Origin of the sequence: Natronogracilivirga saccharolytica (assembly GCF_017921895.1) — a bacterium.
In the GTDB taxonomy this organism is placed as follows: Bacteria; Bacteroidota; Rhodothermia; order Balneolales; family Natronogracilivirgulaceae; genus Natronogracilivirga; species Natronogracilivirga saccharolytica.
In genome coordinates, this window is the sequence record NZ_JAFIDN010000002.1 from 173,015 (window position 1) to 230,685 (window position 57,671).

At 50.6% G+C, this 57,671-nt stretch carries 51 protein-coding genes and 2 tRNA genes (2 of these 53 running past the window's edge); 34 read left to right on the plus strand and 19 right to left on the minus strand.

The features are described from left to right. Nucleotides 1–202, minus strand: partial view of a gamma carbonic anhydrase family protein gene (locus NATSA_RS03025; protein ID WP_210510297.1) — the 5' end (the start) only. 341 nt of this gene lie to the left of the window's left edge; the window shows 202 of its 543 coding nt (coding positions 1–202); the start codon lies at nucleotides 200–202; its stop codon lies beyond the left edge, outside the window. 121 nt (nucleotides 203–323) lie between these two features. On the opposite strand from NATSA_RS03025, the gene NATSA_RS03030 reads away from it, so the two are divergent. The 12 genes from NATSA_RS03030 to NATSA_RS03085 all read left to right on the plus strand — a co-directional run bounded on the left by NATSA_RS03030 (nucleotide 324) and on the right by NATSA_RS03085 (nucleotide 14,518). Further along, nucleotides 324–1,748 carry an alanine/glycine:cation symporter family protein gene (locus NATSA_RS03030; RefSeq protein ID WP_210510298.1) on the plus strand — a complete coding sequence of 475 codons (1,425 nt, stop codon included), beginning with the start codon at nucleotides 324–326 and terminating at the stop codon, nucleotides 1,746–1,748. 50 nt (nucleotides 1,749–1,798) lie between these two features. Beyond that, nucleotides 1,799–2,782: a M14 family zinc carboxypeptidase gene (locus tag NATSA_RS03035; RefSeq protein ID WP_210510299.1), complete on the plus strand. Its 984-nt coding sequence runs from the start codon at nucleotides 1,799–1,801 to the stop codon at nucleotides 2,780–2,782. A gap of 327 nt (nucleotides 2,783–3,109) precedes the next feature. Then, nucleotides 3,110–4,315, plus strand: coding sequence for an argininosuccinate synthase (gene argG, locus NATSA_RS03040; RefSeq protein ID WP_210510300.1), 1,206 nt, complete (start codon nucleotides 3,110–3,112; stop codon nucleotides 4,313–4,315). Nucleotides 4,316–4,343: 28 nt separating this feature from the next. Next, on the plus strand, nucleotides 4,344–5,420 hold the full coding sequence (locus NATSA_RS03045; protein WP_210510301.1) for a P-loop NTPase family protein: 1,077 nt from the start codon (nucleotides 4,344–4,346) through the stop codon (nucleotides 5,418–5,420). Continuing rightward, nucleotides 5,417–6,481 (plus strand): N-acetyl-gamma-glutamyl-phosphate reductase, encoded by a 1,065-nt coding sequence (argC, locus tag NATSA_RS03050; protein ID WP_210510302.1) that lies wholly within the window; start codon nucleotides 5,417–5,419, stop codon nucleotides 6,479–6,481. The genes NATSA_RS03045 and argC overlap by 4 nt, the downstream gene beginning before the upstream one ends. Nucleotides 6,482–6,499: 18 nt before the next feature. Beyond that, nucleotides 6,500–7,525 carry an N-acetylornithine carbamoyltransferase gene (locus NATSA_RS03055; protein ID WP_210510303.1) on the plus strand — a complete coding sequence of 342 codons (1,026 nt, stop codon included), beginning with the start codon at nucleotides 6,500–6,502 and terminating at the stop codon, nucleotides 7,523–7,525. A 7-nt stretch (nucleotides 7,526–7,532) separates the two neighbouring features. Then, nucleotides 7,533–8,327, plus strand: a complete 795-nt coding sequence (gene argB, locus NATSA_RS03060; protein ID WP_210510304.1) for an acetylglutamate kinase — start codon at nucleotides 7,533–7,535, stop codon at nucleotides 8,325–8,327. Then, nucleotides 8,327–9,436, plus strand: coding sequence for a M20/M25/M40 family metallo-hydrolase (locus NATSA_RS03065; RefSeq protein ID WP_210510306.1), 1,110 nt, complete (start codon nucleotides 8,327–8,329; stop codon nucleotides 9,434–9,436). The genes argB and NATSA_RS03065 overlap by 1 nt, the downstream gene beginning before the upstream one ends. A gap of 92 nt (nucleotides 9,437–9,528) precedes the next feature. Next, a complete protein-coding gene (locus NATSA_RS03070; protein WP_210510308.1) occupies nucleotides 9,529–10,923 on the plus strand; it encodes a lyase family protein in 1,395 nt (464 codons plus the stop codon). Nucleotides 10,924–11,039: 116 nt separating this feature from the next. Next, nucleotides 11,040–11,972 (plus strand): ADP-ribosylglycohydrolase family protein, encoded by a 933-nt coding sequence (locus tag NATSA_RS03075; protein WP_210510310.1) that lies wholly within the window; start codon nucleotides 11,040–11,042, stop codon nucleotides 11,970–11,972. A gap of 83 nt (nucleotides 11,973–12,055) precedes the next feature. Further along, nucleotides 12,056–12,670, plus strand: coding sequence for a leucyl/phenylalanyl-tRNA--protein transferase (gene aat, locus NATSA_RS03080; protein ID WP_336244674.1), 615 nt, complete (start codon nucleotides 12,056–12,058; stop codon nucleotides 12,668–12,670). A 255-nt stretch (nucleotides 12,671–12,925) separates the two neighbouring features. Then, nucleotides 12,926–14,518: a DEAD/DEAH box helicase gene (locus tag NATSA_RS03085; protein WP_210510314.1), complete on the plus strand. Its 1,593-nt coding sequence runs from the start codon at nucleotides 12,926–12,928 to the stop codon at nucleotides 14,516–14,518. Nucleotides 14,519–14,609: 91 nt separating this feature from the next. Here the strand turns inward: NATSA_RS03085 and NATSA_RS03090 are convergent, their stop codons facing one another. Then, nucleotides 14,610–16,067 (minus strand): M20/M25/M40 family metallo-hydrolase, encoded by a 1,458-nt coding sequence (locus NATSA_RS03090; protein ID WP_210510316.1) that lies wholly within the window; start codon nucleotides 16,065–16,067, stop codon nucleotides 14,610–14,612. Between the two features lie 307 nt (nucleotides 16,068–16,374). Between NATSA_RS03090 and NATSA_RS03095 the strand changes: the two genes are divergently transcribed. The 3 genes from NATSA_RS03095 (at nucleotide 16,375) to NATSA_RS03105 (ending at nucleotide 24,504) form a co-directional block, all read left to right on the plus strand. Then, a complete protein-coding gene (locus tag NATSA_RS03095; protein ID WP_210510317.1) occupies nucleotides 16,375–17,556 on the plus strand; it encodes a lycopene cyclase family protein in 1,182 nt (393 codons plus the stop codon). A gap of 198 nt (nucleotides 17,557–17,754) precedes the next feature. Further along, entirely contained in the window at nucleotides 17,755–21,123 is a 3,369-nt protein-coding gene (locus NATSA_RS03100; protein WP_210510319.1) for a sensor histidine kinase, read from the plus strand. Between the two features lie 108 nt (nucleotides 21,124–21,231). Beyond that, on the plus strand, nucleotides 21,232–24,504 hold the full coding sequence (locus NATSA_RS03105; RefSeq protein ID WP_210510321.1) for a sensor histidine kinase: 3,273 nt from the start codon (nucleotides 21,232–21,234) through the stop codon (nucleotides 24,502–24,504). Nucleotides 24,505–24,554: 50 nt separating this feature from the next. Here the strand turns inward: NATSA_RS03105 and dinB are convergent, their stop codons facing one another. Beyond that, the gene (gene dinB, locus NATSA_RS03110) at nucleotides 24,555–25,634 is read right to left on the minus strand and encodes a DNA polymerase IV (RefSeq protein ID WP_210510323.1); all 1,080 of its coding nucleotides are present in this window, start codon (nucleotides 25,632–25,634) and stop codon (nucleotides 24,555–24,557) included. Nucleotides 25,635–25,719: 85 nt separating this feature from the next. Here dinB and NATSA_RS03115 point away from each other — a divergent pair, with 85 nt between their 5' ends. Further along, complete coding sequence (locus NATSA_RS03115) at nucleotides 25,720–25,965, plus strand: hypothetical protein (RefSeq protein ID WP_210510325.1); 246 nt, start codon at nucleotides 25,720–25,722, stop codon at nucleotides 25,963–25,965. A 247-nt stretch (nucleotides 25,966–26,212) separates the two neighbouring features. Beyond that, nucleotides 26,213–27,184: a thioredoxin-disulfide reductase gene (gene trxB, locus NATSA_RS03120; protein WP_210510326.1), complete on the plus strand. Its 972-nt coding sequence runs from the start codon at nucleotides 26,213–26,215 to the stop codon at nucleotides 27,182–27,184. Nucleotides 27,185–27,211: 27 nt separating this feature from the next. Here the strand turns inward: trxB and NATSA_RS03125 are convergent, their stop codons facing one another. Beyond that, nucleotides 27,212–27,604: a DUF4342 domain-containing protein gene (locus NATSA_RS03125; RefSeq protein ID WP_210510328.1), complete on the minus strand. Its 393-nt coding sequence runs from the start codon at nucleotides 27,602–27,604 to the stop codon at nucleotides 27,212–27,214. Between the two features lie 89 nt (nucleotides 27,605–27,693). On the opposite strand from NATSA_RS03125, the gene NATSA_RS03130 reads away from it, so the two are divergent. Beyond that, entirely contained in the window at nucleotides 27,694–29,229 is a 1,536-nt protein-coding gene (locus NATSA_RS03130) for a YifB family Mg chelatase-like AAA ATPase (RefSeq protein WP_210510330.1), read from the plus strand. A gap of 51 nt (nucleotides 29,230–29,280) precedes the next feature. On the opposite strand, the gene queA is transcribed toward NATSA_RS03130, so the two are convergent. Further along, nucleotides 29,281–30,339, minus strand: coding sequence for a tRNA preQ1(34) S-adenosylmethionine ribosyltransferase-isomerase QueA (gene queA, locus NATSA_RS03135; RefSeq protein ID WP_210510332.1), 1,059 nt, complete (start codon nucleotides 30,337–30,339; stop codon nucleotides 29,281–29,283). A gap of 114 nt (nucleotides 30,340–30,453) precedes the next feature. Here queA and NATSA_RS03140 point away from each other — a divergent pair, with 114 nt between their 5' ends. Continuing rightward, nucleotides 30,454–30,759 carry a Dabb family protein gene (locus tag NATSA_RS03140; RefSeq protein ID WP_210510334.1) on the plus strand — a complete coding sequence of 102 codons (306 nt, stop codon included), beginning with the start codon at nucleotides 30,454–30,456 and terminating at the stop codon, nucleotides 30,757–30,759. Between the two features lie 61 nt (nucleotides 30,760–30,820). On the opposite strand, the gene NATSA_RS15415 is transcribed toward NATSA_RS03140, so the two are convergent. From NATSA_RS15415 to xseB, 3 genes are all read right to left on the minus strand, one after another. Further along, nucleotides 30,821–32,596 carry an MFS transporter gene (locus NATSA_RS15415; RefSeq protein WP_246481657.1) on the minus strand — a complete coding sequence of 592 codons (1,776 nt, stop codon included), beginning with the start codon at nucleotides 32,594–32,596 and terminating at the stop codon, nucleotides 30,821–30,823. A 542-nt stretch (nucleotides 32,597–33,138) separates the two neighbouring features. After that, entirely contained in the window at nucleotides 33,139–35,064 is a 1,926-nt protein-coding gene (dxs, locus tag NATSA_RS03150) for a 1-deoxy-D-xylulose-5-phosphate synthase (RefSeq protein ID WP_210510336.1), read from the minus strand. After that, the gene (xseB, locus tag NATSA_RS03155) at nucleotides 35,057–35,278 is read right to left on the minus strand and encodes an exodeoxyribonuclease VII small subunit (protein WP_210510338.1); all 222 of its coding nucleotides are present in this window, start codon (nucleotides 35,276–35,278) and stop codon (nucleotides 35,057–35,059) included. The genes dxs and xseB overlap by 8 nt, the downstream gene beginning before the upstream one ends. Before the next feature lie 262 nt (nucleotides 35,279–35,540). Between xseB and NATSA_RS03160 the strand changes: the two genes are divergently transcribed. Next, nucleotides 35,541–36,164 carry a class I SAM-dependent methyltransferase gene (locus NATSA_RS03160; protein ID WP_210510339.1) on the plus strand — a complete coding sequence of 208 codons (624 nt, stop codon included), beginning with the start codon at nucleotides 35,541–35,543 and terminating at the stop codon, nucleotides 36,162–36,164. A gap of 58 nt (nucleotides 36,165–36,222) precedes the next feature. Here the strand turns inward: NATSA_RS03160 and NATSA_RS03165 are convergent, their stop codons facing one another. The 5 genes from NATSA_RS03165 to priA all read right to left on the minus strand — a co-directional run bounded on the left by NATSA_RS03165 (nucleotide 36,223) and on the right by priA (nucleotide 42,619). Further along, nucleotides 36,223–36,969: a M48 family metallopeptidase gene (locus NATSA_RS03165; RefSeq protein WP_210510341.1), complete on the minus strand. Its 747-nt coding sequence runs from the start codon at nucleotides 36,967–36,969 to the stop codon at nucleotides 36,223–36,225. Nucleotides 36,970–36,983: 14 nt separating this feature from the next. Next, nucleotides 36,984–38,237, minus strand: coding sequence for a tetratricopeptide repeat protein (locus NATSA_RS03170; RefSeq protein WP_210510343.1), 1,254 nt, complete (start codon nucleotides 38,235–38,237; stop codon nucleotides 36,984–36,986). A 29-nt stretch (nucleotides 38,238–38,266) separates the two neighbouring features. Continuing rightward, entirely contained in the window at nucleotides 38,267–39,196 is a 930-nt protein-coding gene (locus tag NATSA_RS03175; protein WP_210510345.1) for a pseudouridine synthase, read from the minus strand. A gap of 72 nt (nucleotides 39,197–39,268) precedes the next feature. Further along, nucleotides 39,269–40,021, minus strand: coding sequence for an SMC-Scp complex subunit ScpB (scpB, locus tag NATSA_RS03180; RefSeq protein WP_246481659.1), 753 nt, complete (start codon nucleotides 40,019–40,021; stop codon nucleotides 39,269–39,271). Nucleotides 40,022–40,150: 129 nt separating this feature from the next. Then, on the minus strand, nucleotides 40,151–42,619 hold the full coding sequence (gene priA, locus NATSA_RS03185) for a replication restart helicase PriA (RefSeq protein WP_210510347.1): 2,469 nt from the start codon (nucleotides 42,617–42,619) through the stop codon (nucleotides 40,151–40,153). 211 nt (nucleotides 42,620–42,830) lie between these two features. Here priA and NATSA_RS03190 point away from each other — a divergent pair. The 3 genes from NATSA_RS03190 (at nucleotide 42,831) to NATSA_RS03200 (ending at nucleotide 44,132) form a co-directional block, all read left to right on the plus strand. Next, nucleotides 42,831–42,904, plus strand: a tRNA-Arg gene (locus tag NATSA_RS03190). 35 nt (nucleotides 42,905–42,939) lie between these two features. After that, nucleotides 42,940–43,013, plus strand: a tRNA-Arg gene (locus NATSA_RS03195). Between the two features lie 279 nt (nucleotides 43,014–43,292). Further along, complete coding sequence (locus NATSA_RS03200; protein WP_210510349.1) at nucleotides 43,293–44,132, plus strand: hypothetical protein; 840 nt, start codon at nucleotides 43,293–43,295, stop codon at nucleotides 44,130–44,132. A gap of 28 nt (nucleotides 44,133–44,160) precedes the next feature. Here the strand turns inward: NATSA_RS03200 and NATSA_RS03205 are convergent, their stop codons facing one another. From NATSA_RS03205 to NATSA_RS03225, 5 genes are all read right to left on the minus strand, one after another. After that, a complete protein-coding gene (locus NATSA_RS03205) occupies nucleotides 44,161–44,559 on the minus strand; it encodes an HI0074 family nucleotidyltransferase substrate-binding subunit (protein ID WP_210510351.1) in 399 nt (132 codons plus the stop codon). Continuing rightward, nucleotides 44,547–44,852: a nucleotidyltransferase family protein gene (locus NATSA_RS03210; RefSeq protein ID WP_210510352.1), complete on the minus strand. Its 306-nt coding sequence runs from the start codon at nucleotides 44,850–44,852 to the stop codon at nucleotides 44,547–44,549. Before NATSA_RS03210 ends, NATSA_RS03205 begins: the two co-directional genes overlap by 13 nt. 222 nt (nucleotides 44,853–45,074) lie before the next feature. Continuing rightward, a complete protein-coding gene (locus tag NATSA_RS03215; RefSeq protein WP_246481681.1) occupies nucleotides 45,075–45,560 on the minus strand; it encodes a CopD family protein in 486 nt (161 codons plus the stop codon). 178 nt (nucleotides 45,561–45,738) lie between these two features. Continuing rightward, complete coding sequence (ric, locus tag NATSA_RS03220; RefSeq protein ID WP_210510356.1) at nucleotides 45,739–46,467, minus strand: iron-sulfur cluster repair di-iron protein; 729 nt, start codon at nucleotides 46,465–46,467, stop codon at nucleotides 45,739–45,741. Nucleotides 46,468–46,593: 126 nt separating this feature from the next. Continuing rightward, nucleotides 46,594–47,238 (minus strand): helix-turn-helix transcriptional regulator, encoded by a 645-nt coding sequence (locus NATSA_RS03225; RefSeq protein WP_210510357.1) that lies wholly within the window; start codon nucleotides 47,236–47,238, stop codon nucleotides 46,594–46,596. 319 nt (nucleotides 47,239–47,557) lie between these two features. On the opposite strand from NATSA_RS03225, the gene NATSA_RS03230 reads away from it, so the two are divergent. The 11 genes from NATSA_RS03230 to NATSA_RS03280 all read left to right on the plus strand — a co-directional run bounded on the left by NATSA_RS03230 (nucleotide 47,558) and on the right by NATSA_RS03280 (nucleotide 57,035). After that, nucleotides 47,558–48,022, plus strand: coding sequence for an RrF2 family transcriptional regulator (locus tag NATSA_RS03230; protein WP_210510359.1), 465 nt, complete (start codon nucleotides 47,558–47,560; stop codon nucleotides 48,020–48,022). Between the two features lie 22 nt (nucleotides 48,023–48,044). Continuing rightward, nucleotides 48,045–48,518: a c-type cytochrome gene (locus NATSA_RS03235; RefSeq protein ID WP_210510361.1), complete on the plus strand. Its 474-nt coding sequence runs from the start codon at nucleotides 48,045–48,047 to the stop codon at nucleotides 48,516–48,518. Between the two features lie 63 nt (nucleotides 48,519–48,581). After that, on the plus strand, nucleotides 48,582–50,552 hold the full coding sequence (gene nosZ / locus NATSA_RS03240; protein ID WP_210510363.1) for a Sec-dependent nitrous-oxide reductase: 1,971 nt from the start codon (nucleotides 48,582–48,584) through the stop codon (nucleotides 50,550–50,552). A gap of 137 nt (nucleotides 50,553–50,689) precedes the next feature. Beyond that, on the plus strand, nucleotides 50,690–51,274 hold the full coding sequence (locus NATSA_RS03245) for a hypothetical protein (RefSeq protein WP_210510364.1): 585 nt from the start codon (nucleotides 50,690–50,692) through the stop codon (nucleotides 51,272–51,274). 1 nt (nucleotide 51,275) lies between these two features. Next, a complete protein-coding gene (locus NATSA_RS03250; RefSeq protein WP_210510365.1) occupies nucleotides 51,276–51,908 on the plus strand; it encodes a hypothetical protein in 633 nt (210 codons plus the stop codon). A gap of 45 nt (nucleotides 51,909–51,953) precedes the next feature. Then, nucleotides 51,954–52,442 (plus strand): nitrous oxide reductase accessory protein NosL, encoded by a 489-nt coding sequence (locus NATSA_RS03255; RefSeq protein ID WP_210510366.1) that lies wholly within the window; start codon nucleotides 51,954–51,956, stop codon nucleotides 52,440–52,442. Between the two features lie 4 nt (nucleotides 52,443–52,446). Beyond that, a complete protein-coding gene (locus NATSA_RS03260) occupies nucleotides 52,447–53,745 on the plus strand; it encodes a nitrous oxide reductase family maturation protein NosD (protein ID WP_210510367.1) in 1,299 nt (432 codons plus the stop codon). Further along, entirely contained in the window at nucleotides 53,742–54,530 is a 789-nt protein-coding gene (locus NATSA_RS03265; protein WP_210510368.1) for an ABC transporter ATP-binding protein, read from the plus strand. The genes NATSA_RS03260 and NATSA_RS03265 overlap by 4 nt, the downstream gene beginning before the upstream one ends. Nucleotides 54,531–54,595: 65 nt before the next feature. Further along, nucleotides 54,596–55,378, plus strand: a complete 783-nt coding sequence (locus NATSA_RS03270; protein WP_210510369.1) for an ABC transporter permease — start codon at nucleotides 54,596–54,598, stop codon at nucleotides 55,376–55,378. 23 nt (nucleotides 55,379–55,401) lie between these two features. Beyond that, nucleotides 55,402–55,725 carry a cupin domain-containing protein gene (locus NATSA_RS03275; RefSeq protein ID WP_210510370.1) on the plus strand — a complete coding sequence of 108 codons (324 nt, stop codon included), beginning with the start codon at nucleotides 55,402–55,404 and terminating at the stop codon, nucleotides 55,723–55,725. Nucleotides 55,726–55,751: 26 nt separating this feature from the next. Next, entirely contained in the window at nucleotides 55,752–57,035 is a 1,284-nt protein-coding gene (locus NATSA_RS03280; RefSeq protein ID WP_210510372.1) for a hypothetical protein, read from the plus strand. Between the two features lie 56 nt (nucleotides 57,036–57,091). Here the strand turns inward: NATSA_RS03280 and NATSA_RS03285 are convergent, their stop codons facing one another. Beyond that, nucleotides 57,092–57,671 carry the 3' end of a PAS domain S-box protein gene (locus tag NATSA_RS03285; RefSeq protein WP_272491738.1) on the minus strand. Its footprint extends 1,259 nt past the window's final position, so the window shows 580 of its 1,839 coding nt (coding positions 1,260–1,839); its start codon lies off the right edge, out of view — the gene reads right to left on this strand; the stop codon is at nucleotides 57,092–57,094.

Sequence of the window (57,671 nt, forward strand, 5' to 3'; positions counted from 1 at the left end):
GATTGGTAACGTGCACGCAGACATGATCCTGGATATTGGTCCGGCTTCCGATATCAATGTAATTTACGTCGCCGCGCACGGTGGCATGGAACCAGATGCCCGACTCGGTGCCCATCCGCACGTCCCCGATTACATCCGCACTGGGTGCAACAAAACAGGTTTCGTCAAATTCCGGCCGCGCATTCAGAAATTCATATATCATAAAACAATGTGTGTAACTGGTTGATAACGCCTTTTATTAGTCTTTTGGTTGAGTGAAAATAATGCTTTTGCGCAAATGAGAATCAATAGTTATTATAGTCAAATTCAAAAACAAATGGTTTATGTCAGCTTTTCTTGAATGGTTTGAAAAAATTGCGGTAGCATTTGCCGATGCGGCCTGGGGCCTTCCCTTGCTGGCCCTGCTCCTCGGAGGGGGTATCTTTTTCCTTATTTTTTCACGGTTTGTACCCTACCGCCACTTTGGGCACGGGCTGGAAATTCTGACGGGGAAGTACGAGGATCCAACTGCTCCGGGCGACATCAATCATTTCCAGGCGCTGTCCAGTGCGCTTGCCGCCACGGTAGGGATGGGAAACATTGGCGGTGTGGCTATCGCGATTGTCATGGGCGGACCCGGTGCCCTGTTCTGGATGTGGATAAGTGCGATCGTGGGGATGGCGACCAAGTTTTTTACGTGTACACTCGCCGTCATGTACCGGGGCAAGGACACTTCGGGGAAAGTACAGGGCGGACCGATGTACTTCATCACCGAGGGTCTCGGTAAAAAGTGGAAACCGCTTGCCGTATTTTTTGCCATTGCAGGTCTGATTGGTTGTGCTCCGATGTTTCAGTCCAATCAGCTCACACAAATCGTCCGTGACGAAATCATGATTCCCGCCGGCATGGTTGCCGAGCAGGCGACATTCTGGGGCGATTTTACGCTCGGGCTCATTATTGTCGGCGTCGTTTCGCTGGTGATTTTCGGCGGCATTAAGCGGATCGGGCAGGTCGCTGCCAGCCTTGTACCGCTCATGGTCTTCATTTATGTCGTTTCGGTGCTCTATATTATTCTCAGCAATATCACCGAAGTTCCTTACTATCTGACGCTCATCGTAACGGATGCTTTTACCGGTGAGGCTGTTGCCGGAGGAGCCGTCGGTACGGTAATCATCACTGGTATACGCCGCGCTGCGTTTTCAAACGAAGCGGGAATCGGGCTGGAAGCGATGGCGCACGGAGCGGCAAGGACCCGCGAGCCGGTCAGGGAAGGACTTGTAGCCATGCTTGAACCCCTCATCGATACCATCATTGTCTGCAGCATGACCGCTTTGGCCATTCTGATGACAGGTGTCTGGCTGACCACCGACGCCGACGGGGTAACCCTTACTGCCCAGGCATTTTCCGAGGGAATTCCCTACATCGGCGTCTATGTTCTGATCCTTTGTGTCATCATTTTCAGCATTACCACGATGTTCACCTACTCGTATTACGGCACAAAATGCCTCGGCTTCCTGCTTGGCGCCGAGCGGCAGCATTACTACAACTACTTCTACATTTTTTCCATACTTCTGGGTTCTGTTGCTTCTATTACGGCAGTCATCAGCCTGATTGACGGAATGTTTGCAATGATGGCCATCCCGACCATGACGGCCTCCATCCTGCTCTCCCCAAAAGTCTACCGGGCAGCCAAAGACTATTTTCAGCGCATGCGGGATGAGGAGCTTGCGGGTTATGATGATGACGACGATGATGATGATGATGTGTAGTGCTGTTATGTGACTTGTGATAAATGACCCGGACCATCACACCCGATCTAATGTGGAACTATGACAGGTTTCTGAAAGAGCTTGACCGGACCCGGCCCAACGTTCATGAAAACGAAATTGGTAGAAGCGAACAGGGGAAACCGATTTTCGGATTTGTTTTCGGCGAGGGTGACCTGAAGGTGAGTCTTATGGCCGGTGCCCATGCCGATGAGCCGGTTGGTCCGAACACGCTGTACAAAATGACCCTGGGCATGCTTCAGCATCCCGGAAAGTATCACAGCCTGTTCCGTTCTTTCCGTTTTATCATCATTCCGCATATCAACCCTGATGGCGATCAGGCCAACAGCGCCTGGATGCACAGATGGCCGGATTTCCCGGCGTACTTTCAGCATGCAAAACGCGAGAAGCCCGGCAGGGACATCGAGTTCGGTTATCCTGAAATGCGGCCGGAAAACTGTGCAGCGACTGATTTCTGGAACAGTACCGGCGGAGCGGATATCCATTTCAGCCTTCACGGTATGGCATACTCCGAGGGATATTTGCTGCTGATTAATGATCAATGGGAGCAGGACACTCGGCCATGGAGGCAAAAGTACGATCGTCAAATGGCCCTGCACGGTTTGCTTCCGCATGATTATAACCGCAACGGTGAGAAAGGGTTTAATTATTTCGGCCCGGGATTTTCTTCTACTCCCAAAGGTTCGGCCATGCGGGATTTTTTTCTTCAGAAAGGCGATGAAGAAACCTCATCCCTGTTCCACGACAGTTCCATGGAGTTCCATCTGAAAATGAATCCGGATGCGCTGTGCATGGTTACGGAGCTGCCGCTTTTCCTTGTCAACCATTCCGGCAATTCCGAAAAGCCGCTGAACTATCTTGCGCTTAAGGAAGAGCTGGAGGAACTCAGGGGCGCCGGAAAATGGGAGGGTATTGAAAATGTGGCAGCCCGGTATGGACTGCGCCCCTTTCCGTTGTCACTTGCCATGATGCTCCAGCGCTATACCATCGGCTCGGCACTGGAGTTGATTCGCTGAAAAATCATGCCATTGACATTTTGCCGATTTATTCAGTTCTTTGATTTCATGTTAATTCAGATCACATATCCGCTAAACGACAGCAATCGCCGTCGTCGCCGTATTCGCCGCCGCAGCCCGGACGGTACGTGTGGAGATTGTGTCTGAACAGCAACAGAATGTTTGTAAATCAAAAGGCAGAGTCTTCACGGGTTCTGCCTTTTTTTTTGGTATTTTCACAGATAACTGATTTGACTTGCCTTGATGCGTGCGGCCTTTGATATCAGCAGTGATGTTGCGACATTACAGGTTCCCTAGTGACGTTATAAATCGAATATTTTTAACACAATGAAAAATCAACCCAAAGATCCTATCGTACTGGCTTACAGCGGAGGTTTGGATACCAGTTTCTGCATTCCCTATCTCAAAGAGAAATTCAAAACGGATATTCATGCCGTGATTGTGGACTGCGTCGGTTTGTCCAGACCGGAAAAAGAAAAGATCCAGAAACGTGCACTCTATCTTGGTGCGGCCGAATTCGCGTGTGTTGATGGCTTTCCTCCGCTATATGACCGCATTCTCTCTTATCTGATCAAAGGGAATGTGCTGCGTGACCGCACCTATCCGCTTTGTGTCGGATCCGAACGGTACATTCAGGCGGAAATGATTCTGGAATACGCCAGAGAGCAGGGAACCAGGCGTATTGCCCACGGATCAACCGGAGCGGGGAACGACCAGGTCCGGTTTGATGTGGCCCTTCAGACGGGCCTTGAAAATGTGGAGATCATCACACCAATACGGGATGAGGGACTCACAAGGGAAGACACCACAGCTTATCTGGCAAAGCGCGGATTTGACATTCCGTCAAAAACGACCTCATACTCCATAAATGAAGGGATCTGGGGAACAAGCATCGGCGGAGCCGAGACGCTGACCAGCGATCAGGCACTCCCCTTTGAAGCATTTCCCTCACTCAAACCACCGCACGAGCTTGATGATGAACCCGAGGAGTTAACCATTGATTTTGCCAATGGACTGCCGGTCGCAGTAAACGGTCATCATATGGATGCGTCCGCGCTGCTGGAAGCCTTGCGCGAATTCGGAAGGTATCACGGCATCGGAATGGGAATGCACCTTGGCGATACCATCCTCGGAATCAAGGGCAGGATAGGATTTGAAGCGCCGGTAGCAGCTATCCTCTATATGGCTCACCGGGAGCTTGAAAAACTGGTGCTCAGTCAGGACCAGCGCCAGCTCAAGGATAATCTGGCAGACCAGTACGGCGCCATGCTGCACGAAGCAAAGTTTTATGACCCGGTCATGCGCGATATCGAGAATTTTTTCAACTCAACACAGGCGCGGGTTACCGGTGAGGTAACCCTGTATGCATGCCGAGGCAATCTGTTTCCGCTAAAGGCGGCATCGTCGCACAGTGTGATGGACAATAAAGTAGCAAGCTATGGAGAAGAAGCCGGCGGTTGGGATGGCAATGAAGCCAGGGCATACTCCAAGCTCTACAGCATTCGAACACAAATCTATAACAAAACCCGGTAACAGTAAGATACTTAGTGATTCAGAACATATGGGACTTAAAGAAATAAACGCGGACATCATCGCTTCAAGTTCGGCTTCAGTAAAGCTGGACCAAACGGTGAAGCTGGCACCAAATATTGTAGCTGAGGAAGGATATCTTGTTGCTGTCAAAACACTTGATGTTAAAGATCGCTATAATAAAATCGAAACCAGCGAGGGTGCCATCATTCCCTACGGAAAAGATCAGATTGTGATCGGGGCCCTTGGAGAAAGACAGGCGCTGCGGGGCTACAGCGGTATTATACCCCGTTCCGTCAAGAAGGGGGACACCCTGCACATACTGAATATGGGAGGTATTGTCGGGCATTGCCAGTCGCCCCATCCGGACCACGGACCCGCCATGCGGGTTGAGGTGCTCGGTGCCGTCATGATTCCGGATGAAGAAGACCAGGGCATGTTCAAACACGCTTGTATCCAGGATTACGCCATAGAATGGGAGTATCAGCTCACCGAAAGCGTGCCGCTGATAGCCGTTACCGGAACCTGTATGCATGTGGGGAAAACCATGGCGGCAACCATGATCGTGCGCCAATTGGCGGCGCAGGGATACAAGGTCGCCGCTGCCAAGCTCACCGGGGCCTCACTCATGCGGGATACGCGTGAAATGAAGGAAAACGGAGCCATTGCATCCGCACATTTTGGTATGGCCGGACTCGTGTCCACCACCGGAAAGAATATCCTGCCGATGGCCAAAGGCCTGATCAAACACCTGAACAGTTTTAATCCGGATGCAATCATTCTGGAGTTTGGGGACGGCATCATCGGAGCGTACGGTGTGGACAGCCTGCTTATGGATAAGGAAATGATGCAGTTCACCCGGACCCATGTGGTTGCCGCGCAGGATTTCATGGGATGCTGGTCGGCCGATCATTTTTTCCGGAAACGGTACACCAGCGCTATCTCTATCATCACTGGTCCGGTTACCGATAACCTGGTTGGTGTCCAGTTTATCCAGAACACCCTTGGAATACGCGCTGTGAATGCGGTTGCCGAGCCCCAAAAGCTTGGTGACATGGTATCCGAAATCACTTTTGCTGCTCCAACAAAAAAAGAGCCGTTCATATGAGTCAGGAAAAAGCACAAGTATCCGTCGTAGGTGCCAGCGGCTATGCCGGCATGGAGGCTGTACGAATCCTTCACGGTCATCCAAACGCAACCATCACCAGACTCTACGGAGCCAGTTCGGCCGGGTCATCCCTGCCCGATCACTATAAAGGAATGGACTCGCTTGTCGATCTGCCCATTTCCGGGTTTGATGAACTGCAAACGGACAGTTCTGACGCCATCTTCCTGGGACTCCCCCACGGAAAGTCGGCAGAAGTGGTACAGATTCTGCTCAAAGCCGGATACAAAGGCCGGATCCTTGACATGAGTTCCGACTTCAGACTGAAATCGGCAGAAGCGTATGAGAAATGGTACGGGTGGACCCATCCCTGTCCGGAAAACATCCCCTCTTTCGTTTATGGTCTGACCGAGTGGTTTCGAAGTGAGATCCGGCTTGCCGGTCACATCACAAATCCGGGTTGCTTTGCCACAGCCATGCAGCTGGGACTGTTGCCGTTCGTCAAAGAGGGGCTGATTACATCCTGCGATGCCACAGGCATTACTGGATCGTCCGGATCGGGCGCCTCCCCGTCAGCCGGGACCCATTTTTCAAGCCGTTTCGGAAACGTAAAAGCCTACAAGGTCTACCGTCATCAGCACATCGCAGAAGTGATGCAAAGTGTGGCTGCAGTCGTTTCCGGTGACGGAAAAGCAGGAGGATCTGCGGATTCCTCCGGGCTGCCGGATGTCCGCTTTGTGCCGGTGTCCGGGCCCTTCGTGCGTGGAATCTGGATGACGCTTGCCATGACTCTCAATGAGGAAGCCCATGCCGGAAATCTGCTTGAGGAAGAATATTACAATGCCCCGCTTGTCCGCCTTCAGGAAGGACTTCCGGAGCTGAAGCAGGTTGCCGGCAGTGCATTCGCGGATATCGGATGGGTTCAGGACGGACGAAATATCGTAATCGGCGTTGCCATCGACAATCTGATGAAGGGCGCCGCCTCGCAGGCTGTGCAAAACTTCAACCTGATGATGGACTGGCCGGAAGAAACGGGCCTGATGTTTCCCCCGACAATATTGTAACACTGAAATCACAGGGTGATGACCTCAGACAACAACAGAAACTTTATTCATTTATCGGACTGGGATGATGACAGCATTTCCGCCATCCTGAAAAAAGCCGGAGCATTGAAAGAGCAGGACTTCCGCGATCCGGTGGCCTCGGGAAAGGTGCTGGGGATGATTTTTTTCAATCCGTCCCTGCGGACACGCATCTCTTTTGAAACGGCGGCATATCATCTTGGCGCCGGTGCGTCCATCATACAACCCGGACAAGGTACGTGGACATTTGAAACACGCCGCGGCGTAATCATGGACGGCAGTCGTACCGAGCATCTCAAGGAGGCCGTTCAGGTCATATCCCGCTATGTGGATGTTATTGGCGTGCGGGCATTTGCCGGTATGAAAAACCTTGACGAGGATCTGGAAGATCGTTTGATGCAGGAAATCGTCCAGTACGCTTCCGTGCCGGTCATCAACATGGAAAGCGCAAGGGAGCATCCCTGCCAGGCGCTTGCTGACGGCCTCACCATGATGGAGCACTTTCAGGACAATCCGGCAGGGCGGAAATTTGTGCTGAGCTGGGCTCCGCACCCCAAACCCCTGCCCATGGCTGTTCCCAACAGCGCTCTCGAAATAGCTGCCCGGCTGGGAATGCAGGTCACCCTTGCCTGTCCGCCCGAAATGAAACTCGATGACCGGGTGCTCGATCCGGTCGGAAAGCATGCTGAAAAACACGGCAACGAGCTGCGGATAGAACATGATCAGCAAACGGCATTCAAGGACGCCGATGTGGTTTACGGGAAATCCTGGGCCGGGCCGATGGTTTATACCGATCCGGAAAAAGAACAGAAGCTGCGAACGGAAACGTACGCCGGATGGACTATTGATGAGGCGCTCATGTCATCCACCCGTGCCGCTGCCTTTATGCATTGTCTGCCGGTCAGACGAAATGTCGTGGTTACAGATGGCGTTCTGGACGGAGCCGGCGCGGTGCACATCGATCAGGCCGAAAACCGGATGCATGCCCAGAAGGCGCTTCTGATGAAACTATGGAACCTGTTTTGAGCGACAAATGGATGCAATTGTAATCAAGATCAGCGGCAACGTGGTTGCCGATTTCAATGCGCTTGGAAATCTGTGCGAATATGTGAAAAAACGGAAGGGAGAAGGCCTCCGTATTGTGATGATACACGGTGGTGGCCGGCAGATTTCCGAGCTCAGCCAGAGGACGGACGTCCCTGTCCGGCAGGTGGCCGGCCGGCGGATTACCGACGAGGCCACGCGGGAAATCCTGCTTTATACCGTAGGCGGCAGGGCAAACCGGGAAATTGTCGCATTTTTACGCCGCAACGATATTCCGTCAGTGGGGATATCGGGTATAGACGGCGGACTCACCACGGCGCACCGGCGTCCGCCGATGGATATCGATGGCAATCCGGTGGATTTCGGGCTGGTAGGCGAGATCGACAGCGTTGACACAAAACTGCTTGAGCATCTGACGGACGGGGGATTTCTGCCGGTCGTAGGGTGCCTGACCTACTCAGAAGATGACGGTATTTTGAACATAAACGCTGATACCTTTGCCATCCGGATATCACTGGCATTGCAGGTCCGCGAGCTGGTTATGCTGATGGATCCGCCGGCCGTCCTGGATGCCCGGAAAAAACCCATCGACACCATGAACCGCCGGGACTGGCAGCGCGGGCTGGAAGAGGGATGGATTACCGACGGAATGAAGCCGAAACTGCTCACCGCATTTGAGGCACTTGACAACGGAGTGCAATCGGTGCTTCTGACAAATGCCGGCACGCTGGCCGCCGGCGGCGGAACGCGGCTGGTGGCCGATGACAAAGAAACCCAATCCTGATGCAAAAAATCACGGACATACCGGTAACAGAATTGCTCTTTGAGCTGATACGTTTTCCCAGCCTGAGTACTCAGGAGGCGGACCTTGCCGACTGGCTGGAAGAAAAAGTGTCGGAAACCGGGCTGTTTCAGACAGAGCGCCATGGTGATAACCTGATTTTCCACCTCGGCTCGGGAAGACCCTGGCTGCTGCTCAATTCCCACTCGGATGTCGTACCGCCGTCGGCCCGGCATGCCGGTGCACCGTTTGAACCGGTTCTGAAAAACGGCCGCATTTACGGCAGAGGCAGCACGGATGCTAAAGGTTCGGTCAGCTGTATGCTTATGGCCCTGATGAACCTGGCACGATCAGGCTATGAGCCGCCCGGACGGGTAAGTTTTGCCCTGACGGTGTGCGAAGAAAGTGCCGGACATAATAACGGGATGGCATTTCTCAGAAGCAAAATCAACAAGCCCGATGCAGCACTCGTAGGGGAGCCCACTCTGCTCCACCCGTGCGCAGCACAAAAAGGATTGCTGATTCTGAAGCTGGATGCCGAAGGAGAGGCGGGGCACGCCGCGCGGGTGAGCGGTCCCAATGCGATTTACGAAATGTCATCGGCCCTCGAAAAGCTCAAAACCATCCGTTTTCAGGAAGAAAATCCGTTCATCGGAAGCACCCGGATCACTCCGACGACGATCGAAGGTGGTACGGCAAAAAATGCCCATCCGGATTCGTGCTCTGTTTTTCTGGACATCCGCACCATCCCGGAAGTCCCCAACGATCTGATTATCGATCGCCTCCGTGCTGATCTGGAAGTATCGGTTTCGGTATACAGCGACCGTTTTGTTTCCACGAGTACCGATCCCGGACACCCCGTTGCCCGGGCAGCGAAAGATGTGACCGGATTTGACTTTTTCGGATCACCGACGACATCCGACTGGGTGTTTCTGGCAGATGTGCCAACGATAAAAATCGGGCCGGGTGACAGCCGCGACTCGCATACGGCCAATGAGTCAATTGATGTGCATCAGCTCGAAGCCGGTGTGCCGGCATACGAAAACATCATCCGCGGGTATTTTGAATTGATCGAATCACAACAGGAACGTACCAACGCTGATATGAAATGAGCATGACCGGGTTATTGCCGGGTCACACAGACTCATGATTGAACACGGTCATGGAATTACCTCTGACCATATGAATCGAAAATTATAAACACATGCAAACGCTGTGGCAGAAAAAACACCCGGAATCGGGCCCCGGATCGCAGTCAGCTGCAGACCGCACCTGGTTCTATCGCTTCACGGCTGAAGAAGACCGCGAACTGGACCGGCAGCTCATACCGTATGACATACTGGTGAATCTGGCGCAGGCCCGGATGCTCAGGAAAATCGATGTGTACAGTGAGGATGGCTACAGGAAAGTTTTTGAGGCACTTCAGGAGGCATGGAATCTGTGGGCGGACGGACAGCTGGATCTGGGTCAGGATGATGAGGATGTGCACTCGGCTACGGAGAAATTTGTGACGCAAAAAGCCGGACAGGACGGCGCGCGCATCCACACAGGCCGCTCGCGCAACGACCAGGTGCTTGCCGATATGCGGATGTACATGAAAGATGCCATTTGTGATATCACCGGTGAGTGGATAGCCATCACAGAAAGACTGAAATCTCTTGCCGGGACCTATCAGGCGTTGTTTTTTGCCGGGCTGACGCACACCCAGCCGGCCATGCCCCACTCGGCTGATGCCTGGGCGACCGGGTATATGGATCTTTTCCTGTCAGACATTGCCGCGTTGCAGGAAGCTTACCGGCTTGCAGATCAGTCCCCGCTGGGCAGCGCGGCAGGATATGGCGTGCCGTATATTCCCGTCGACCGGCAGCTGCTGGCCGATGAGCTTGGCTTTGAGAGAGTTCAGCAGCCGGTTGCGGCGTCGCAGCTCTCGAGAGGGCGCATCGAGATGCAGCTTGTCGATGCACTGGCCTACGGCGCCCTGACATGCAACCGCATGGCATCGGATGTTGTTCTGTTTATGCATCCCTCCTGGGCGCTTGTCACACTCAGCGAGGATCAGGTTTCGGGCAGCAGCATCATGCCCCAGAAGCGGAATCCGGATGCATGGGAGCTGATCCGGGGCGCATATCACGACTTCCAGGCTGCAAGAGCCCATCTTGCTGCGGTTCCGGCCAACCTGTCATCCGGATATCATCGTGATCTGCAGGTTGTGAAAAAAACGGTTATGGCGGCTGTGGAGAATTCGCGGCTGCTTGCGGAGGCGGTCAGAAAGGCGCTTGACGGACTGGAATTCAACCGTGAGGCGGCCTCCCGTACTCTCACTGCGGAAATATATGCCACGCACCATGCCAACAAGCAGGTATCTGAAGGTGTGCCTTTCCGCGAAGCGTACCGGAATGTCGCCGAAATGATCGGTGAAGGTGAAAGCGGGATGGATTCCGGGCAGCTGGCCGAAAGTTACCGGCACAGTGGCGCTCCGGGTTCCGGGGTTTCGGGTCACGCTGTGAAACAGATGGAGCAGGCTGCAGCGTGGGCCGGTCAGAAGCGCAGACATTCGGAAGAGGTGAAAAAGCGCCTTCTTGGCGGCAGCTCTGCATAACATCAGGGTTTAATGCATTATGGATTTATATAAGGAAACATAAAACTGCGGGACGGGCATTGTATCCATCCCGGATTACAAGTATCATGTGAAACAACAGATGAATGGAGTGAATTATGCCAGATATTAAAGACAGATTTAATGCCACCTGCCTTGGGGCAGCTATTGGTGAAGCCATAGGAATGCCGGCAGAGCAGATGACCCCGGAACAGGTTGCTGCTGAATTCGGCCGGATTGAGGGCTTCCGGGAGAGGCCGGCAAGCGGTGACTTCAGTTCTGTGAAGGCGGGCCATTCTGTCCGGCAGACAGAAGCGATGCTGTCGGTACTTGCGGCATCATCCCCCCTGCCCGATCTTCAGGAATTTGCATTCACAATCAAACAGGCACTGAACAAGTATCCCGAAAAGTGGCCGCAATCCACAACCTTTGCCTGGCCGCCCTTTCCGGATGGCGGGCACTACACCTTCTCATTTGCCATCCCTGCGGCGCGGCTTTTGAACGAAGAGCGGATAACGGTCGGCGAACTGACGGACTGGATGCGGACACTGACACCCTCATCTGTTGTATGGCAGCAAAGCATCTGGCTGTATCTGAGACTGCTGAATTATCTTTTTGATCAGACCACAAAAGATTTTGATCCGGATGAGTTTCTGGAAAAGGCTACGGAGTATATAGTCGAAGCGGAGAAGCATTTTCCCGGTGACTACAAGATACGGCGACGAATGCAGGTAACTGAGCCGATGATGGATGAGCCGTTGGAGATGATCGCCAAATCCTGCGGTGATGTCAGCAAACTGGCTGAAGACATGATCACTTTTGTGGGGGCCGTCTTCTACCGGCATCATAATGACTTTAAAAAAGCGTTATCAGAAGCAGCAAATCTTGGCGGTGAAAGCGAGGCCTCCTGTTTTTACCTTGGCAGTCTATTCGGAGCACTTGGAGGCAGCAGCGTACTGCCGCCGGATTGGCTTGCAGGCTATGCCGAACGCGAACGTGTAGAACGGCTGCTTCAGAAGTTTGAGGAAAATATCAGTGAACGCATCGACTAGCACGTGCTTTTATTGATCCGGGCTGTGTGACCGGCCCGGTTTTCATTTGTACGATGCGTTCCGATGCCATTAAGCTGCAAAAAGTGACGGAGTACAGAAAAAGCGAAGGATATCCGGCCAACATCATTCCTCCGGAAATACTTCTGGAGGGATATGCCCAGGGAATTTTCCCGATGGCACGGTCACGCGATGACCAAAAGATCAACTGGTACACCGCAAGCCGGCGCGGTATTATTCCGATCGGTTACTTCAAAGTGTCACGTAAAGTGAAGCGGCTCATTCGGAAAAAAGAGTATCGCTGGGCTGTAAACGAGGACTTTCGCGGGGTAATGGAAGGCTGTGCAGAGCGTGAGTCGACGTGGATATCCGGGCGCCTGATTGCCTCATTCGAAGTGCTGCACGAAATGGGTCACGCGCATTCCGTAGAAATATTCCGCGGTGACCGGCTGGTGGCGGGGCTTTACGGAGCAACCCTGAGATCCGCTTTTTTTGCGGAGTCCATGTTCCAGCGTGAGCCGGAAATGGGAAAAATTGCCCTGTACCACTGCCACGAACGGCTGAAGGGGCGGAAGTTCCGGTTGTGGGATACGCAGTTCTATACCCCTCACCTTGGTCAGTTCGGCTGCCTGGAGGTGGATTCGGAAGATTATGACAAGCTGCTCGAACGGGCACTTCGGTTTCATGCCCGGTTTGATTGAGGGCTTCCGGACGAAGTCCCCGGTTGGGGCACAATCACGCAATAGTTACTCACACAATTTTTTTGTATCTTGTGCGCTTGCTACATGCTTATCACAAGCGGCCTTCCTTGCAGAGTGAGTTAGCTCAGGGTATTGCTTTACAGACAGAAGTATACACACAGGTAATTCAGAGATAAGGGAGCAGCCTGTCCGAAAAGCGGACGGGCAGACAGTGCTGCCCACTGTTATATTGAACATCATACCAAAGGTATACTTTTGAAAACATATCTATTTACTGATCTCGGGATCAGTGCACCTGTTTTGCGTGCAATTGAAGAAATGGGCTATGAAACGCCCTCGAAAATCCAGGCTGAAGCTATTCCCAAAATAAGAACCGGTGTCGATCTTGCCGGACAGGCACAAACAGGTACCGGCAAAACGGCTGCTTTTGGCATACCGCTGCTGGAAAAAATCGATCTTTCATCCGGGGATGTGCAGGCCATAATTATGTGTCCGACCAGGGAGCTTGCCGTGCAGGTGACCGGCGAAATCATCAAACTCGCAAAGTACATGGACGGTCTGCGGGCGACTCCGGTTTACGGGGGGCAGCCCATCCAGCGGCAAATCAAACAGATCCGGAGCGGGTCGCAGATTGTCGTTGGAACTCCGGGCCGGGTCATTGATCATCTCAAAAGGGGAACGCTTTCCCTCTCCTCATTGAAAACGGTCGTTCTTGATGAAGCCGATGAAATGCTGAATATGGGTTTCCGCGAAGATATCGAGGAGATACTGGGTTTTGCAGAAAAGGACGTTCCCAGGCAGACGGTCATGTTTTCGGCGACCATGTCAGGTGAAATCAAATCCATCATGAAACGATGGTTCAACAATCCGGAAATGCTGCGTGTGGAAGGAAAAGCAGCATCTGCGGACGGCATCCGGCAGTTTGTTGTTGAAGCGCGCGATTCCATGAGGACGGAAGGAATCAGCCGCCTGATCGATTTGCACAATTACAACCGGACGCTGGTATTTTGCAATACCAAACGTACCTGTGATACACTCATCGCCGAAATGCAGTCCCGCGGGTTTTCCGCTGATGCGCTGCACGGTGATATGAATCAACCGGTGCGGGACAAGGTGATGAACAAATTCCGGCAGGGCCGGATTGATCTGCTTGTGGCAACGGATGTTGCCGCACGCGGACTGGACGTTGACGATGTGGATGCGGTTTTCAACTATGATATTCCCCAGGATCCGGAGTATTATGTCCACCGCATTGGCCGGACGGGGCGGGCCGGGAAAACCGGCGTGGCGTATACCTTTTCCTCCGGACGAAAGAGCAGAAGCATCCGGTTTATTGAAAACAAGCTCAAACTTAAGCTGGAGACCATTCCCCTGCCGTCCATTAGTGCGGTAGGCAGGTCAAAAATGGATGCCTTAATGGCAGAAGTGAAAGAAACCATGGAATCGGGAGGGTTGCGTCCGTACATCGAACAGATTGAGGCGGCAATTCCGGACGGATTCACACCGATAGAAGTTGCAGCGGCGTTGCTGAAAATCAAGGAGCAATCGGGAGCCGGATCCAGGTATTCTGGCTATACCTCCGAATCACCGGAGTCTGAGCCGGAATCCGGGGACGGAGAATCATCCCGTAAGGGAAAGGGTTTCCGGGGGCGGCCGGACAAAAAAAGGAAATCCACGGTACGCGGTGAAGGAAAAAAGAAAAGAAAAAAGGACCCGGACTTTACCGCCGGGAAATCAAAAAAGAAGAAGAAAAAGAAAAAGCCTGAGCCGGAGCCTTTTTATGCTCCTTTTCTGAAAAAAGGCAAAGGAAAAGGTGAGCCCGGCCGCCGGAAGAAACCCAGCTCATGATGGCCGTTACTATCTGAACGGATCAGGAAAAGCACGTCAGGCCGCCGGAAAAACGGCCTGACATGCCGTTTTGTTGGCAATTTCATGGCATTTACCAGGGCAGACGCTGCGGCATATCGGCGACGACAAACGCCATAACGGCCACAGTGGCAACACATTCGGCCAGCTCATCGGCATCCAGCTTGTCCACGGTGTCTTTTGCCGAGTGGTGGTACCAGAAATATTCTTCGGTATCGACATCCAGACCCATGATCGGAACGCCTTCTCTGTGCAGCGGACCGATATCCACGGTTCCATAGGCTCCCTCGCGCAGATGCATGTCGCGCATCGGGTCCATGAGTCCGGCTATCGGTTCAAGCATCTCAAAAGCCTCTTCAGATCCGCGGAAGCCGTATCCGAGGGGTTTAAAAACGCCGAAATCAACTTCGAATGCGAGCTGGTGCTTTTCAATTTCGTTGCTTTCCCTGACCTTGTCCCGGTAGGCGCGGCCTCCCATCACACCGTTTTCCTCATTCGTCCAGAGAACCAGCCGGATTGTACGTTTGGGCTGCAGATCCATTTCGTGAATGAGGCGGAGAGCTTCCCATGTCACTATGACACCGCCGGCATCATCTGATGCACCGTGTCCGACATCCCACGAGTCAATATGTCCGCCTATAACCACCACTTCTTCAGGTTTTTCGCTGCCGGGAATTTCTGCTATAACATTCCTGGACAATGCCGGCTCGTCTTTCATTTCCGCCTCCATATACAGCGTGACCGTAGCCGGGTCATCACGCATATCAAAGCGGTGCAGCAGTTTTGCATCCTCTGCACTTATAGCGGCAATTGGTATTTCGGGAACATCTCCGGAGTATCGGATATTGCCGGTGTGGGGATGTCCCATGGACTTCGGCGATACGGACCGCAGCAGCACGCCAATGGCTCCATGCTCCGATGCGCGGTCGGCGCCGTGCACCCGGTACTGAACAGACGTTCCGTAATCCTCAAAGGGCTGGTTGTAAACGACAATATTACCCTCAATTTCATCACTGCGCTCTTCGAGCTCATCAAAACTCTCAACGACCACGGTCCGGGCGGTCAGCTCCTCACCATCCGTATTCACGCTTCCGCCAAGACCCAGCATGGGCATCTCCTTTTCATAGGGTGATACAATTTTTGCAAACTCATCACCTCTTACCCAATGCGGCACTTCAATATCCTGAGTACGCACCTCCGGGATGCCATCCTCCCGGAGTTTTTTAACCGCCCAGTCGATGGCATCTTCCAGCATATCCGATCCGCTGAGGCGATGTGGAAAATAATCGGCCAGATAGGCCACCCTGTCGAAGGCACGGTGTGTTGATGTGGCCTGATCAATGATTTCGCCGGCCGTTTCTGCATATTGCTCTTCTATGTTTACAGAAAGATTCCCGGATGAAGTTTCGGATGATGCTTCACGGGGTTCTGCAGAGTATCCGCTGTAAAAAGCGCCGGAAATAAGTATGATAAGTGCTCCGATGACACAGAACCGAGCCCTTGCGGGCAGGATGGCAAATTGTTTTATCATGATTCTATTGTTGGTGAAAAAGTGCGTTATGCAAACAGTTGCCCAAATTATTAAAAAGAAATCAAGGTAATAAGACCATGGCTTGCATGACCACTTAAAATACAATGGTTGGATAAAAAACAAAGGCCGGAACCTTTACTGATCAGTTTTTCTTATACTCTATTGTAAGTATAACCGGATGGAGTCTAACCGGACTTCCGGAGTCAGCTCCATACTCACCGGTGTGTCAGAAATCACAACAGTCTGCAACGGACCCGGAGCTGAAGTCCGTTGTTTCGGCACTCCGGAAATCATAATCTAAAGTATAATGGAGAGTCGGTCTTTTGATATTATTATTGCTGGTGCAGGTGCCTCAGGGCTAAGCCTTCTCTGGTATCTTCTGCATTCGGAAGACAGGGCATTGAGAAATAAACAAATTCTGCTTGCAGACCGTCAGCTGTCGGTAATCCGCGATAAAACATGGTGTTTCTGGGATGGCAGATTCCTTCCGTTTGAGGATCTGATCCATCACAGCTGGAAGTCACTTGAGGTTCGTGCTTTCGGGAATACATTCACCGGAACATTATCAGACTACAGCTACCATTGTGTGAAGAGTGATGATTACACTGCCAGAATATTTCAACTGGCACGGGAAGCCGGTAATGTGACTCTGCTTGAAGCAGATATTCTGGGTTTTGCCGATGCTGGCGGGAAAGCTGAAATGGAGACATCAAAGGGGACTTTTACGGCAGAAATGATTTTTCAAAGCGCGCTGAAACCACCCGGACTCAGCACAATGAAGCTCGATATTTCACTTAAGCAGCACTTTGCGGGGTGGCACATCACCTCGGAAAAACCCGTGTTCGACCCGGAAATATCCACATTGATGGATTTTGACGTGCCGCAACAAAGCGGCGTGAGCTTTGTGTATGTGCTGCCCTTCAGCCGCCATGATGCCCTGGTTGAGTACACCATATTTTCTGAGGAACTGATATCCGACGAAGGTTACGCGCATGGCATTGAAAGTTATATCCGTGAACGTCTTGAGCTGGACTCATCACAATACAAAACCATTTATACGGAAAAAGGCACCATTCCGATGGAGGATCGCAGCTATCCTGCCCGCTATTGTGATAATGTGTGGAATATCGGAACAATGGGCGGCCTCACCAAGCCTTCAACGGGCTACACCTTCACCCGGATCCACAGGCGGAACGCTGAAATTGCAGCAGCACTTGAAGCAGGCAAACAGCCGCCTGATGCAGCCGCATCCCCCTACCGCTTCCGGGTGTATGACATGATGCTGCTGTATAACCTCCACCACCATCCGGAAATCTCTGTCACTATTTTTCATGAACTGTTCAGGAAAAATAGTTTTGACAACATTCTTGGATTTCTGGAAGAGAAAACAAAATTTCCTCAGGAGCTCAAAATCTTTTCCTCGCTGCCCTGGAAACCTTTCTTCAAATCTATTTATGCTCTGAAGCACCGGATCGCCACAGGCGCCTGAAAAAAACAGGAAAGATTATTATTATAAATCCTTAATACTTATATTGACAACAATCTGGTATACGCTGCAGAGTGCAGAACTATTTTCTTCATGAGAGTTACAAGCGCTTGTTTAACTGACATCATTAGAATCGATACAGCACTTTGACAAGTAGTGTGTGCCGGACGGATTGGGAAAATTAATAAAAGGTATCACCTGATGCATTTCGGGTTTGAAATCGTAACGGTTGCAGGAAGATATTGCAGCATCCTGACTTTTCCTGTATTTCTGGCCATTGTACTATCCGGAACACTGGCCCCTGAGAACGTATGTGCAAAAGAGCAGATAGTTAAGCCGGAGATGAGATTTGAGAGTATCCCTCACCGGATGACTAGCAACCACGTATCAAATATTCATGAAGATTCCCGCGGGTTTTTGTGGATGGGCGGCAGCAGCGGTTTGAACCGGTATGACGGAGTGGGTTTCCGGATGTATGAAAGCGGGTCGGATCCGCATTCTCTGGCCGACAACATCGTGGGAGATATCTACGAGGACAGCAGCGGTGAACTGTGGGTAGCCGGACGCGATCTGATGAGCAAATACTGCTATAAAACGGACCGTTTCGCCAGATACCAGCTGCCTGCCAACGACGAGGGGTCTGCCAGCCGCAGACTGAGGAGAATTACCGAAGACAGCAGCGGCACCCTATGGGTTTCGGGTGGCAGCCATGGCCTGTACTATTTTGATGCCGAACAGGATACGTTCATGCAGTATCAGCCTCTGAAGACTCATGACATCAACACTGTTTTCATTACCGAAGACAATATAATCTGGGCCACAACAGAAGATCACGGTCTGCAGAAAATTGATCCGTCAACCGGTGATATCACATCCTGGAAACACGATCCGGATGATCCTCACTCCCTTTCCTCCAACAACCTGAATCATGTTGTGAAAGACTCGCAGGGAACATTCTGGGTCGGATCACGCAACAGAGGTGTGAACCGCATGATTACTCATGATGACGGTTCTCTTTCATTTAAGGGATATTACAATCAGCCCGGCAAGCCGGATGTGCTTTTCAATAACTACGTTTACAATATGTATGTCGGCCGCGACGGAACACTGTGGCTGGCCAATGACAACGGCGGAATTCACCGGTATGACCCGGAACATGATATGTTTCATCATTACACAAGCGATCCCGACGACCCCTTCAGCCTGTCTCACGAATCCGTTTCATCTGTCTATCAGGACAGCAGCGGCAGGATCTGGGTTGGTACTGCGATGGCTGGTGTGAATGTTCATGACCCGTTTGCTTTCAAGTTTCGTAATTACCATACGGCATCCCAGTTCACCAACCGGTTGAGCAGCAACGTTATCAGAGACTTCCAGGAAAGCATTGACGGTAACCTTTGGGTGGCGACAGATGGTGGCGGATTGAATTTCATGGACCTCCAAAATGAGGCGTTTCATTCATACAGGCACGATCCCGGGTCCGGGCAGTCCATTCAGTCCGATGCCGTTCTTGGCCTGGAGCGTGATCACAAGGACAGGTTGTGGGTCAGCACTTATAATGGCGGACTTGACGTACTTGAGGATAAAGAGGAGGAAACGTTCTCGACTTTTGAAGACAAGTACGGTCTGGATGAAAAAGTAATCAACAACTCTTTCGGTGTTCATTTTGACGAAGAGCATCCCTATATCTGGATTGCAGAGTTCCGGGTCGGTGTAATCCGGTATCATCTGGAAACAGGTGAATTGGATGTGTTTCAGCCGGACAGCGATAATTCCGGCAGCCTGTCATCCGCCCACATATTGTATATTTTCGAAGACAGCAGTAACAATATCTGGTTTGGCAGCTTGCGGGGTTTGAGCAAAATCGCTTCTGAAGACAAAAAGGAAGGGGTGTTTCGCACCTTTCTGCCGGATGATGAAAATTCCCAAAGCATACCCGGGGCCAATGTCTGGCAGATTGCCGAAGATCACGAAGGGAGTATCTGGGCAGCAACAGAAAAAGGTTTGGTGAAATATCTGCCTGATTCAGATAGTTTCCTGGTTTACAATAAGGAGGACGGATTTCCCTCGAACGAAATCCGATCTGTGACAGTGGATAACAATGGTGATTTATGGGTAGGAAGTATTGAAGGCCTGACTCATTTTCAACCGGAAACAGGAGCAGTTGTCAACTATTCGGAAAAGGATGGTTTGCAGGGGTATGAATTTTCCAGGTATGCTGCAGAAAAACTATCTGACGGACAGCTGGCATTTGGTGGCGCAAATGGAATGAACCTGTTTTACCCCGACAGCATTAAAACCAATCCGTATATTCCACCAGTGTATATCACTGATTTCAAGTTATTCAATGAACCGGTAGGTGTTGACCGGCCGGACTCTCCGCTCGACCGTCATGTGATGACCACCGATACCATCACCCTGTCGCACCGTGACAATGTCATGACGTTCGAATTCATCGCACTTAATTATACCAGGCCGGAGCAAAACAGCTATGCCTATATGCTGGAAGGGTTTGACTCCGACTGGAACTATATTGGCAATCAGCGTAGTGCGACTTATACCAATCTGGACCCGGGCTCTTACACCTTCAGGGTGAAAGCATCCAACAATGACAATATCTGGAATGAAGACGGAGCTTATGTAGAGCTTGTCATCGTGCCGCCGTTCTGGCAGACAGCATGGTTTTACAGTGCTTCTGTTGTGACGATGATCATTGTTGTCATCGCCGGTTTCCGCATCAAGGTTAACAGAATCAGGAAGCGAAATGCCGAACTGGAGAGGCAGGTTTCAGAACGTACAAGTGAACTTCAAAAAAGCAATGAGTTGCTGAACGCTGAGATTGCTGAAAAAAACAAAGTTTACTCCATTCTGGCACATGATTTGCGGAATCCCTTTATGTCCATCATCGGCTATGCCGAATATCTGCATGAAAAGTTTGAGAAGGACAAAGATAAGGAAAATCGTCAGATCAGCACTGTGATTTTGAAAGCAGCTGAAAATGTATATCGTCTTCTTGAAAATCTGTTCGAATGGGCCAGCTCGCGTGATCAGACTACACGTATTGTCAAAGAACCGTTTGATGTCACACAAGTCATTGATGAATGCATTGAAACTGCCAGGCTGTCAGCGGACCTGAAAAAGATCAGACTGAAAAAAAGCGTACAGCCGGGGCTGAATGCGCTGGCCGACAGAAACATGATCCAAACGGTTTTGCGCAATCTGGTGACAAACGCGATCAAGTTTTCCAATAAGGAATCGGTAGTTACAGTTGAGGCTGCAGATGAGGGGGATGAAATCATTTTCAAGGTAATTGATAATGGTATTGGAATGAGCGGGGAAGAGAAAGGCAAAATTTTCTCCGCTGCTTCCGGATACAGGAAAAACGGGACAAACGGTGAAAAAGGATCCGGGTTTGGCTTGATGGTATGCAAAGATTTTATTGAACAAAACGGCGGATCCATATCGGTTCAAAGCCAAAAAGGCGAAGGAAGTACATTTATTTTTACATTAAGCAAAGCGGATTCGGGGACAAGAAAAGCGGGCAGGAAAAATATTGAATCTGCCGGCTGAGTTTTTGATCGCTTTGTGAAAAGTTTCGGGAAAAAGCCTATGAATATTTCCGGGGAGCATGCGCCAGTAACGCATCGGGGCCAGTGGCTGGTGGTACCGGTATTGGTCATGTTGATATTTCTGACAGACCCGGGCGGGGTATTTGCCGTGCATCACATCCAAGGTAAACCGGATCTACGGTTTGAAGAGGTTCCCCATGAAATGGCTGCAAGTCAGATATCAGCAATTGAACAGGACTCCTACGGCTTTATCTGGGTGGGTACAAACAGTGGCCTGAGCAGATTTGACGGTGTCAGTGTCAGACACTATAAAGAAACCGGTGAGCCCAACTCGCTGCCCTCCGACAATATTGGCTCCGTATACGAAGACCAGAACAAAAACATCTGGATTGGCGGCTACGGAGCCGTTGCCCGGTATCGGTGGGAAACCGATGATTTTGATCATTATGTACTTCCGGACACGCTTTCCAGACTGTCCACCCTTATTCAATCGATTGAAGAAGATGATGACGGTACCATCTGGATCTCAGGTGGCAGCAACGGACTTTACTATTATGATCCGTTTAAGGATGAAATTGTTGCATGGGAAGAACTTGAGACCACTGCAGTTAATACCATTATGCCGGAAGGTGACGGAATAATCTGGATGACAACCAGAGGTGAAGGTTTGCATCGACTGGATACCCGGACCGGCGAAATAACAGTCTACCGTCACGATGAAGAAGATTCCAACAGCCTGGCATCCGATATGACCAGCTCCATCGTGCGTGACTGTGAAGGTGACTACTGGATCGGGTCACGTGAGGGTGGTATTACACGATTGACACTTGAGAGCGGCAATCCGGAAGCCGCGCATTTCAAACGTTATTTTAATGAACCCGGGTCCCCCGGGGTTTTGAGTAATAACTATGTTTATACACTTTACGTAGACCGGGAAGGAGATTTGTGGGCAGGCAACGAAAACGGCGGCATACACTTATATGACAGGGAAAAAGACGCGTTCCACCATTACGGAAGCGACCCGGACGATCCCTACAGTCTTTCACACAACTCCGTTTTGTCACTTTTTCAAGACAAAAACGGCAGGTTGTGGATAGGAGCGGCTCTGTCAGGACTCAATATTCTTGATCCCTATGCCATCAAGTTTTATCACCACCACACCCGATCCCGTTTTCGGGACCGATTATCCAACAATGTTATCAGGAATTTTGAGGAAGACAAGGACGGCAATCTATGGATTGCCACTGATGGCGGCGGACTCAACTATTTTGACCGGAGCACCGGTCTGTTTACAACCTTTCAGCACGATCCGGATGATCCCAGCTCCATTTCGTCCGATGCCGTCATCAGTCTGCGAAGGGATCCGGACGGAACACTCTGGGTGGGCACATATAAAGGTGGACTTGAGTTGCTGACCGATGAATCTTCCGGCACGTTTGTGAGCGCGAGAGATTCCCTGAACCTTCCGGACGATCTTCTCAATACCGCCTTTGATGTCCATTTTGACCCCGATAATAATTTTGTCTGGATTGCCGAGACAGGCCAGGGCGTTTTCAGGATAAACACGGATACGGGGGAGCTTGAAACATTTCAGCCGGTGATGGGCGATGATCAAACCATCTCATCAAGTTATGTATTACGCATTTTTGAGGACAGCAAAGAGAATCTCTGGTTTGCCTCATTAAACGGACTGAGCAAGTTAACAGAAGAGAACCGTGCTGATGCTCTGTTCAAAACCTTCATCCATGACGAGGAGGATCCCGAAAGCTTGTCATCCAACAGGGTTCAGCAAGTATATGAGGACAGCAGAGGCATAATATGGGTGGCTACCGATGGTGGCCTGTCCCGGTATGAACCGGACGGCAAACGGTTTATAAACTATGGAGTGTCCGACGGGCTGCTGACAAATGATCTGCGTTCCATTGCCGAAGATGAGAACGGGGATTTATGGATAGGAAGTACTGACGGCCTGTCCCGGTTTGATCCGCGCAGCGACGAGATTCAGAACTTCACACATGAAGACGGTCTGCAGCGGCTGGAGTTTTCCAGATATGCCGCGACCCGGTTGTCATCCGGAGAGATGGTTTTCGGCGGGCTGGACGGGTTCAACCTGTTCCACCCGGAGCACATCAGAACGAATCCCCACGTGCCGGAGGTCTATATTACAGGTCTGTGGTTATTCAACGAGCAGGTTACCCCGCATGCACCGGACTCGCCCCTTGACAAGAGCATGATCCTTACTGATACGCTCCGGTTGTCCCATAACGAAAATGTATTCACATTCGACTTTGTTGCCCTGAACTATACCCGGGCGGAGCAGAACAAGTATGCGTATAAAATGGAAGGTTTTGATACGGAGTGGAATTACAGCGGGAATTTTCAGAGTGCTACCTATACAAACCTGGATCCGGGAACTTATCGGTTTCGTGTGAAAGCTTCGAACAATGACGGGGTATGGAATGAGGAAGGGGCATATATTACAGTAGTCATTGTGCCGCCGTTCTGGCAAACCTCCTGGTTTTACGCACTTGTCATCTTTTTGACGGTTGTAACGGTAACGGCAGCAGTTCGTTTAAAAATGAGCAGCATCCGGAAAAGACAGAAAGAGCTTGAAGAAGTTGTTGATAAACGAACGGCAGAACTCCGCAATAGCAATGAAGAACTGAATCAGATGATTGCCGAAAGCAACAGGGTTTACTCGGTTCTTGGTCACGATCTCCGGAATCCATTCATGTCGATCATCGGCTACTCGGAATATCTCAGTGAAAAGTTTGAACAGGACACCGACGAGGAGAACCGAGAAATCATGGGTATCATCCTGCAGGCGGCAAGAAATACATTCAACCTGCTTGAAAACCTTCTGAGGTGGGCCGGATCAAAAGGACAGGCCACAAAAGTTATACCCGGGAAGGTGACCCTGAATGATGTGGCTGAAGAGGTCAAGTCAACGGTCGGGGTACAGGCAAAGATGAAGAACATTGTCATTGAAAACAACATTGAACCGGAAATGGCTGCGTATGCAGACAATGACATGATACAAACCGTACTCAGAAACCTTGTATCCAACGCCATCAAGTTCTCACCCGAAGACAGCCGTGTGATCATCGGGGCTGAGGAGAAGGAAGATCAGCTGCTGGTTTTTGTGCAGGATTTTGGAGTCGGAATGAGTAATGATGAAGCACAAAATGTGTTCACCGTGGTGTCCGGAAAAAGGAAGAAAGGTACAAAAGGTGAAAAAGGAACAGGACTTGGTCTGCTGCTAAGCAAAGATTTTGTACAAAAAAACGGTGGAAGTATCTGGGTAAAAAGCGAGAAGGAGAAAGGCAGCACTTTCTGTTTCACGGTAAAAAAGCACACCGGGGCAAAGGCCAGGGTATCGTGAGACAGGATGTTCTGAGCACGGTCCCTTTCCTGGGTTTTGACGTGCTGCAGCTACTCTCCGAAAAGTGTCAGCTGAATCCCTTCTGAAGCGGCATCATCCCCTTCACGGATGAAGCCGGAAACGGTGACCCCGGCAAGACGCACTTTTCGCTTCCCGGCTTCGGTTTCTTCAAGAAGGCGAACGGCCAGCCCGGAAATCTCTTCAGCTCCTGCAACAGGATGGCCCGGCGTGATGCTGCGCGTGACACTTTCAAAGTTATCGTATCGTACTTTCAGTGTCACCGTTTTGGCAACAGCCTGTTCGCGCGCCAGCCGTCCGGCCACCTTCTCACTGATTTTTTGCAGGAATCCGGCAAGCCATTCCACGGAATCAATATCCTCCGTAAACGTTTTCTCATTCCCGATCGATTTGGGAATCCATTCGGTACGCACCGGCCGTTCATCAATGGCGCGCGCAATGTTGTAATAAAAGGCACCGGCTTTGCCGAAATGCTTGTCCAGTTCCCACCGGTCACGCTCCCTCAGGTCGGCTCCGGTCTTGATTCCCAGGCGGTGCATCTTTGCCTCGGTGGCCTTGCCGATTCCGTGAAATTTCCCGATGGGCAGATCCGAAATAAAGTCCAGTGCCTGCCCGGGTGGTATCAGGGCGAGTCCGTCCGGTTTTTTCAGGTCGGATGCGATTTTCGCCAGAAACTTGTTGATAGAGATTCCGGCAGATGCGGTCAGGCCGGTACGCTCCCGGACCTTTTTCTTTATTTCCTTTGCAATGAGTGTTGCCGACGGGTTATTCACTTTATTTTCGGTCACATCCAGATAGGCTTCATCAAGAGAGAGCGGCTCGACCAGGTCGGTGTATTCATAAAAGATCTCCCGGATTTGCAGGGATACACTCTTGTAAACATCAAAGCGGGGCCGGATAAATATCAGCTCGGGATACAGCCTGGAGGCCCGGGCTGCGGGCATGGCGGAGCGGATGCCGTATTTTCTTGCCTCATAACTGGCAGCTGCAACAACACCGCGCCCCTGAGGTGAACCGCCCACAACAACAGGCTTTCCCTTCAGCGATGGATCGTCCCGCTGCTCAACAGAAGCATAAAACGCATCCATATCAATGTGAATAATTTTCCTCATGGCCATACTGCCGCACTGAAAGAAAAATGTGTATCTTGGACGGGCAACGACATCATCATGTAAATTACATATAATATAACGAATTATGGTGGGTACATTTGTTACTTTGGTGTTTATCGGGATTGTGGTCGGGTGGATTTACCAGGGCCTGGTGGGCGTTTCCGGCCCCTCGCTGACCGTCTGTATGGCCTTTGCCGTTCTGGGATCACTGGCAGGGGGACTGATATTTTTGTTCACAGGACTCGGGGGGGAGCTTGCCGCCGGACTGCTGGCTTCTTTTCTTGTTCTCATAGCGGCAGATGTTTTGAGCAGGGAAGTGGCACACGAATAGCCGGATAACGCCCTGAATCGTCCGTACCTGCAGGATTAATCCGGCTCAGACCAGTTTTTTGCCAATGGGGATCGTCCCTGATAGCTTTGGCTATGCCGTGTATGGCCAATGCACATTGCCGGTGTCCCGGAAAGCGGCCGGCATGGGGTGGGATCCAGCAAGGCTTTGCGGCATGATTTGCTTTTGCAATTATATATCTATATTTTTATATATGAAAACAGCGTACTAACCTAAGCGAGATTATTTTATGGAAGATATTGCAGGAAAAACACTGGATGTGATTATCGTCGGCAGCGGTCCTGCCGGACTTACCGCGGCATTATATGCAGCCCGGGCGGATCTGAAGCCGCTGGTCTTTGAAGGTCCGGAACCCGGCGGTCAATTGACAACAACCACCGATGTTGAAAATTATCCGGGTTATCCGGATGGCGTGCTCGGTCCAAAGATGATGGAGGATTTCCGGAAGCAGGCGACACGCTTTGGCGCCGATTGCCGCTGGGGAACCGTGTCCGGCATTGATTTTGACAAGCGCCCCTATAAAGTTACGGTGGATGAAAAAACAGAAGTTTATGCCAGGTCGCTGATAGTATCGACAGGTGCGTCGGCTAAATGGCTTGGGCTGGAAAGCGAGCAGCGCCTTCGCGGGCACGGGGTGTCGGCATGTGCGACGTGCGACGGGGCTTTTTTCCGGGATCAGCATGTGGTGATTATTGGCGGCGGTGATACGGCCATGGAAGAGGCGCAGTTTCTGACCAAATTTGCAAGCAAGGTGACACTGCTCCACCGTCGTGATGAGCTTCGGGCTTCAAAGATCATGCAGAAGCGGACACTTGATAATCCGAAGGTGGAAGTAATGTGGAACTCGGTTCTTGAGGAAGTTCTTGGCGATAAGGTGGTTGAGGGTGTCAAGGTGAGAAATGTCAAAACAGATGAGGTAAGTACTCTGGATGATGTTACCGGTGTATTTCTCGCCATAGGTCACAAACCCAACACGGATCTGTTCAAGGGCGTGCTGGATATGGATGAAACCGGTTATATTCTGACCGAACCGAAGAGCACCTATACCAATATGCCGGGGATTTTTGCATGCGGAGATGCACAGGACAAGGATTATCGTCAGGCGGTAACTGCAGCAGGAACCGGATGTATGGCCGCAATTGACGCCGAGCGCTGGCTTGCTGAACAGGAAGTGGCGGAACAGGAGAAAGAAGAAGCTTGAGGAGCCGCCGGGGCGGACCGGCAAATTCTAATCCAGAACTTCAAAATCAACATCTATTTCATATGGGTCGCGGCCGCTGGCTGAAGACCGGGTATGATGTGTGTTCGCCTTGCCCTGGTCCTGATGCGAGGAAAGACCATTGTTGAGATTGCTGTTGCCGGCATCCCGGGAGCGCTCGACCAGTATTCGGGTATCATTCACAAATAGAGCATAAGCCGCAACCGATGAAAGAATCGGGGCAAGGGCAAATGCCCCGCCTACTCCGGCAACTCCCAGCGCAAGCGGCAATTCGAACACGACTTCATCTTTGTTGTTTATAATGACCAGTCGCCGGATGCTTCCCTCACGTACAAGGTTTCTGACTTTGTCGACCAGTTCGGCTCCCGAAACCCGGATTTCTTCAACAATGTCATGTCTCATGGCTTGCTCTGGTTTTACCTTATTTGTGCCTGCGCTGTAAGGACGCAGCTGTTATGGTATCTGATACGTAAAAACCGGAGGAAAGATACATGCTGGCGCATGCATTCTGCGCAACTACATTCGGAGTGGATGCGCATCTGATTGATGTGGAGACAAATGCGGTAAACGGGCTGCCACAGTATTTTCTGGTTGGCCTGCCTGACAGGGCGATAAGCGAGTCACGCGACCGGATTGAAGCTGCAATCCGGAACAGTGGCTTTGAAATGCCAAGGGGGCGGATTACCGTTAACCTGGCTCCTGCCAACCTGCCGAAAGAGGGCAGCTCCTTTGACCTTCCGATAGCCCTGGGGCTGCTGGCCATGTCATCTCAGATCGACAAAGATAAGCTCAGAGATGTTTTGGTACTGGGCGAACTGGCCCTTGACGGTGCTTTGCGCCCGGTAAAGGGCGTATTACCGGTCACGGTAGAAGCAAGAAAACGCGGGCTTGCCAAAATTGTAGTACCGAAAGTTAATGCACGGGAAGCGGCCGTGGTAAAAGGAATCGATGTATTCGGATTTGAGCACCTTGCAGAAGTAACGGACTGGTTGACAGGCCGCTCAGAAAAAGAGCCTTTTCACGTTGATGTTGATGCTTTATTCGGTCAAAACCCGGATATCAGCACACTGGATTATTGTGACGTAAAAGGGCAGGAAAATGTTAAAAGGTCCGTAGAAGTAGCAGCGGCTGGTGGTCATAATGTTCTGATGGTAGGTCCGCCCGGATCCGGAAAAACCATGATTGCCAGAAGAATTTCAACAATTCTCCCACCGCTTACACTTGAGGAGTCCCTTGAAACGACGCGGATCAACTCTGTTGCCGGAATGCTCACCAACGGAACCTCGCTTGTTGTCACAAGACCGTTCCGGGCTCCACATCACACCATATCTGATGTTGCACTGGCTGGCGGTGGTTCGGTACCCAGACCGGGTGAAATTTCGCTGGCTCATAACGGGGTACTCTTCCTTGATGAGCTTCCGGAGTTCAGGCGTACGGCGTTGGAAGTACTGAGGCAGCCGCTTGAAGACGGAATGGTGACCCTTTCGCGTTCCCGTTTTACCGTCAGCTATCCGTCACGGTTTATGCTGGTCGCATCAATGAATCCCTCCCCGGATGGCGACTGGTACGATCCTGATGACCCCGGATCTGCACGCCCTGAACAAATACAGAACTATTTCAGCAGAGTCAGTGGTCCGCTTATGGACCGAATCGATATTCATGTTGAAGTCAGGAAAGTGAACTACGAGGATGTAGCGCAAACAGCTCCTGCAGAACGTTCGGAGACGATCAGGGAGCGGGTAATTGATGCCCGTGAGCGCCAGAAAAGGAGGTTCAAAAAAGCGTCAAATGTGTTTTGCAATGCACAGATGAACACGCGCCTGGTGAGAGTGGTGTGTAAAATTGATGAGGCGGGATCGCATCTGCTGAAAAAAGCCATGCATCATCTGGGACTTTCAGCAAGGGCGTATGACCGGATTCTGAAGGTCTCGCGGACAATTGCAGACCTGGAAAAAAGCGAGCAAATTAAAGCGCATCATATAGCCGAAGCCGTGCAGTACCGTTCACTGGACCGGAAAATTGTGTAATTCAAATCCGGTAGGGATTGAATTGCCGGTATTCGATAATCAGATGAAGGGCTACAGAACCAGCATCGCATCACCAAAGGAATAAAACCGGTATTGATTGTCGATGGCGTGCTTGTATATGCGATGCATTTCAGGGAGTCCGGTAAAAGCTGCGATCATCATGAGCAAAGTACTCTTGGGCAGATGAAAGTTGGTCAGCAGAGCATCAACGGCACGGAACTGGTAGCCCGGAGTAATAAATATATTTGTTTCTCCCCGGGTTTCTGTGAAGTAGCGAAAAGGAAGGTCATGTTGCAGTGTCACTCCGGTAGTATCGTGGCTGCCGGATGCGATGGATTCAAGAACACGGGCACTGGTTGTACCCACGGCCGTAATATGGGATGAAGTCCTGAGTTTTTCTGCAGCGCCTTTCGGAATGTGATACCACTCGGAGTGCATTTTGTGATCGGAGATCTGTTCCGTTTTCACGGGTGCGAAGGTGCCCATCCCGACATGTAATGTGATTTCAACCTGATGTATGGATTTTTTTTTCAGTTCAGCAAAGGTGCGGTCGGTGAAATGGAGTCCGGCGGTAGGTGCAGCCTTGCTTCCGGCGTCACGTGCATATACGGTTTGATATCTTTCAGAAAGATTTTCATCAGGACTGATATATGGCGGGAAAGGTGTCCTGCGCCAGGGATCAAATACCGGATCATCAACAGGGTGGTTGAACCTGAGGATTCTGAGACCGTCTTCTGTGATTTCAAGTACATCGGCACTGATCGGGTGATTTGTGTCATCGGACAAGGTTACCGTTTTTCCGGTTTTGAAAGCTTTGCCAGGGCGGATCATGGCCTCAACTGTATGAGAGTCAATAACGCGCGTAACAAACACCTCCCTGTTTCCGAAGAGGAGTCTGGATTTTTCAACGCGGGAGTTGTTCACAACAAGCGCAGACCCGTGCGGAAGATAGGAGGCAATATTGTAGAAAAAATCATCGGTAATTGATTTTTCATCCCTTCGGTATACCAGCAGTCTTGAATGATCCCTGGGCTCGGCAGGCTTCTGAGCAATAAGGGACTCCGGAAGGTTGTAATCAAAATCTGAAAGAGTAATTTTTTGATCTGGCATTTGTTATTATTGAATGATTTTTAACCGGCCGCCTATATTGTCGCTGTAAAAAACCCATTACGAATACGTGTCCGGTTAAAAAACGGAATCAACTGTTAAACAAAAAAGAAAAAAATGATATTGCACTCAGTATTTTTTTATCTGAAGAAGGATGCTCCGGAAAACACAGCCGAAGAGATGCAGAAAGATATTAAAGAGAAACTGTCGAAAATAGATTCGGTTAAAACAATCTGGGCCGGTCCTCCGGAAGGAATAGACCGTGACGTTGTAGACAATGATTATACTATGAGCCTGCATGCGCAATTTGAAGATCTTGCTGCTCTGCAAAGATACCAGTCCGACCCTCTGCACGTAGCCTTTGTCGAGAAATACAAGCCCGCCTTTCAGGAAATCCGGGTATTTGACACCAGAATTTCCTGAAAGAGCTCAGTGAGCGGCAATCACTGAGAGATTGCCGCCTTTATGGCATAAAGTCTCCGGATCAGGAGGCTGCCTGGGCATCATCAGGTTCGTCAACATCATCCACAAACAGGGTGACAATTGCGGCCACAATCCATGTCGCAGCGCCAAGCATCAGTGCAAAGATGGCCTGTCCGGAAAAGACATTGGCAACAATAAAGCCGAGTATGGCAGCAGCAAGCATCTGGGGCAGTACGATAAAGAAGTTAAATATCCCCATATAAATACCCATTTTCTTGGCGGGCAGTGATCCGGCAAGGATGGCATATGGCATTGCAAGAATACTGGCCCATGCAAATCCCACTCCCACCATGGAAGCGAGAATCCAGGTCGGATCCGGGACAAAGTAGACGGAGACAAGTCCCACAGCACCAAGAACCAGCGCAAGGGCATGGGTATACCTTCGGTTGGAAAATCTGGCAATGACAGGCAGGGCGAAGGCGATCAGAGCTGCAAAACCATTATACACGGCAAAAGCGATACCTACCCAGTCGGCGCCGGTGTTATATTCCTGCTGGATGTGCAGCAGCTTATCCCGAATATCCGGACTCATGTCAACTTCGTGCCCCTGTCCGAGAAAGAAATTGACGACACGCATCGTGGCGGTTACCTCTTCCTCGCCCTCATCAATGGCCTCCTGAAGCCGGTCAAGGTCACGGGTGACGCGTGGAAGCCGGCTGTGCCAGTCCGCTTCCGTGTAAGCCTCCATCTCATCAGCCATGGAAACAAGAGCGGCAACTTCGGGCTGATTGAGCTTCATGTCATAGTGATGGCTGGTGACACCGGAGGTGGTGTAGATCCACATTGAAAAGAGTGCAAACCAGGAAAAAAACTGAACTACAGCAAGCTGTTTCATGGTTTTGGGCATGCTGTAAAGGTCATCCATAATAACGACCACTCCGAGATCGGTTCGTCCGCGATCCTGAAAAAAAGAGGCTAAGATCAGCAGCAATCCAAGTGCAACAAAACCGAATGTCACAATGTAGAGCTCTTCGGCCCAGCTTTGCCAGTAAACAAGCAGAGAAAGCAGGGCTCCGGCAATGAAAAACAGGGGTCCATGTCTCTTTTTCCGCTGGGCGCGCTCGGCCAGGGACTGCTCCTCCCTTTCCTTTTGAACTTCATAGGCGTCGGATCCTTCGGGCGGCTCGGCATCCTCAAATGACTCAAGCTCTTCGGGACTGTATTCTTTTGTTCGGATCACGGTCCACAAAATGGTCAGGATAAATACAGCGGCACCGATGTAGAAGGACCACTTGACGGAGTCGGGAATCACACCTTCCGGGGCGATATTGGAAACACCCAGCCAGTTGGTCAGGGCATACGGAAGACCTGATGCAATGACAGCACCGGTACCGATAAAAAAGCTCTGCATTGCAAATCCCTTGGTGCGCTGTTCGGAGGGGAGCATATCACCGACGAAAGCGCGGAAAGGCTCCATGGAAATGTTGATGGAAGCATCCAGGATCCAGAGCATGCCGGCCGCAACCCACAGGAAAGGCGAGTTGGGCATGATGATAAGGGCAGCAGAAGCAAAAATGGCACCTATCAGAAAATACGGACGTCTGCGCCCCATGCGGTTCCAGGTATTGTCACTGAGATATCCGACAATAGGCTGGACGATCAGACCGGTCACCGGTGCGGCTATCCAGAGAATGGGAATGGTTTCAACATCTGCTCCAAGAGTCTCGAAAATCCGGCTGACATTGGCATTCTGAAGTGCAAATCCGAACTGAATTCCAAGAAAACCAAAACTCATGTTCCAGATTTGCCAAAATGATAGACGGGGCTTTTTATTCATCTGTTTAATATTTTAGATTCATATGGTCAGATGTAATTCCATGACCGTGTTTAATCATGCTCATGTGTGTCCGGATTTCAGCCGGTCATGATCATAGCGCTTCGCGACCTTCGGTTCATCTGTTTAAAATTTTGGATTTATACAGTCAGATGTAATTCCATGACCGTGTTTAATCATGATCCTGTGTGCCCGGGCACCGGCCCGGTCATGATCATTTCATGTGTATATAATTTTTGATTCTAACGTCTCATGAACCGAAGGTCACGAAGCGAGATACCGTGACCGTATGTAATCATGTGTCTGTGTGTCCGGATACAGGCCGGGTTACGGTGATGCCATAATCTGAAATTAATAATTACGGAAAAACATGGCGGCGAATGCAGTCATGTAAGGGCTTTCATTGGTTCGGACGGGAAAGGTAGCAAAGTCTGTTTTGAAAATAAACAGCATCAAAAGATGAAAGTTACTTACATTTTCTTGTAAGAATGATATGAGATCCGGCCAAGGTCAGAGTCAGAATGGGAAGTCAGAAAACGGCGTACTCAGAGGCGCGAGGTCTGTTTTTCCATCAGCAATTTTGCCTGCTCAACAATGCCCTGAGCATCCAGGCCGAGTTCGCGGTGCAGCTCTTTCTGGGTACCATGTTCTACCACACGGTCTTCCACGCCCATAATTACCTGAACAGGCCGATCCTCTTTGTCCGAGTAATACTCCGCAACTGCCGAGCCGAACCCGCCGAACCTGGCAGCATCTTCTATCGTAATGATGTGCCGGTACTTTCGGGAAATATCATCAAGAAGTTCGGTATCGAGAGGCTTGGCAAAACGCATATCATAGAGTCCGGCAGAAATGCCTGCAATCTTCAACTCATCAAGCGCCTCCGCGGCGTAGTTTCCGATTGTTCCGAAGCTGAGTATGGCTATATCCTCTCCTTCTGCAATCGTTCTTCCTTTTCCGGGTGTGATATATTCAAATTCGGGAGAGACCTTCATGCCGGTAGCCGCACCACGCGGATACCTGATGGAAAACGGGCCTTCCCCGTAGCGGGAAGCGGTATACATCAGATTGCGCAAGTCCTGCTCATCCATTGGTGCAGATACTACCACATTGGGCAGGCAGCGCATATAGGAGACATCAAACAGTCCGTGATGGGTCGGACCGTCAGCACCGGCAACTCCGGCACGGTCCATGCAGAAGACGACGGGCAGATTCTGGATCGCGACATCGTGGACCACCTGATCGTACCCTCGCTGCAGAAACGTGGAATAAATCGCAACAAAAGGTTTTAAACCCTGCGTGGCAAGTCCGGCAGCAAAAGTGACGGCATGCTGCTCGGCAATTCCGACGTCAAAAGCGCGATCGGGAATCTCCTCCATCATTTTCAGCATGCTGGTGCCGCTTGGCATCGCAGCGGTAATGCCCGTGATGAGTTCATTTTTCTTTGCCAGTTCAATGAGACTGTCTGCAAAGACATCCTGGTACTTCGGAACAGGCTTGTCATTGGATTTTTTCGCAAGTGAATTGCCGGTTACCTTGTCAAACGGGCTTCCGGAAGCGTGCCACTTAACCTGATCTCTTTCAGCCGGAGCAAAGCCTTTGCCCTTTACGGTAACGACATGCAGCAGTTTCGGGCCGCTGACTTTTTTCAGGTCGTGAAGCTGGCGGGCGAGGTTTTTGACGTTGTGACCGTCCACCGGACCATAATACTTGAATCCCAGCGAGCGGAAAAGAGAACCCGGGGTGAGCGCGGTTGTCAATGCAGCCTCCATGCGGGATGCCATTTTGCGCATTTTTTCACCGGCACCCTTGAAATATCCGAGCATATTGTACAGATCATCCCGCATTTTATTGAATGTCTGCGTTGTGGTGATATCTGCGAGATACTCGTTCAGTGCTCCGACGTTCGGGTCGATAGACATCCTGTTGTCATTCAGGATGACAAGAAGATCGCTGTTTTGAACCCCGGCGTTGTTCATGGCCTCAAATGCCATTCCGGCCGTCATTGCGCCGTCACCGATCACTGCCACAACCTCATTATTCTTTTGCAGCAGGTCGCGGGCAACGGACATGCCCAGTCCGGCTGATATTGAGGTACTGGAATGGCCGACACCAAAAGTATCGTAGGGGCTTTCGGTTCGCTTCGGAAAACCGGACAATCCGAGGTATTTTCGGTTTGTATGAAAATCATCACGGCGCCCGGTCAGAATTTTATGACCGTATGCCTGATGGCCCACATCCCAGACGAGCTGGTCTTCCGGGGTATCATACACATAATGAAGAGCTGTAGTCAGTTCAACTACGCCAAGACTTGCGCCAAAATGACCACCATGAACAGAAACAGTGTCAATAATGAAATCACGAAGTTCCTGACAGACCTGGGGGAGCTGGTCTGCTGATACTTTTTTCAGATCATCAGGGCTGTTGATGGTGGAAAGGAGTGGACCCGGAACCGCCTTGTAATTATTCATGCTGTTTTTTTTGGTTGTTAGCGACCTGCTCTATGCGAAGCTCGGCTTCCTCAAGTTTGCCGGAACACAGCTTTGACAACTTCATACCTTCTTCGTACAGAGCAATGGCCTTATCCAGGGGTACATCGTCAGACTCCAGTTCTTTAAGCACCTCGGATAATCTCTCTAAAGCCTGTTCAAAATCGAATCGTTCCTTTTTTTCGGATTTGGTCATGGCGTTGTACAATAATTTTGGGAAAACTCTAAAATAACCAAATTCAAAATGATTTTAAAAAAACAGGTGCGGATGGAAATGTGCAGGTGATTGCTGTTTTTGTTATTATACATGGCTGGCAAGTGGTATGAATAGTCGTACATGTCATAAATGGTCATTGCTTTATTATACACTGACCGGCTGCAGAATAAACTCTGAGAAATAATTGTTACATCAACATATTTTACATTTTATCCGGGACTGGAAAAAAACCGGAGCAGTTATGCCCAGTTCGCGGTATCTGGCCAGGGATGCGGTAAAAATGGTGGTGGAAAATCTGCGCATTCCTGGACGTGATCCCGTATCTGTTCTTGAACTCGGTCCCGGAACCGGCACATTCACAGAGCATATACTTCCGCATTTAAAAAAGGAAGACTCATTTGATGCCGTTGAGCTGAATGATTATTTCTTTAAGATTCTTCGCAGAAAGTTTCGGGTTAACAGCCGGGTTTCACTTCACCACAAGGATTTCCTGAAGTTCACAACCGACAACCGGTATGACTTTGTCGTTTCCAGTCTTCCATATGAAAGAATACCCAAGCGCATTACCCGTGATTTGTGGGAGCACAAGCTGGAACTATGCAAGCCGGATTCCTATATCATCTATTATAAGTATGTGAACTTCAACCATTTCCGCAACCGTTTCGAAAAGCAGCTGGTGAAAAACTATACATACGATGAGAAAATCGTATTTCTGAACATGCCGCCTGCCAGGCTGATTACCTTGAAAATTGATGATCCCGGGAATGGCATCGAGCTGATGAACAACAGCATCAAGGGTAGAAAGAAAAGAAAGCGGTCCAGGCCGTCAGGTTCCATTGTCAACGGGACCGGACCCTCAAAATGACCCTGTACCTGTACCGGTTGAAACTCCGGCATCGGTTATCGGACCCGCCAGGAAGTCCCTATATATCATTGAAGATGATGTCCGAGTGCTCCCGGATCCATGATTTGGCCTGATCAACACCGGGATAATAATCCCTGACAGTTTTCCAGAAGGCTTTGCTGTGATTAAAGTGCTTCAAGTGGCATAGCTCATGGATAATGATATAGTCACGGATAGTAGCGGGACATTTGATCAGGCGCCAGTTGAGTGAAATGGTGCCACGGGATGAGCAGCTGCCCCACTTGGTTTTTTGATTTCGGATGGTGAGTCCGCCAGGCCGGAATGGCAGACGGTCCGCATGCCGGTAAAATGCCTCCTGCAATTCATTCCTGGCCAGTTTGCGATAAAATGCAAACACCGTATCGGAGTCGGGATAAAGAAGATCAGATGATGCCGCCGCAGCCGGGTATTGGTAAACCACCGCCCGGTCATGTTCGACCAGTGAGGGTTTGCGAAGATTGCGGACCGGAAACGGGTTGACCGGCTTCCGCTCTCCCCGAAGCAGCAAAGTACCCCTGGCTGCTTCCTTCAGTTTGGCAAGATGGTCTGACTTTTGCCGGTTCTTTCTGCAAACCTTTTTAATCCAGTCAGATTTATTCCGCACAAAGTCAGCAACTCTGGAAAAAGGCACGCCGGATGGAGCGGAAACCAAAATGCCGTCATCTTTAATCCGGATTCTGATCGTCCGCTGATGTTTTCTGCGGATGACCTTGAGCGGCGGGGCTTCGGCCGGCAGTACTTTTTCCAGAAGATGCGGTTCTGTCATGAGGTATAGGAAATCTATTTTAAATTGTATCTGTTCAATGCCTTGCGCGACTCTTTGGAATGCATGTGACCGGTATCGGGAGTCGCTGCCCGGCTGAAATAGAACCGGGCCATTTCCCGGTCACCGGACCGCACTGCCAGCTCCCCGAGATAGTACAGGGCCGTCAGAAGATTGCCGCGTTTAGCAAATGGCTGCAGCTTCTCCGATTCAGCCAGTGCCTTCTTGAGGTCTTCCTCCGCTGCAGCATAGTCAAAATAATAATAGTGTATTCTGCCTCTGGTCAAATACATTTCTTCTCGGAGCACACTCATTTCACTGTTTTGAACATCCCCGGCAAATGCCAGGCTTTCCCGGATGGCTTCAAGAGCATCATCCTTCATATTGGTCCGGAAAAGAGAGCGCACATAAAGCCGGCGGTAGTAAGTGTTTCGGGGATACTGCTCATAAAGATGTTCAAGATAGCTCAGTGCGGTGTCAGGCTTGTCTTCAAAGTGCAGATTGATGTGGCCAAGAAAAAAAATAGCCTCAGGCCCGAGGAATATGCTGTTTTGTGATGCCTTTTCGAGCATTTGCAGCCCCTCCTCCCGGTCGCCGCTTGGCAGCATCCATCGCAGTGCCCTTGCCAGTGAATATTCCTCGACGAGGAAAGCAGAAAAATAACGGTACATGCCGATCCCGAAGTTCAGATCCGGGATATCCGGATGGGTTTCTTCGATGTGGAAAAAGTCCCTCAGTGCCCTTCTGCCGTTCCGGAAGCTGCGGTACCAGCGTTCGCGATTAGAATAATACCGGGCAATCTGGCCATACATAACCGACCGGACAATCCGCGCATCCAGATAATCTTCATCCTCATCCAGAAGCGTATCACAATAATCTACAACCTTCTGGGCAGCATCAAAAAAGTCGTCGTCATGTGATTTGTTTTCAAGATCAATCAGCACCGGCCACCAGGCATCCATTGCTTCCCACATTGGCCAGACGGGATGATCGGGATACCGCTCCTTCCATGATGAGAGCAGCGCCATGGAAGCGTCGAAGCGGCGGTTGTACAAAGAGTCGATTGCTTGGCGGGCATCTGAGATAAACGCATCATCAAGGAGCAGGGATCCGGTAGTTCCGGCGCCTGATGACACCCCGCGGCCTGGTTCCGCGGAAGCCCGGACAGAAAGTGACAGGCAGACTGACAGGATTATGGCAGCAGCAAGGGATTTGCCGGTGGCCCCGTTACTCCCGGCGGCAAATGTTGTTGAAAACAGTGTGCCATTCATTGGTTCAGGCAAGCGAGCTTGTTTAAGCGTCAGGATCGCTCCAGGTGTTCAAGAGGCAGCAGCCTCACCATTTTGCGCAGCTCGTTGATCTCCTTTTTTTTCAGATTGCGCCACCTGCCGGTGCGCACCCCTTTTTTCTGAATCGGACCGTATCCGACCCGGTCAAGTGACAAAACTTCTGCGCCAAGGGATTCTATCATTCTGCGCACCATTCTGTTGCGACCTTCATGCATCCTGAGGGTAACGACATTGATATATTCCGGATGCCGGGAAACACGGAAGGCTTTGGCAGGACCATCATCCAGCTCCACCCCCGTCCGCAGCATGGACAACTCGTCGTCCGTCAGCTCACGATTGGTCTCCACTTCATACACTTTGGGGACCTTATAGCTCGGATGCATAAGCCGGTTGGCAAGATCGCCATCGTTTGTCAGAATGATGATGCCGGTAGTATTCCGGTCCAGCCGCCCCACAGGATACAATCTCATGCCCGTGGCATCTTCGACCAGATCCATGACGGTTCTGCGCCCTTTCTCATCACTGGTTGTGGTGATGGTGTCACGGGGCTTGTTCATGACGATGTAGACAAAGGGTTCGGGCTCAATTTTCTGGCCTTCAACCGTGACGCGGTCGTCGGGACTGATCTGCTTGCCCAGCTCGGTGCAAACGGCACCGTTAACTCTTACTTTGCCCTCGGAAATGTACGTGTCAGCATCCCGCCGCGAGCAAATACCGGCATGGGCAATGTATTTGTTGAGCCGGATTTTCTCCTTATCCGGTGACGATCCTGACGGCGACGAGGGTGCCATTGAAGAGGGCCTCGTTGACGAAGGTGCTCTTTTGGAGTCAGCCCGTGACCCGGCTTGCCGCGCGCCCCTGTTGTCGTGACCGCCCTTTTTGAAGGACCGCGATGGTTTTCCCCGCTTTCCGGGCTCTTTTTTTGATCTGCGTTCTTTCACAATATGATTATTATTCGATTTCTGTTTTCTGCAGGATGTGCACGATGGCGATAATCAGTACGCATCGATACGTTACTCATCCTTTGCATCCGGATTTTCCTGATCGCCTGAGTCACCATTTTCAGAACCATTTTCCGGCGGATCCTGCGAACCGTCTTCTTCCGGGAACGCACTCTCATCCGTCTCATTTTCCGGAGGCCGCAGCTCGGATTTCAGTTCAAGCATAAGCTGCCTGTGTTCAGCCATATCATCATCCTTGAGAATTTCCTCAATTTCACGTGGCTTAGGCAGCTCATCAATTGAATTAATTCCAAAATGCTGCAAAAAAATGGTAGTGGTCCGGTACAACAGCGCCCTGCCGGGACCCTCGTAACGGCCGGCGACCTCTATCAATTGCTTTTCAAGAAGCTGGCGCACGATATATCCGGAATCCACACCACGTATGTGATCAATTTCGGGCTTGGTGATCGGCTGCCGGTAGGCAATGATTGCCAGGGTTTCGACTGCAGAGGGCGAAATCTTGCGTTTGGCATTCTGATGCTGGAAATGTTCGAGCCAGGTATGAAATTTGGGTTGCGTCGCAAAGGTATACCCGCCTCCCTTTACCTGTATGGTAAATGCACGCCCCTGTTCTTCCAGCTCTGAATTGATTTCATTGATCACATCGGCGACTTCATCCTCTCCTATGGGAGGAGCCAGCTCCGTGCCGGTGATAATCCGGGCAATTTCATCGGCCGTCAGAGGTTTTTCTGCAGCAAAAATAATGGCCTCGATGATCGCTCCGAACCGCTGGCCGTTGATTTCCGTATCTTTGAGCACTGTCATGGAATGGAAATACCTGTTTTTTTTCCTTTATCCGTTTTTAAATAACGAAACGGAACTAAACAGCAATATTACTAATAAATCGATCCATTTTATAATGCCATTGCATCCGGCGGCAAAGCGAGATGCCGGTCAGTGCATGGTATCCACATTTACCGTGATGCGCACCTTGCCGGAAGAAGCGGGCTTCTCTTTGTCATATGCTTCAAATGCCCGGTCAAAAACCCGCTCAATAAACTGACCGCCCTTTTCGGGATGTAGTTTGATGTGGGCCTCCCAGGAGTAGATGTTGTTCATTCGCTCAATGGCGGACGGCGAAGGCCCCATCACAGTGCCATTATGAAGCAGGCCGGCCAGAATACCGGTAAACGTTTCGGCGACGCGCGCCACCATTTGCGGATCAGCTGACCGGAAGAATACTTTTGCAAGCCGTGAGTAGGGCGGATAATCAAGGTTTTTCCGGCTCATCATTTCCTGTCGTGCGAATCCGGGGAAGTCGTGACTGCGGGCAAAACGAAGGGCACTGTGATCCGGCATCAGTGTCTGCAGAAAAACCTTTCCGGGCTTGCTGCCCCGCCCGGACCGTCCGGCCACCTGGCTCAGCAGCTGGTACATCCGCTCTGCGGACCGGTAGGATGGAAACGCAAGTTCCGTATCCGAGTTGATCACTCCGACCACGGTGACATTGGGAAAATCAAGTCCCTTGGCAACGATCTGGGTTCCCATGAGGATGTCCGCATCCCCCCGTCCGAACTTCTGAAGAATGTTGTCGTGGGCGTTTTTTCCGGAGGTGGTGTCCTGGTCCATGCGAAGGATGCGGGCGTCCGGCAGCACTTCACGAAGTTCGTCCTCTACCCGTTGCGTCCCCATTCCCAGCTCACCGATCGATTCGCTGTCGCAAGATGGGCACTGGCGGGGCATCAGCCGGCTGTATCCGCAGTAATGGCAGCGCAGGTGCCGTCGGGAGCGGTGATGTGTCAGGGATACCGAGCAATGCGGGCACTCCAGCACCTGGCCGCAGTCTTCGCATTGAATGAAGGTTGAAAAACCGCGCCGGTTGTGCAGCAGAATGATCTGCTCCTTTTTTGCAAGCGCCTCTTCCACGGCAAGAAACAACGGAACGGCAAGCGGGCCCCTCATGGCGCTGCGGTACTGCTTCAAATCCAGAACGGTTACATCGGGCAGTTCGGCAAGTGCATGGCGGCTTTCCAGTTTCAGCATGCGGCACTTGTCGGTGGCTGCTGCGTTCAGGCTGACCAGGCTGGGGGTGGCCGAACCGGTCATTATGACAGCATCGTTGAATCGTGCTCTCATGATCGCCGTTTCGCGGGCATGGTATCGCGGAGCGGGATCCTCCTGTTTGTAGGAGGAGTCGTGCTCCTCATCGATGATGATGAGGCCGGGGTTTCGGACGGGTGCAAAAACGGCTGAACGGGCACCGATGGCGATGGTCTTTTCCCCCTTCTGGAGTGACGACCAGGCATCAAACCGCTCGCGCTCGCTCAGGCGGCTGTGCAGGACGGCAATTTGGTCACCGAAAATCCGGTAGAAACGCCGCACTGTCTGGGGAGTCAGGGCAATTTCCGGGACCAGTATGAGTCCGCCGCGCCCGCGGGCAAGGGTATCCCGCAGGGCGTGAATGTAAATTTCGGTTTTTCCGCTTCCCGTCACACCATAAAGCAGAAAGCGTTTGTACTCTTCTGCCTCGATGGCTTCACGTACCGGCTCGTATACAGAGGCCTGTTCCTCATTTAATGAGCTGATGGAATCCGGTTCATGGGGAAGTGCCGAAGCTGCCTGATCGGACGGAACTTCCTTTGATGTTACATAACCGGAATCACGGATCCGCTTCCACACATACGGGGTTATTCCGGGCTGAGCGAGGATTTCGACGCGTGTGGCAGGAAGGGGAAGTTCGGCAAGGACTTGCAGCCCCCTGATCCACTTTGGCGGACTGGATGATTCCAGCTCCTTTATTTCTTCCGGAGCCACTTTCCAAGACCAGACCGTCTCCATTTGCGGCTTCATGCGTACTTTGGGTATCTGCCAGATTTCGATCAGTCCTTTTTTGGCAAGACGGTCGATGGCGCGCTCGCCCTTTTTTTGCCACTGGCGCGATATTTCGTTCAACGAAATATCGGTATCTCCGGACAGGTCGTTCAGGAAGTCAAATATTTCGCGTTCGATGCCCCTGGAGGGCGGTTTGTGAACATTCGGCGCCATCCGCACCCGCGGTTCTGCAATAAAATTCATGCCGGCGGGAAGCGCAGCCTGAATGGCTTCACCCAGACTGGAATAGTAGAACCGGTGCACCCATTCGGCAAGTTTAAGAAGCTCATCAGACAGGACAGGCCGGGAATCCAGCGTCCGGATAATGTCTTTGGTTTCAAAATCCGGCGTTTCCTGATGCGTGCGGACAACCATCCCTATGGCCATCTGGTTTTTCAGCGGGACCCAGACGCGCATGCCGGGACGTACCGAACCGGCGGAAACGGAAATTTCGCTGCTGTCATCCATGCCGCACTTAAGCTGATCGGGAATGCGATACGTGAAACAGCGCCTCACGGCTGTCGGAAATGCGATGTCGGCAAAACTGGGCATGGACGGTTGTATAATGGATGACACAAATTGGCCGGGTTGTGATTTTCCGGCTTGCCGGGATTGATCATCCCGGGACGATCGCGATCATCGAATTAAGATCGTGACCGGACTCCAAAGTTACCATTTCTCACTGAACTCTGAGAACAGCAGAACAAATAATTAGCGTGCAGGTGCGTAGTAAAAGTTGTATATTTAAGACTGTTTTTCTGACGCGCCCGTAGCTCAACCGGACAGAGCGTTAGGTTCCGGTCCTAAAGGCTGGGGGTTCGAGTCCTCCCGGGCGTACAGAGAATGAATGTGGTGATATGAAAGCGTAACCTGCGCCCGTAGCTCAATCGGATAGAGCGTCTGACTTCGGATCAGAAGGTTGGGGGTTCGAATCCTCCCGGGCGTACTCCAATCCAATGCCTTGTGTTGCAGCGAAATACTGTGGCGCAAGGCATTTTTTATTTTTGGCCTCGGGTATTATATCATTACAGATATTTAAAAATAAGAGTATAGGGATATAATGCTGTTTTATCTTGTAATATTCGTTGGATTATTGTTGCATTTGATTTCACTGCTCATTAGGATTGCATTTTTACCAAAAGCCTGATTTATGAAATCCGGAGTCTTTTTCCATACAAAGCGAAATAGCCCCTTTGACAAACATTCATCAACCTCAAGGTTTTCTATGAGTATCTGGAATAGCAACAACACTGATTTCTGCAGGAAAAAACTATCGTTTGCAACAGTTTTCATACTTACGGTGACCCTGGCATCATGTGATGTTTCCGACAGTACCGGAGATGATGAGCCCGGTGATGGAATCAGTGACGAAATACGGGAATTTGTGGATGACGGAACCCTTGCTCTGTTTGAGGATAGTTTGGATGTGCCCGTATACCGCGGTAACAGCCCACCGGATATCGAAGCGATTCTGAGCAGCGGAAATCAGGATTTCGGGTCCATGGATATTCAGTTGGATGAAGGCATGGACGGGGTGGCTGTCGTGATGAGTCCGTATGAACTGGATGAGACTTTGGTTCCCAATGACGGTCATGAAGATTTCGATACTTTTGATGATTTATATATACGGTTTTACGACCAGGATATGGATGAACTCGAAATATCCATGGATATGATGCATGCGGATGAAAATGTGTTTGAAGGTGCAGAAGGGTATATCACAGGCGATGAAGAGGGATTTTCCATTTTTGTCGAGCAGGAGTTTGAGCGCAACGGACATACGCAGGTTTATGTAACGCTGTTTTCCGGCCAGGCAACCCCGGATGGCATTGAAGAACCCCATGACTCCTATATTATTTCTGATGACGGAGGAGCGGATGACGGACCTCCGGAAGGAACCGGACGTTCCTATATTGACGCCAACAATTTAGCTGAAACAGAAGAATGGCCGGAGATCAGTGAAGAGCTTCATCAGACCTTTCAGTCAAAAACCCCTGGAGATACCGCTCAGAAAATCGATGAGCTTAATCTGCGGTTTGCGCTGCCGGAGCTGTATGAGCGTTAAGGCCTTGCACGCTTATACTTGTAGGCTTTTAACCTGCTCTGGTTTCATTGGCAAGACGATTCAGAACTTCCCTCATCAAAGCGGCGTACCTGGAATGTTGTTTATAGATTTTATTGGCAATTTCCTCCAGATACGAGTGCGATAAGAGATTGCGGTCATCTATCATTTGAAGAGCGGTTTCTGCCTCCGGGTTACTTAAAAAACCGTTAGAAACAGCTTCACGAATACATTTTTTGGGTGATGCACAATCGACTCCTTCGCGGATCAAAAGCCATGTTTTCAGGGTTTTCCAGAACAATTCAACCGTATATTCAAAGCGCTGCAGGGTGGCATCTCTCAATATGACCGAGTACTCCTCTTTCTGCAAAGCTTCCAGGCTTTGAAGTGCTTTTTCAAAATTTTTCAGGTTTCTCGTCAGTTTTTCCAAAGCAGGATCCCCTCGTTTGTGGCTTTTTCAAGCAGCGATTCCGGCGCATCTTTGTACCAAACGACATCAACATTACGGGTAATGTTAGATTCTTCCAGTTCCTCCCGGAACAGGCTGATACGTGTTCGTTCATCATGATCGGATATAATCAGAAGATCAATATCGGATGACGCTCTCAGTTCATTTTCAACAGCGGATCCAAACAGGTAGCAGCGTACTCCTCCAGCTGTAAAATGCCTTTCAAGAAGTTTTCGAATTGCGCTTTTTTCCTTTTTGGTTAATCGGGTACTCATTTCGGGCTATTAGCATGAACGTCAGTTACAACCCCAATAAATCGCTCTAAAGATCAATATAAGAAATATCCATGTGCGGGTATACACCCGGACACAGCAATTCAGGTTATGAGTTGGCCATAACGAATGCGGTTACTGTAAACCGTAAATATTGAAAAAATAATGGCACGCAAGTTTGATAATCCAAACAAGCCGAAAATGACGGATAAACCGTTAAGGCCGTTAACGAACCAAAGAGACAGCAAGAAATACGATCACTAAACCGAGTAGTAAATTTATTCTTCCGGCCCATTTTGAAGCGGATCGAAGCCTTTTTGTGCGGGGGTGATCGGGAGCGTCATCCATCAGTCTGGCGGCTGCCGGACCGAGCCAGAAGTCGTGTATCCCGCTGACGATCAAAACGAAAGCAAACAGCACGATTTTTTTTCCGATGAGCATTCCGTAACCGGACAGCCAGAACCCGGCCTCCAGAAGGTGAGGAAGCTGGTAGCCCCGGCCCAGCAGGGCCAGGACGCCGGTCAGCAGCAACAGCGGGAACAGCACCCAGCTTAACCGGCTGAAGCGCGTCCCCAGTTCGGTGAACAGAAGGCCTTTTTGGGAGGCCAGACGCCGCCGGGTGGCGGGTACCAGCACGGCAACCGTGAAGAGCATCCCGCCGATCCAGAACATGGCGATGAGCACATGAAAGAAGACAGCCCACTGATACATGGCTTCCAAAATTTATGGAATTGAGATCGATTTATGAATTATCCATGACCGTGTGACAATGAACAGGGCTACAGTGTGACAGTGACCAGGACTGCAGTGAACACTATCAAGCCAGACTGCTGCCACACTGATCACTGACACACCGTACACTGTAAACTGATAAAACTTATAAGTATGATCATCCCTGTGCAAGAAGGGCTTCGGCTTTCCGGAAGAGAATATTGTTTTCCAGATGCACATGCTTGTGCAGATCTTCTTCAAAACCGGCCAGGTTTTGATAAAGTACCTGATAGGTGGTGCAGGCATCCGCAGGCGGTGTGAAATCGCTGCTTAATTCACGGATTTTTGCGATGGCCTCTCCGGCACCGTCATGATCCGACTCCATTTTTTCCAGCTCGGAGCGGAGGGAGACGGCAAGGTCCGGATCGACCGGTTTGCCGCTATCACGAAGTTCGGCCACTTGTTTGATCAGCGGGAAAACAGTTTTTTCTTCGGCCTCCAGGTGGTCCAGTAGTTCGCGGGCCAGATCGACGAAAGTGTGGAATATGGTTATATTCCAGGGATGGCGTTCGCCATGAACTTGCGCCACTTTCTGGGCATAGGCCCCGATTTCATGTACTTTGGTCCGGACAAAACGGTGGTGGGTATTTTCGATGTAATCGATCAGAAAACCCGGGCTCCATTCGCTGTAGTTGTCACCGCCGGAGGGGGCGGATTCGGCCAGCTGCCGTAGTTGCAGTGTCACTTTTTCCGGTTCGATTCCCTTCTTTTCACACGCTTCCTGTACCGAAATCCCGCCTCCGCAACAGAAATCAATGCCGTGTTCCCGGAAAACACCAGCAGCGTGATAGTTTTGGGTGACAATGTCACCTACTTTTTGTTCGGATAGTTGTTCAAGTTGTAACATGGGATGTGTAATTATGAGTGAAATATTATGATTTAAGAGTATGTTATCTTCTAAAGAAGTGTTACGATATTCGCTGTGTTTGGAATGTTGCTGAATTTTTGAACTACTGCTGAGTTATTGCTGAAATCAGTTATCTGGACGATCAATGTGATAAGAGCAGGAGTAATCCCCGTCGGGGATATAGGAAGTCCGTGTGACCTCTCCATCGAACAATTTCCTGTAAAATTCAATTTCCAGTTCACACGGGAGCTGTGTTTCTCCGATAACTGACTGGAACGGGCAATTGCACTCCTTTATGACATAGGCTCCCTGCTGTTTGTCATCCATGCATTCCGGCATGAAGCCTTCTTGCTCCAACACGCTGCAAAGAGCGGAAAGCTGCTTGTCCGGGGAGCCTCCGTTTTCTGTTGCGGCCTCATTCATACGTTGCCGGGCCCTATCAACCCGTTTGCTCCAGAACCGCCTGAAAAAGGAACGCAGCAGTTCCTCCTGGTCTTCCGATTTCAGAAAGTGCAGAAGATCACCCAGCAGCTCCCGCTCTTCGGAGGGAAACCGGCGATGTCCGGCAAGGGTCAGCCCATAACGAAGTCCCGGACGACCCGGACCTGCCCGGCGGTATTCCCTTTCGACCAGGCCGTCGCGTTCCAGCTGCGTTAAATGTTCACGCAATGTCGTTTTGGCCAAACCGGTCTCATCGACCAGCCGGTTGAGCCCGATACAGCCTTTCCGCTTGATGGTTTCCAGAATATGTAATTTGGAGTTGTTTTCCATGATGGGGGAATAATAACCATTCCGGAGTTTATAGTCAATAAAAACGGTGTAAACCGATTATATTATGTAATAAGGATGCGCTATCGCCGATATTGACCATGCGTATAGAGCCGCTTGTGATCTTGCTGATCTGTTGGTTCGGTGTCAACTATCTGCTTTCGGCCCAGGAAAGTGTGGATATCTACTCGTGAAGATTGAATTGTAATCTGTCGGATGATACTCATCATACTTCCGATGATGTCCAAAAAAAACAATATTTTTCTTGACTAGTGGCTCGGAAGATCTTATAATTAAGATAAAATACTCCTAAATACGATATATGCACTTTTCGAAGGCCAGTACATACGGAATCCGGTCGGTTGCTTATATAGCGGCCCACAAAGAGAAGGATGTGGTTTCCATTCGTGAGTTGAGCGAACAGTTGGACATTCCGGCCGCTTTCCTCACCAAGGTTATGCAGCGACTGGCTTCCGGCTATATTGTCAAAACCATGCGTGGCCATGGTGGAGGCGTATCGCTGGACAAGCCGTCTTCGGAAATTACCCTGAAGGAAATTATTACAGCAATCGACGGGGAGGAGGCTTTTGACCGTTTCTGGCTGGGTCTTTCGGAGAAGCACATGGAGCTTGTTCCTGAATTTCGTGCCAAATGGCAAAATCTGAATAATAATATTAGCGATTTTTTTTCTAATACCCGGCTTACCGAATTGTATCCATCAGAGGAAAAATCAGAGCATAAGCCAATTGACTTACCAGCGTCTTTTTTTAATCCCTATTTAAGATAAAATACACTTAAATCCTATTATAATGAAACGAGTATTGATTCTGGCAGCATTACTACTGTTTTCTACGGCGTGCGGAAATGGAGATGAGACGGCGGAAAGAGCCGGTGATGACGCCGCGGCTGAGCTGACCGATTTTGAATTGCAGCACGGTATTGGCCCGATTGATGAACCCCTGGATCTCGGCGAAGTTCAGATTGAACGGGCACGGGCCGGGGCTGAATATTTTGACAGCCGGTGCGCCTCCTGTCACCGGATGGAGCAGCGGTTTGTAGGTCCGGCGTTGGGGCGTGTAGCGGAAAACCGGTCTCATGAATTTGTGATCAACTTCATCCTCAATCCGGAAGAGATGACGCAGCGGCACCCGGTGGGACAGGCGCTTCTTCAGGAGTATATGACGACCATGCCATACCAGAATGTGACCGAAGAGCAGGCTGCTGAAATACTTGATTTCCTGCGTCACTACGCGGATACGGGAGAGGACCTTCGCGAGCAATAGCAACGGGAAAAGTAATATCAAACAACCATTAATCACTTCCTAATAGGAAACATGGAGAACAATATGATACAAAAAACAACAATATGGAAGGTGTCGACGGTTTTACTGGGCATCGGCCTGGTGTCGGTTCTGATGTACGGGTGTCCGTCACAGACCGAGATGCTGGATACGGGGGATGCCGCCCAGCGTGTATATGTCGCACCCGGAGAGTATGATGAGTATTATGCGTTCCTGTCCGGCGGGTACAGCGGACAATTGAGTGTGTGGGGGCTTCCATCCGGACGTATGTTCCGGAACATACCGGTCTTTTCTCAGGATCCGGAGTCGGGTTACGGCTACTCGGAAGAGACCAAGCCACTGCTGATGACCAGTTACGGCTTTATTCCCTGGGACGATTCCCATCATCCCGAATTGTCGCTGACCAACAGTATGCCGGATGGAAGATGGATGTTTATCAATGCCAACAACACCCCTCGGGTGGCACGGATTGATCTTACTTCTTTCGAAACCGTGGAAACCCTGGAACTGCCGAATACCGGCGGTAACCACGCTTCAACATTTGCTACCGAAAACACCGAATATATTATCGGTGCTACCCGGTTCAGTATCCCCTATGATATGGACATGGATGTGCCGATCGATACCTATAGCGAGAATTTTGACGGCTCGCTCAGTTTTATCGGGGTGGATGATGAGACGGGCGAAATGAGTATGGATTTCCAGATTCTTATGCCTCCTTATCACTATGATCTGGGTCGTGCCGGCAAGGGCCCATCGGCCGATTGGGTGTTCTTTACCACCTACAACACCGAAGAGGCGCATACACTGCTGGAGATCAACGCTTCGGAATTTGACAAGGATTACATTGTTGCGGTGAATTGGAAAATGGCCGAAGAGTATGTCCGGGAAGGTCGGGCAGAGACTGTCCCGGCTGAATACTATCACAATATGAAAGACGAAAATACCAGTGTAGCGGTATCCAATGTGCATGATGAGGTGCTGCTCCTGGATCCCCGCGATGCTCCGGATATGATCTATTTTCTGCCGACCCCCAAATCGCCGCACGGTGTGGATATCGATCCGACCGGCGAGTATATCGTAGGTGGCGGAAAACTGGCGACGGTTATTCCGGTGCATTCGTTCAGTCGGATGTTGGACGCGATCGATAATGACGCGTTTGAAGAGATCATTAACGGTATTCCGGTTCTGGAATATGAGTCCACGATTGTAGGTGAGGTGGAAAATCCGGGATTGGGGCCCCTGCATACCGAATTTGACGGTGACGGTCACGCCTATACGTCGGTCTATATCTCTTCCGAAATTGTAAAATGGTCGCTGGAGACGTTTGAAGTGGTGGATCGCATCGACTCCTACTACTCCATCGGTCACCTGATGATCACCGGTGGTGATACCCCGAATCCCGACAAGCGATATATGCTGGGACTGACCAAGACCAGTCGCGATCGTTTTCTTCCAACCGGACCCAAACAGTTGCACCCCGCCCAGCTTTATGATATCTCGGGCGATAGGATGGAAATGCTGCTCGATTTCCCGACGATAGGCGAACCTCATTATGCCCAGGCGATTCCGGCTGATCAGATTCGTGATAATGTCAAACAGATCTATGATCTGGACGCGAATAACCATCCCCATGCTGTCAAACGGACTGCTGATGCTCGTGTGGAACGGGACGGAGATGTCGTTCGGGTCTATATGACCAATATCCGAAGCCATTTCACCCCGGATAATATTGAGGGAATTCGTGTTGGCGACGAAGTCCATTTCCACCTGACCAATATCGAGCAGGACTGGGATATGGTACACGGATTTGCCATCAAGGGGTCAAATAGTGCCGAAGTGCTGATTGCACCGGGTGAGACCAAGACCATTGTATGGCATCCGCAACGTACCGGAATTTTTCCATTCTACTGCACAGCCTTTTGCTCCGCGCTTCATCAGGAGATGCAGGGTTATGTGCGTGTCTCACCGGCCGATACCGATGTTCCTCTGACCTGGAGAACCGGTGAGGATTGATTTTTCGCTATTCGAAATACGGCGTAAACCGTGGACAGGACTGTGACAAGTCCTGTCCTGCTAACTAAAGTTGATAAATGGCTTAGGCATATTTAACGGCCGCAATTGATTACGTATCACAATCAAATAACTATCCCATGAACAGGACCTCCCGTCTCGGATTATTTCTTGCAGCGTTGTTGCTGATTCCGGTTTTTTTCACTCCGATATGGAGCATAACCCTGACCGCCCCGCAGTATCCGGACGGCATCGGGATGTATATCTGGGTGAATGATATTACGGGTCACGAGCGACACGATATTCAGAATATCAATATTCTGAATCACTATGTCGGAATGCAGGAAATAGACCCCGATCAAGTACCGACCCTGGATATTATACCATGGGTTATTGCCGGTCTGATAGCACTGGCTGCCGCTGCAGCCGCCACAGGTTCCCGGTGGCTGGCATGGATCTGGGTTGCCCTGTTTATCATTTCCGGGGTGGCGGGAATGTACGATTTCTACATGTGGGGATACGAGTACGGACATAACCTTGACCCGCGGGCGGCCATCAAAGTGCCGGATATGACGTATCAGCCTCCGGTAATAGGCCGGGAAACGTTGCTGAATATTACGGCACATTCCTGGCCCTATTGGGGCACACTTTGGGTCACACTTTCATTGTTAACAGGCACCGGTGGTCTGTTTTGGGACCGGATTGCCAAAAAGAAAGGTAGATGATATGAATGAAAAGAATGTTGTATGTCAAATTTCAGCATATCTGCCGGTACATCTGCTGGTCATAGTTATGATCATCGGTGTGACCGGATGCGGGAATGCCGATAATGACCGTTCAGATTTTGCGCAAAGCCAACGTTCCGGTGGTGATTCCGCCGAAACCGCGGAGGGTTCTGTTCCGGCATTGTTATCAGAGGTATCGTTGACGACAGACCGCAGCAGTACCCATCATTTCGGAGAGAAAGCGATCACGCTCTTTGGAGAACAGTGTGAATATAGTGGCCGGGAAATCCGCAGTAAACGGTATGGCGCTGTGACCGTGGATGAAGATGGCCGGGTACAGAGATATCGTTCTGTGGAAAGCCTGGTATGGCATATGGCCGAACAGGATCGTGAACCGGAGACCTATCCGTTTGTGGGCATTGTGGATTTTGTTTCAGCGGAACAGATTATGCCGCCGGATGAGTTGATGTATCATCACAGCAAGCTGTTGCCGAGTCCGGGTGGTTCCTGGGTGAGCGCCATGGACCCGGATGCCGATGAAGATTTGCTCTTCAACATCGGAGAAGCTTATCCGGGCACCCGTTACACCTGGGAGGAAATCCGGGAAGTGTTGCGGGATGAAAAACACTTATAGCAGGCGGGTATGTAAAGGTTACAGTTTATGATTGCAATGATGAAAATGAAAAATATACGAGAAATGGAAAAATACGGCCGGTATATATGGACGATAGGAATCGTAATGGTGTTAGCGGCATGTGACCCCGGTCCGCAGGATATTCGAATCGGAGAACAGGAGTGTGACCATTGCCGCATGATGATCAGCGATGAGCGTTTTGCGTCGCAGCTGGTGACCGAACAGGGCCGGCAGTACGCGTTTGACGCCATAGAATGTATGGTGGCTTTTGTGGATGGCGGAGAAGGGCAAAGTCTTGATATCCACAGCCTGTGGGTTCCTGATTTTGAACGGCCCGGTGAGTGGCTTGCGGCTGAGGAGGCGTACTATCTGCAAAGTGATGAGTTGCGCAGTCCGATGGCTCTGAATTTCTCTGCTTATGGGACAAGGGACGAAGCAGAACAGCAAAAAAACCGGTTTTCAGGTTCGGTGATGGAGTGGCACGAATTGGGCGGAAAGGTGCGCGAGGCCTGGTCAAACGGACATCAACATTAATTTCATGATGAAGCTCAGAGCTATAAACGGATGGATTGTAATTCTGCTTGTCGTTGTGGGCACGATGACGGCTGCAGTCCGGTATCCGGTTACGGCATCGGTGCCGACTCCCGGTCATACGAATCGTGTATTTGATGTTGGCGAGGGAGAGGAATATTCACGGATATCCGATGCCCTGGAGCAGGTCTCGGACCATGACACCATCAGGATTCATCCGGGGGTATATACTGAGCACCAATTGATTGTTGAGCAAACGGTAGTCATTGTCGGAATAGACCGGCCCGTGATCGACGCCGGTCACCAGGGAGAGGGATTCCGGATTGTTGCCGACAGTGTGCATATAGAGGGACTGGAGATACGAAATGTTCCCACCAGTCACAGTCGCGATCATGCGGCAATACGATTCGACCGCGTATCCGGCGGCAAGATAATTGACAACCGGTTTGACGATACGTTTTTCGGAATATATCTGGCCCGCTCACACGGTGTTGAGATCCGTGATAATCAACTGCGGGCTTATCAAACCAGAGAAGCTGTTTCAGCGAACGGGATCCATCTGTGGAACTCGAATCATGCTGTAATAGCAGACAATATCATCAACGGGCACCGTGACGGCATCTACCTGGAATATGTGGAGAATAGTGAAATTTACGACAATCATGCCGTGAACAATATCCGGTACGGTCTCCATTTTATGTTCTCGGACGATTGTATCTATCATCGCAACCGGTTTGAAGATAATGGGGCCGGTGTCGCCGTCATGTACAGCAAGCGAGTAATGATGGAAGAAAATGAGTTTGTACAGAACTGGGGAGCTTCATCCTACGGATTACTGTTGAAAGAGATCACCGACAGTGAAATCAAGCACAACAATTTTTCAGGTAATACGACCGGAATTCGTGCCGAAGGAAGCGATCGCGTCAAAATTCACTACAACCGGTTTCAGCAGAACGGCTGGGCGATCCGCATCACGGCAAGCAGTATGGATAATATGATCACACATAACAACTTTATTGATAACGCGTTTGATGTTTCCACCAACAGCAGGCAGAACAACAGCACTTTTGAAGCCAACTACTGGGACAAGTACAGTGGTTACGATCTGAAAGGCGACGGGTATGGGGATGTCCCCTACCGGCCGGTGAGGCTCTTCTCATTGATCGTGGAACGCAACCCGATGGCTCTGATGCTGCTTCGCAGTATGTTCGTGCAGATTCTGGATCTGACCGAGCGCATCATGCCGACTATCACTCCGGAAACACTGGTGGATGAAAAGCCGCTTATGAGCGAGGTATCCTTATGATCACAATTACAGAGCTTGATAAACACTATGGCGCACTTCACGCACTGAAGTCCGTGGAAGTGGATATCGCCCCTGGCAAGATAACCGCGGTATTGGGTCCGAACGGCGCCGGTAAGACGACACTTATAAAAAGCGTACTCGGACTTGTGAAGCCTGATTCCGGGACCATCACCGTGGATGGTACGGCTGTCAACGGTGACAGTGACTATCGCCGGAAAATCGGCTATATGCCGCAGATAGCCCGCTATCCGGAAAACCTGACGCTGCAGGAGATCGTGGATATGATCAAGGATATCCGGGGCTACAGCGGAGACTCCGGGACATCGAAGGATTCTTCCGGAGATCTTGATATGGAGCTGTGGGACCGGTTTGATCTGGATACCGAAAAGGACAAGCCGTTCCGGACATTGTCAGGCGGCAACCGCCAAAAAGTGAGTGCGGTTCTGGCATTTCTGTTCCGGCCGAAGGTGCTGTTTCTCGATGAGCCGTCCACGGGGCTCGATCCGGTTTCCAGCAGTATTCTGAAAGACAAGATACTGGCTGAAATAAAGCGCGGCACCACCATCATCCTCACTTCCCATATCATGAGCGAAGTGCAAGAGCTGGCCGATCAGGTGGTCTATCTGCTGGAAGGGCGAATCTATTTTGAACTGAGCGTGTCCGATCTGCTTGCCGATACCGGACAACAAACCCTGGAGCGTGCCATTGCGTGGAAAATCGGTCAGAATGGAGCGGTCGCGTCACGGAATGGAATGACAGAAGGCTATGAGCCGGCAGATGGGTAGAGCAAGCCGGTACATGACCATTATACAGAGCGGGAACAGACATTTGTAACAGAAGGAGGGGCGTCATGATTGCAAAGATCCTGAAATATCAGCTCAGAGATGTGATTCGCAGCAGATGGATCATTGCTTATGCGCTGTTTTTTCTGGGGCTGACGGATATCCTTTTCCGTTTTGGAGGCGATGGAGTGCGGGTGGCCACCAGTATGATGAATGTTGTTTTGATCGTGATTCCGCTGGCATCCATTATCCTCGGGGCATTCTACCTCTACAATACGCGGGAGTATATCGAAATGCTTCTGTGTCACCCTGTAAAACGCCACCAGTTGTTCTGGGGGATGTTTCTGGGCCTTGGCCTGCCGTTGGTACTGGCATTTACCGGTGGCGTGATGGTACCTTTCATATATCACGGTGCCGGTCCGGAAGCATGGACCGCCGCAGGGATGCTGACCTTTACCGGTTCCATGCTGACGGTTATTTTTGTCGGTATCGCCTATTATCTTGCTCTTCGCTTTGATGATCGGATCAAAGGACTCGGACTCGCACTGGTTATCTGCCTCTTTTTCACGGTAATATATGATGGGATCATACTCCTGGTGATTTATATGTTTGCAAACTACCCGCTGGAGAAGCCGGTGCTGGCATTATCACTGTTCAACCCCATTGACCTCGGACGGATACTGCTGTTGCTGCAGTTTGATATATCCGCCCTTATGGGACTTACCGGTGCCGTTTTCCGGGATTTCTTCGGCACGGTGCTCGGAATGGCGATTGCCCTCGGCAGCTTGCTGCTCTGGCTGTTCGTCCCGGTATATGGTGGATTCCGGCGTTTTCTGTATAAAGATTTCTGATTAACACAAACAAGGTATTTACAATGGCTCATGATATTGATATGAACGAACACTTTGCCCGGACCAAACCGGACCGGGGGATACTGAGTGAAACCCTTTTCAAAAATGAACACACTTCCCTGGTGGTGATGCATCTGGCACCGGGTGAGGAGCTGAATGAACACACTTCAAAGTTTCCGGTATGGATACAGACCATCGAAGGTGACGGAAAACTCAAGACGCCGGAGGAAGAGTACGAAATGACCCCCGGCGGATGGATCTATCTTGAACCTGCCGAAGAGCATGCGGTTTTTCCCACCTCGGATGCCGTGCTTCGCTTTGCCCTGATAATCATGAAGAAGCAGTAACAACTTACAGGACCGGCCATTAAGCGATGATTCGGAAATGGTACTATATACCGGCCCTGTTGTTTCTGGCTCTGACCCTTGTCAGCGGTATTTGGCTCCGTTTGCAGTGGGCCTGGCCCCAGTGGATGCTGTTTCGCGCCGATTACCTGATACACGGACACTCTCATGTTGCATTGCTGGGATGGGCCTTTTTAGGAATGATGGGACTGGTACTGGAAGCGGGAACAATCCGGCGTACACTTCCGCGACGCAGTGTCACCGGTCTGGGGACATTGACCGTCCTGGTCACTTTTCTTTTGTTTGTTGCTTTTGTACGTGAAGGTTATGCCCCGCTTTCCATCGCTTTGTCTACTGTTCATATGCTTTTGGGCTATGGGCTGGCATGGATTTTTTTCCGAAATGCCGTCGGGGATGGTCATCCGGGCTCTCAATATTTCCTGGAAGGCGCTGTGTTCTGGATGGTGATGGCTACAGCAGGTATATGGCTGCTGGCTGTTGGCCGTGGGTTACCACCCTTCTGGGTGGATGCGTCTGTACAATTTTACCTGCACATACTTTTCAATGGCTGGTTTCTTTTTGCCCTATGCGGACTTGCTTTCCGTTATTTCATTGACCCGCAATACCGGCACATGACCTGGCCTTTCTGGCTCATGATGGTCGGGTTGGTTCCGGCTTTGATTCCGCAACTTCCACTACAGGAACCCTCTTATGCGGTAGTTTTGTCCGGATTAGCCGGTTCACTTCTGTTTGCAGCCGGAGGATTGGCCGTACTGGGCTCTACACTTCGGTCCCTCACCGGTCGCTGGTCCTATGCCAATAAGGCATGTTTTCATGGCACAGGCCATCAAACTCGTTGGATATGCAAGGAACTGTTATGGTCGGGTCTAATTGGGGCCGGACCTGTCTTCTTGCTTCCGGTCGCCATGGCCTGGCCCCCCTTTCGGGAAATATGGCTGCATTCCGATTTTTTGGTAATAGGCTATATCCATTTACATCTACTGGTGGTGGTATCCACTCTGCTACTCTTTGGGATACTGCAACGATTATTTAAACTACAGCAGACGGATAGGGTCCTGAAAACGCTTCATGCCGGAGCATGGCTCTATCTCACCGGAAGCATCACCATGGTAATCCTTCTGTTTCTTACCGGCATCATACAGGTCACCGGAAAAACTGTTTTTTTCCCCGTACAGAAATCACTCTTCTACACCGGGGTCATATCATTAACCGGAATTTTAATTATTGCAGGCTTGCTTATAGGGATCAATATAGAACGGTTTTACCATGGGAGTGTTAAAAGGAAAGAATGATGAACACGACACATCGTCCAGCGCAAATCCCATTTCAACCGCCTTTTGTAAATTTCTCAGGATGTCAGCTTTTCGGGAAACCACGCTTCGACTTTTAGTCCTCCCTCAGGAGGAGAAGAAATCGTAAGCTCAGCGCGCAGCTGTCCGGCCAGGCCGTGGATGATGGTGTACCCAAAACTTTCAGGAAACTGGAGTTTGTCAGGATCCGATACGCCAACCCCGTCATCCTGGACCACCAGGAGGAACCCCTCTTCTTGCGAAATGAGAGAGAGGTCGATATGTCCAGTCCGGCGATCCGTAAAAGCGTGCTTCAAAGCATTAGTCAGCAACTCAGAAACAAGAAGGGTCAGCGGCACCGAGTTATTCATGTCCAGCATGATGTCTTCCGAGTGAACCTGCATGGAGATCTCCTTGCCTTCGATCTGGTAGCTATTTTTCAGATAGTCTGCCAGCCGTTTCATCAGCTTTTCGGATGGTATTTGGTCAAAATTGCTGCTTTCATAGACCAGTTCATGGACCCAGGACATGGACATGATGCGGGTTTGAAGATCCCCAAGCAGTTCATCAGAACCTTTTTTCAGATCGCCAAATTCAGACTGAAGGGTAATCATGCTGGATATGACTGCCATATTGTTC

Coding starts and splice junctions, on each gene's coding strand:
- NATSA_RS03030 (WP_210510298.1), top strand. CDS start 324: ATGTCAGCTTTTCTTGAATGGTTTGAAAAAATTGCGGTAGCATTTGCC.
- NATSA_RS03035 (WP_210510299.1), top strand. CDS start 1,799: ATGTGGAACTATGACAGGTTTCTGAAAGAGCTTGACCGGACCCGGCCC.
- argG (WP_210510300.1), top strand. CDS start 3,110: ATGAAAAATCAACCCAAAGATCCTATCGTACTGGCTTACAGCGGAGGT.
- NATSA_RS03045 (WP_210510301.1), top strand. CDS start 4,344: ATGGGACTTAAAGAAATAAACGCGGACATCATCGCTTCAAGTTCGGCT.
- argC (WP_210510302.1), top strand. CDS start 5,417: ATGAGTCAGGAAAAAGCACAAGTATCCGTCGTAGGTGCCAGCGGCTAT.
- NATSA_RS03055 (WP_210510303.1), top strand. CDS start 6,500: ATGACCTCAGACAACAACAGAAACTTTATTCATTTATCGGACTGGGAT.
- argB (WP_210510304.1), top strand. CDS start 7,533: ATGGATGCAATTGTAATCAAGATCAGCGGCAACGTGGTTGCCGATTTC.
- NATSA_RS03065 (WP_210510306.1), top strand. CDS start 8,327: ATGCAAAAAATCACGGACATACCGGTAACAGAATTGCTCTTTGAGCTG.
- NATSA_RS03070 (WP_210510308.1), top strand. CDS start 9,529: ATGCAAACGCTGTGGCAGAAAAAACACCCGGAATCGGGCCCCGGATCG.
- NATSA_RS03075 (WP_210510310.1), top strand. CDS start 11,040: ATGCCAGATATTAAAGACAGATTTAATGCCACCTGCCTTGGGGCAGCT.
- NATSA_RS03090 (WP_210510316.1), bottom strand. CDS start 16,067: ATGATAAAACAATTTGCCATCCTGCCCGCAAGGGCTCGGTTCTGTGTC.
- NATSA_RS03095 (WP_210510317.1), top strand. CDS start 16,375: ATGGAGAGTCGGTCTTTTGATATTATTATTGCTGGTGCAGGTGCCTCA.
- NATSA_RS03100 (WP_210510319.1), top strand. CDS start 17,755: ATGCATTTCGGGTTTGAAATCGTAACGGTTGCAGGAAGATATTGCAGC.
- NATSA_RS03105 (WP_210510321.1), top strand. CDS start 21,232: ATGTTGATATTTCTGACAGACCCGGGCGGGGTATTTGCCGTGCATCAC.
- dinB (WP_210510323.1), bottom strand. CDS start 25,634: ATGAGGAAAATTATTCACATTGATATGGATGCGTTTTATGCTTCTGTT.
- NATSA_RS03115 (WP_210510325.1), top strand. CDS start 25,720: ATGGTGGGTACATTTGTTACTTTGGTGTTTATCGGGATTGTGGTCGGG.
- trxB (WP_210510326.1), top strand. CDS start 26,213: ATGGAAGATATTGCAGGAAAAACACTGGATGTGATTATCGTCGGCAGC.
- NATSA_RS03125 (WP_210510328.1), bottom strand. CDS start 27,604: ATGAGACATGACATTGTTGAAGAAATCCGGGTTTCGGGAGCCGAACTG.
- NATSA_RS03130 (WP_210510330.1), top strand. CDS start 27,694: ATGCTGGCGCATGCATTCTGCGCAACTACATTCGGAGTGGATGCGCAT.
- queA (WP_210510332.1), bottom strand. CDS start 30,339: ATGCCAGATCAAAAAATTACTCTTTCAGATTTTGATTACAACCTTCCG.
- NATSA_RS03140 (WP_210510334.1), top strand. CDS start 30,454: ATGATATTGCACTCAGTATTTTTTTATCTGAAGAAGGATGCTCCGGAA.
- NATSA_RS15415 (WP_246481657.1), bottom strand. CDS start 32,596: ATGAATAAAAAGCCCCGTCTATCATTTTGGCAAATCTGGAACATGAGT.
- dxs (WP_210510336.1), bottom strand. CDS start 35,064: ATGAATAATTACAAGGCGGTTCCGGGTCCACTCCTTTCCACCATCAAC.
- xseB (WP_210510338.1), bottom strand. CDS start 35,278: ATGACCAAATCCGAAAAAAAGGAACGATTCGATTTTGAACAGGCTTTA.
- NATSA_RS03160 (WP_210510339.1), top strand. CDS start 35,541: ATGCCCAGTTCGCGGTATCTGGCCAGGGATGCGGTAAAAATGGTGGTG.
- NATSA_RS03165 (WP_210510341.1), bottom strand. CDS start 36,969: ATGACAGAACCGCATCTTCTGGAAAAAGTACTGCCGGCCGAAGCCCCG.
- NATSA_RS03170 (WP_210510343.1), bottom strand. CDS start 38,237: ATGAATGGCACACTGTTTTCAACAACATTTGCCGCCGGGAGTAACGGG.
- scpB (WP_246481659.1), bottom strand. CDS start 40,021: ATGACAGTGCTCAAAGATACGGAAATCAACGGCCAGCGGTTCGGAGCG.
- priA (WP_210510347.1), bottom strand. CDS start 42,619: ATGCCCAGTTTTGCCGACATCGCATTTCCGACAGCCGTGAGGCGCTGT.
- NATSA_RS03200 (WP_210510349.1), top strand. CDS start 43,293: ATGAGTATCTGGAATAGCAACAACACTGATTTCTGCAGGAAAAAACTA.
- NATSA_RS03210 (WP_210510352.1), bottom strand. CDS start 44,852: ATGAGTACCCGATTAACCAAAAAGGAAAAAAGCGCAATTCGAAAACTT.
- NATSA_RS03215 (WP_246481681.1), bottom strand. CDS start 45,560: ATGTATCAGTGGGCTGTCTTCTTTCATGTGCTCATCGCCATGTTCTGG.
- ric (WP_210510356.1), bottom strand. CDS start 46,467: ATGTTACAACTTGAACAACTATCCGAACAAAAAGTAGGTGACATTGTC.
- NATSA_RS03225 (WP_210510357.1), bottom strand. CDS start 47,238: ATGGAAAACAACTCCAAATTACATATTCTGGAAACCATCAAGCGGAAA.
- NATSA_RS03230 (WP_210510359.1), top strand. CDS start 47,558: ATGCACTTTTCGAAGGCCAGTACATACGGAATCCGGTCGGTTGCTTAT.
- NATSA_RS03235 (WP_210510361.1), top strand. CDS start 48,045: ATGAAACGAGTATTGATTCTGGCAGCATTACTACTGTTTTCTACGGCG.
- nosZ (WP_210510363.1), top strand. CDS start 48,582: ATGATACAAAAAACAACAATATGGAAGGTGTCGACGGTTTTACTGGGC.
- NATSA_RS03245 (WP_210510364.1), top strand. CDS start 50,690: ATGAACAGGACCTCCCGTCTCGGATTATTTCTTGCAGCGTTGTTGCTG.
- NATSA_RS03250 (WP_210510365.1), top strand. CDS start 51,276: ATGAATGAAAAGAATGTTGTATGTCAAATTTCAGCATATCTGCCGGTA.
- NATSA_RS03255 (WP_210510366.1), top strand. CDS start 51,954: ATGAAAAATATACGAGAAATGGAAAAATACGGCCGGTATATATGGACG.
- NATSA_RS03260 (WP_210510367.1), top strand. CDS start 52,447: ATGATGAAGCTCAGAGCTATAAACGGATGGATTGTAATTCTGCTTGTC.
- NATSA_RS03265 (WP_210510368.1), top strand. CDS start 53,742: ATGATCACAATTACAGAGCTTGATAAACACTATGGCGCACTTCACGCA.
- NATSA_RS03270 (WP_210510369.1), top strand. CDS start 54,596: ATGATTGCAAAGATCCTGAAATATCAGCTCAGAGATGTGATTCGCAGC.
- NATSA_RS03275 (WP_210510370.1), top strand. CDS start 55,402: ATGGCTCATGATATTGATATGAACGAACACTTTGCCCGGACCAAACCG.
- NATSA_RS03280 (WP_210510372.1), top strand. CDS start 55,752: ATGATTCGGAAATGGTACTATATACCGGCCCTGTTGTTTCTGGCTCTG.